A 57671-nucleotide genomic window follows, 5' to 3' on the forward strand; every position below is an offset into this window, starting at 1 on the left:
GCGAAACCGCCGGTGCCGCCCGCCGTCGCGCCCACGGTTGCCGTCGGTCCGCAGTACGATACGACGCACGTGTGCGTGGCACCGGAAGACTTCGACCGCTTCACCGACAGCTTGGTCGCGACGTTCGGCGGCAAGAAGTCGAAGCAGGGCGTGTTCCAGGTCACGCCGACACCGAGCCAGACGATGTCGCAGCTCGTGTTGACGCCCGTCGGCACGATCTCGGTGTTCGGCTTCAAGACACCGATCCCGTATCCGTTCTGCTCGGAGCGCACCGGCTATCTCGTCACGGACATGGACGTCGCCGTGAAGTCGGCGCGCGAGCACGGTGCCGACGTGATCGTCGACACATTCCCGGATCCCATCGGCCGCGATGCGGTCATTGCGTGGGCGGGCGGCGTGAAGATGCAGCTCTACTGGCATACGCAGGCGCCGAACTACGACGCGTTGCAGACGATCCCTGAGAACCGCGTCTACGTGTCGCCGCAAAGCGTACGCAAGTTCGTGCACGACTTCGTCAAGTTCTCGAAGGGCAAGGTGGTGTCGGACACCCTGAAGGCGCCGGGCATCGAGATCGGCCGGCCGAACGACACGTACCGCCGCATCCGCATCGAGTCGGGCTTCGGCAAGATGACCGTGCTCGTGACCGACGGCCATCTGCCTTACCCGTTCGGGCGCGAGATGACCGGCTACGACGTGCCCGATCTCGCCGCGACGCTGAAGAAGGCCGAAGCCGCGGGTGCGACCGTGCTCGTGCCGCCGTTCACGGCGGATGGGCGCGACGCAGCACTCGTGCAGTTCCCGGGCGGCTATGTCGCCGAGATCCATGCGAGCGCCGCGCGATGAAGCACGAAGACACGCTCCTTGCCGCGGTGGCCGGCTTCGTCGACACGCTGAGCTTCGTCGCGCTGTTCGGGCTGTTCACCGCACACGTGACCGGCAACTTCGTGCTGATCGGCGCGGGCATCGCGGGCTTCGGCCAGGGTGTCGTGCTGAAGCTCAGCGTGTTTCCCGCGTTCGTGTGCGGCGTGATCGCGAGCAGCCTGATCGCGCGGTCGATGTCCGGGCGGCCCGCCTGGCAGGGTGCGCGCGCGCTGCACGCGGTGCAGGCCGTGCTGCTGCTCGGCTTCTGCGCGGCCGGTGTGTGGGCGACGCCCGTCACGCAGCCCGACGCGTTGCCGGCGCTCGTGGCCGGCATTGTCGGTACGTTCGCGATGGGTGTGCAGAACGCGCATCCGCGCGTGATTCCGCGCGCGGGCGGCGTGCCGAATACGGTGATGACGGGCAACGTGACGCAGGCGATCCTCGATGTCGTCGACCTGCTGTCGGCCGGCACCGCAGACACCGCGCGCGCGGCGGCGCGGGCGCGCTTCGGCAAGATGCTGCCGGCGATCGTCGCATTCGCGCTCGGCGCGGCGGGCGGTGCGCTCGGGTTCCGCCAGGTCGGATTCCTGGCGCTGCTCGTACCCGTCGGCGCACTTGCGATGCTCGCACTGTGTGCGGCGCAGGCGGCCGGACCGGCCACGCAGGAGCGCGCATGATCGCGCGGGAGCGGGGGAGCCAAGGGAGGCGCCACGGCCGCCGCGTCGGGCAGGCCGCGCGCTTGTCCATCGTCGCGAGCCTGCTGTTCGCGGGCGCCGACGCAGTGTTCGCGGAAACGGCGGCGACATCCACGTCGACATCGACACCCGGTGACGCAACTGCTTCGACATGCACGGCGAAGCGGCCGACGGTGCTGTTCAATCGCTGGCAGGAAGACTGGTCGGTGCTGGCGAATCCGTGCGTGCCGCGCGCGCCGCTCGACGGGCTCAAATACATTCCGCTCGGCAATGATCCGGCCTCCTATCTGTCGCTCGGCGTGAACCTGCGCGAGCGGCTGGAGACCAACAACGCGCCGCTGTTCGGGATCGGCTCCGCGCAATCGGATACGTACCTGATCCAGCGCGTCGAAGTGCATGCCGATGCGCATCTGGGCCAGCACTGGCAGTTCTTCGTGCAGTTGCAGGACGACCGCGCATTCGGCAAGAACACGATCTCGCCGGTCGACAAGAACCCGCTCGATCTCGAACAGGCGTTCGCGACCTACACGGGCGCGCTCGGCGGCGGCACGTTCAAGTTCCGCGTCGGCCGGCAGGAAATGGCGTTCGACTTGCAGCGCTTCATTGCCACGCGCGATGGCCCGAACGTGCGGCAGGCGTTCGATGCAGTGTGGGCCGACTACGAATATCAAAAGTGGCGCTTCATCGCGTACGCGACGCAGCCCGTGCAGAACCGCACGGTGTCCGCGTTCGATGACGTGTCGAACCGCGATCTCACGTTCAGCGGCGTGCGCTTCGAGCGGCAGTCGGTCGGGCCGGGGGATCTGTCCGGCTACTGGTCGCGCTACAACCGCAGCAACGCGCGTTTCCTCGATGCGAGCGGCCCCGAGCATCGCGACGTGTGGGACCTGCGCTACACCGGCACGCAGGGCCGCTTCGACTGGGATCTCGAGACGATGCTGCAGACGGGGACTGTCGGTAACGACACGATCGGTGCGTGGGCCGTCGGCTCGATCGCGGGCTACAAGCTCGATGCGCCGTGGTCGCCGCGCATCGCGCTGCAGGTCGATGCGGCATCGGGTGACCGGCATCCGCACGACGGCCGCGTCGGCACCTTCAACCCGCTCTTTCCGAACGGCTATTACTTCACGCTGGCCGGCTACACGGGCTACTCGAACCTGATCCACGTGAAGCCGTCGGTGACGCTGAAGCCGTCGCCGAACCTGTCGCTGCTCGGCGCGCTCGGCTTCCAGTGGCGCGAGACCACCGGCGACGCCGTCTATCAGCAGCCGAACGTCGCGGTGCCCGGCACGGCAGGCAAGGGCGGCCTGTGGACGGGGATGTACGTGCAGTTGCGCGCGGACTGGACGATCGCCGCGAACCTGATCGGCGCGGTCGAGGCCGTGCACTTTCAGGTCGGCGACGCGATCCGGCAGGCGGGCGGGCACAACGCGGACTACGCCGGCATCGAGCTGAAGTACGGCTGGTGACGCGGCCGCGCGGCACCGCGCGCGCATGAAAAAAGGGCGACCCCGCGGGGTCGCCCTTCGTTCGTCCGGGCCGGCTCTGCGGCCGGCCCGTTCGCCGCGATGCCGTTACAGGTTCGGCGTCAGCGTGAGCGCGTTCGTCAGGTCGCCCATCGGCTGCGCGCCGTTCGCCTTCAGCGCGTCGTCGCGCTGCTGCAGGCCCGCGAGGCGCGGCAGCGAGAAGCGACGCGTGATGAAGCGCAGGATCGAACCCGTGTCGTACTGCGTATGGTCCACGAAACCCTTCTTCGCGAACGGCGACACGATCAGCGCCGGAATGCGGGTGCCGGGGCCCCAGCGATCGCCGCTCGGCGGCGCGGCGTGATCCCAGAAGCCGCCGTTTTCGTCGTACGTGACGACCACGACCATGTTCTTCCACTGCGGGCTGGCCTGCAGGTGCGCGATCACGTCCGCGATGTGCTGATCGCCGGAGGTGACGTCCGTGTACCCCGGGTGCTCGTTCAGGTTGCCCTGCGGCTTGTAGAACGTGACTTGCGGCAGCGTGCCGGCGTCGATCGCCTTGATGAATTCCGCGCCGTTCGCGCCGCCGTCGAGCAGGTGCTGCGCGCGGCTCGCGGTACCCGGTGCCTGATTCGCGTAGTAGTTGAACGGCTGATGGTGCGGCTGGAAGTTCGGCGTCGAGAGGTCGGCGCCGTAGATCACGTTCGACGTGCCGTTCTGGCTCGCCTGCAGCGCCTGGCCCCATGCACCGCTATACCATGCCCACGACACGTTTGCATTGGTCATCAGGTCGCCGATGTTGGTCGCCGTCTGCGGCGGCATCGTCGAAGGATTGGCCGGGTCGGCGAGCAGCGGGTCGCCGCCCGTGGCGGCCTTGTTACCGCTCGGCTGGTACGCCGGCTGCATCGTGTTGACACCGTAGAAGTCCGGCGTCAGTGCGCCGTCGTTGACGAACTTCGGCGGGCCGCTCAGTGCCGATGCCGGCGAGTTCGAGGCGACTGCCAGCGACTTGCCGTCGGCGTTCAGGACTGCGATCTTGCCGGCCGCCGGACTTTTGTCGGCGTTCGCGTAGAACGGCGCGCATGCGCAGATCAGGTACTGGTGGTTCAGGAACGAGCCGCCGAACGCGCCCATGAAGAAGTTGTCGGCCAGCACGTATTGCTGCGCGATCTTCCACAGCGGCAGCTTCGACGGATCCGGCGTGTAGTGGCCCATCGTCAGGCCGCCCGCATCGGTCCATGCGGCGTACATGTCGTTCTTGCCGCCGTTGATCTGCATCTGGTCCTGGTAGAAGCGGTGCACGATGTCGCGCGTCGCGATGCTCATCGACTGGTTGAAGCCGTTGGGATCGTCGATCGCGAACGGTGCGTTCGGCAGGTTCGCCGTCATCGCTTCGGTGACCGCGGGCGTGATGCCGGTTGCGGTCAGGCCACCCCAGACCTTCGGCAGCGTCGCCATCGTCGAGCCGTCGCGATCCTTCTGCACCGAGTTCGCAGCCGTTGCGTTCTGCAGACCGTTCGCGCCCGGGAAGTTGCCGTAGAGGTTGTCGAAGCTGCGGTTTTCCGCGTAGATCACGACGACGTTCTTGACGGCCGACAGGCCTTGCTGCGTGACATCGTCGCCGCCGCAGGCGGTCAGGCTGAGCGCGGTCGCGAGGGCGATCGGCGTGTAGCGAATCCAGGCGTGCTTCTTCATGCGATGTTCTCTCTTTCGTTGTTTGTCGCGTGTGGGAACCAGGTTGGCGTCGGGCCGGCGCAGGAGCCACGGGGCATCAACCGGCTGCGCGCATTATCTGGAACCCGTTTGACAGCCGGGTGTAGGGGCGCTTTCAATTGACTGTCGGTCGAACGTCATGCATCCGTCACGGAACTGACATAAGCTCCGGCCGATTGCCCACCGCTACAAGAAGAACGACGATGCACAGCCTTCTGAAATCACTCGCATTCGCGCGATCGTTGATCCCCGCCGCGGCGACGCTCGCGCTGATGGGCGGGCTCGCGCCGCTCGCCGGTTGCGATGCGCGGCCCGGTGCGAACGCGCAGACAGTCTCCGTCGTGTCGGCGGCCCAAGCCGCTTCGGCTACCCCGGCGGTCGCGCCCGCCAGCCAGCCGCAGACACGCGCGCAGGTCTTCGAGGGCGTGAAGCAGATGACGGCGCTCGGCAAGCAGTTGTTCTTCGATCCGTCGCTGTCCGGCTCCGGCAAGCTCGCATGCGCGTCGTGTCATAGCGCCGAGCATGCGTTCGGCCCGCCGAACGCGCTGTCGGTGCAGCTCGGCGGCGACGACATGCATCGCATGGGTTTTCGCGCGGTGCCGTCGCTGAAGTACGTGCGCGGCATTCCGCCATTCAGCGAGCACTTCCACGATTCGCCCGACGAAGGCGACGAAAGCATCGATGCAGGCCCGACCGGCGGATTGACCTGGGACGGTCGAGTCGACACGCGCGATGCGCAGGCGCGTATTCCCCTCACGTCGCCATTCGAGATGAGCAGCTCGCCGGCGCGGGTCGCGAAGGCGGTGCGTGCCGCGCCCTATGCCGACGCGTTCCGTAAGGCATTCGGCGATCGGGTCCTCGGCGACGACCAGGCGACTTTCGCAGCGGTGCTGCGTGCGCTCGACGCATTCCAGCAGCAGCCGGCATTGTTCGATCCGTACACGAGCAAGTACGACGCGTATCTGGCCGGCCACGCGCAACTCACGCCCGCCGAGTTGCACGGGCTGCAGCTGTTCAACGACGAAAAGAAGGGCAACTGCGCGAGCTGTCACGTGAGCCAGCGCACGCTCGAAGGGGGGCCGCCGCAGTTCAGCGATTTCGGCCTGATCGCGATCGCGGTGCCGCGCAACCGCGCGCTGCCCGTCAATCGCGATCCGCGCTTCTACGATCTGGGCGCGTGCGGCCCCGAGCGCACCGACCTGAAGGGCCGCGACGAATTCTGCGGGCTGTTCCGCACACCGTCACTGCGCAACGTCGCGTTGCGCAAGACGTTCTTCCACAACGGCGTGTACCACTCGCTCGAGGATGTGATGCGCTTCTATGTCGAGCGCGACATCCATCCGGAGAAGTTCTATCCGGTCGTGCACGGCAAGGTGCAGATGTATGACGACCTGCCGAAGCGCTACTGGCCGAACATCAACCGCGAGCCGCCGTTCGACCGCAAGCGCGGCGACGCACCCGCGCTGAACGCGGCCGAGATCAAGGACGTGATCGCATTCCTGAACACGCTGACCGACGGATATCAACCGGCGGCCACGTCGGCCGCGCGCTAGAAGACGCGCGTTGCGGCACGCATGCTATGCTCGCTGGCTGACGGGCGTGGCGCGTGCCGGGTCGCCGGCCGCGCGCCATGCCGTTCGATCGAACATCCAAGGAGAACAACACATGTCGATGCGTGCATCCCTTTCCGTCGTCACGCGCGTGCTGGCCGGCGCCGCGTGCGCAGCCGCGATGCTGCCCGCCCACGCACAAAGCAACCTGGGCTTCCTGAACGACACGCCGCTGGCCTACTTCAGCAAGACCGACCGCGCGTCGCTGGCCAAGGCCGTCGTGCAGGTGCGCGACGAAGGCAAGGACGGCGAGACCACGACGTGGCAGAGCAGCGGCCGCGGCACGCAGATCGACGCGAAGCTCACGCCGTCGACGTCCGAGAACGACGGCAAGACCTGCCGCGAAATCGCCACCGACATTACCGCGAAGGGCCAGACGATGACGCTCAAGCCCGTCTACTGCAAGACCGCCGCGGGCAAGTGGCAGCTGCAGAAACGCTGAGCGCGCGAGCAATGAAGCGTAGCGGTGCGCGGCGCACGGTATCGTGCGGCGTCGTGATTCTCGACGGGGCCGGCCGCGTGTTCCTCGCGCACGCGACGGATACCACGCACTGGGACATCCCGAAGGGGCAGGGCGAGCCCGGCGAGTCGCCGGCCGACGCGGCGCTGCGGGAGCTGCGCGAGGAAACCGGCATCGAACTCGCGGCTGCGCGTCTGCTCGATCTCGGCCGCTTCGCATATCGTCACGACAAGGACCTGCACCTGTTCGCGGTGCAGGTCGCGGACGACGAGATCGATCCCGCGCACTGCACGTGCACGTCGATGTTCCCGAGCCGTCGCGACGGCTCGCCGATTCCCGAGATGGACGCGTATCGCTGGACCGCGCCCGGCGACGTCGACGCATATGCGAGCCGCAGCCTCGCGCGGTTGTTTCGCACGACGCTGTCGCTCGCGGATCTGCACCGGCGACTGGCGGGCGCGTGAGCGCTGCCGCTTCGATCCCGACGATCCCGACGATCCCGCGCGCGCAATAAAAAAACCGGCCCGAAGGCCGGTTTTTTTATCGTCACGCGACGCCGGCTTGGAGCCGTGCGCTGCGCATGGAGCAGGCCGTCAGGCCGGCTTGCCCCAGCTGTCGCGCAGCCCGACGATCCGGTTGAACACGGGCTTGCCCGGTTTCGAATCGAAGCGGTCGGCGACGAAATAGCCGTGACGCTCGAACTGGAGGCGCGTTTCCGGTGCAACGTCGCCGGCGCCCGGTTCGACGTAGGCCTGCGTGACCTTCTTCGAATCCGGATTCAGCGCCTCGAGGAAGTTCGCACCGCCCGCGTCCGGATGCGGCACCTTGAACAGCCGGTCGTAGATCCGCACTTCGGCCGCCTGCGCATGCTTCACGCTGACCCAGTGGATGTTGCCCTTGACCTTGTAGTTGTTCGCGCCTTCGGTGCCCGACTTGCTGTCCGGGAAGTAATTGCAGTGCACGGCCGTCACGTTGCCGTCGGCATCCTTGTCGAAGCCCGTGCACTCGATCACGTAGCCGTATCGCAGGCGCACCTTGTTGCCCGGGAACAGACGGAAATAACCCTTCGGCGGGTTCTCGACGAAGTCCTCGCGTTCGATCCACAGCTCGCGCGAGATCGGGAACGTGCGCACGCCGCGCTCCGGGTGATGCGGATGCACGGGCGCCGTGCACGCTTCTTCCAGGCCTTCCGGATAGTTGTCGATCACGAGCTTCAGCGGATCGAGCACCGCGACCGTACGCGCCGCCTTGTCGTCGAGGTCGTCGCGCAGCGCGCCTTCGAAGACGCTCATGTCGATCCACGAATCGATCTTCGTCACGCCGATCCGGTCGCAGAACAAGTGGATGCTCTCCGGCGTGAAGCCGCGGCGTCGCACGCCGACGATCGTCGGCATCCGCGGGTCGTCCCAGCCGTCGACGTGGCCTTCGGTGACGAGTTGCAGCAGCTTGCGCTTGCTGGTGATCGCGTACGTGAGGTTCAGGCGCGAGAATTCGATTTGCTGCGGCAGCGGGCGCGTGAACACGCCGGCTTCCGCGAGTTCGTTCAGCACCCAGTCGTACAGCGGGCGGTGATCCTCGAACTCGAGCGTGCACAGCGAATGCGTGATGCCTTCGAGCGCATCCGAGATGCAGTGCGTGTAGTCGTACATCGGATACACGCACCACGCGTCGCCGGTGCGGTAGTGATGCGCGTAGCGGATCCGGTAGATCACCGGATCGCGCATGTTCATGTTCGGCGAAGCCATGTCGATCTTCGCGCGCAGCACGTGCTCGCCTTCCTTGAACTCGCCGCCCTTCATGCGGCGGAACAGGTCGAGGTTTTCCTCGGGCGAACGGTCGCGGAACGGCGACGGCTTGCCGCCTTCGGTCAGCGAGCCGCGGTTCGCGCGCATTTCCTCGGCGCTCTGGCTGTCGACGTATGCCTTGCCGCGCTGGATCAGCAACTCGGCGAATTCGTACAGCTTGTCGTAGTAGTCGCTCGCGAAATACTGGTGATCGACCGCATCCTTGCGCCAGTCGAAGCCGAGCCAGCGGACCGCGTCGACGATCGAGTCGACGTACTCGACGCTTTCCTTTTCCGGGTTCGTGTCGTCGAAGCGCAGGTGGCACACGCCGCCGTAGTCGCGCGCGACGCTGAAGTTCAGGCAGATGCTCTTGGCATGGCCGATGTGCAGATAGCCGTTCGGCTCGGGCGGAAAGCGCGTCTCGACGCGGCCGCCCCATTTGCCGGTGCGGTTGTCGTCGTCGATGATGTTGCGGATGAAGTTGGAAGCCGCGGGGGCGTCGTTGCGTTCGGTGCTCATGCGGTTGGCGTCAGGTTGTGTCGGCGCGTCGCGCCGGGGTAATCCCGTAATTCTACCTGACCGGGGTCCGTCCCGCGCGGGTTGCGCCACCGGGCGCGCCGGTTCGCGGCGCGGAACCGCAATATCTCGATTGTGTGTCGGCTGTAACACGACGTAAATCGGATTGCCCGGCGCATTCGGCTTTTCCTATGATGGCTTTACCGATTCAATTCCGCCATTCGTATTTTTTGCTGGCGGGAGGACGCCAACAATCATGATGAAGAAGACCACTTTTCTCGTTCGTACCGCGGTAATCGTCGCGGCCCTGTCGCAACTCGGCGCATGCGCGATGACGCATACGCAACGTAATGCCGGTATCGGCGCGGCCGCGGGCGGCGCGCTCGGCTACCTGATCACGGGCGGCCCGGTCGGCACGGTTGCCGGCGCCGCGGCGGGCGGCCTGGTTGGCGCCGGCGTGCGCTGATCGAAGCCGGCGCGCGTGAGCGCCGGCTGGTCGTGACGGTGCTGCCGCAGCATCACGGCCCGTTCCCGCTTCGCACATCCATTCCGCGATTCGACAGGCAGCATCAGGGAGGAGCGGGTGTGCGACACTTCGTCGACGCTACATAACGACTTCATTCGTCGACGAACCATCCATGAGCGATTCTCTCGTTTTCGTGCTGCCGGGCTACGGCAACTCCGGTCCGCTCCACTGGCAAAGCCGTTGGGAGCGCGCCGACGCGCGTTTCGTGCGCGTCGCGATGCCGGACTGGAACAGCGCGTTCCGCAACGGCTGGTGTCTCGCGCTCGACCGCGCGGTCGAGACCGCACCGGGCCCCGTGACGATCGCCGCGCACAGCCTCGGCACGTTGACCACCGCGTGGTGGGCGACCCGCTACGCGCGGCCGGCCGCGCTCGCGAAGGTGCGCGGCGCGTTGCTCGTCGCGTTGCCCGATCCGGCCGGCCCGGCGTTTCCGGCCGACGCGCACGGCTTCGGGCCGGTGCCGCATGAGCGGCTGCCGTTTCCGACCTGCGTGGTGGCAAGCAGCGACGATCCGTACGGCTCGATCGCGTTCGCGCGCGGCTGCGCGGATGCGTGGGGCAGCGCCTTCCATGACCTCGGCCCCCGCGGCCACATCAACGCGGACAGCGGACTCGGCGACTGGCCCGACGCGCGAGGCTGGCTCGATGCGCTCGCGCGCTAGTGGCTAGCTGCCAACCGCCGGTCCATAGATTCGTCAGCGTCCGCCAGCGCCCGGACACGCCGCCGCGTGCCCCCGGAAGACGCCGCGGCGCACTCGTCGCGGGTCGGTTCAGATCGCCTGCTTCGCCTTCAGCGCCGCAATGCGCGCCGCGTCGTAACCGAGCATGTCGCGCAGTACGTCTTCCGTCTGCGCGCCGAGCAGCGGCGGGGCGGTGCGCGCATCGGGCGGCGTCGCGCTCATCCGGATCGGATTGCGCACGAGCTTCACGTCCGCGCCGCACGGGTGCGGCAGCGACACCTGCATCCCGCGCGCGACCACCTGCTCGTTGTCGAACACCTCGTCGAGCTCGTTGATCGGCCCGCACGGCACGCCGGCCGCTTCGAGCGCGCCGATCCAGTCGGCCTTGCCGCGCGTCTTCACCATCTCGGCGAGGATCGGCACCAGCGTATCGCGATGGCGCACGCGCGACGGGTTGGTCGCGAACCGTTCGTCGTCGGCCAGCTCGGGCCGGCCGCCGGCCTCGACGAACTTGCGGAACTGCCCATCGTTGCCGACCGCGACGATGATCCAGCCGTCGCTCGTCTGGAACGTCTGGTACGGCACGATGTTCGGGTGCGCGTTGCCCCAGCGCACCGGCGGCTTGCCGCTCGCGAGGAAGTTGGTGTTCATGTTCGCGAGCAGCGCGACCTGCACGTCGAGCAGCGCCATGTCGATGTACTGGCCTTCGCCCGTTCGGTCGCGGTGCGCAAGCGCGGCGAGCACCGCGATCGTCGAGTAGAGGCCCGTCGCGAGATCGGCGATCGCGACACCGGCCTTCTGCGGGCCGCCGCCCGGCTCGCTGTCGCGCTCGCCGGTGATGCTCATGAATCCGCCGATTCCCTGGACGATGAAGTCGTAGCCCGCGCGGTGCGCGTACGGGCCCGTCTGGCCAAAGCCCGTGACCGAGCAGTAGACGAGATCGGGTTTCACCGCGCGCAGCGATTCGTAATCGAGCCCGTACTTCTTCAACTGCCCGACCTTGTAGTTCTCGAGCACGACGTCGCTCTGCGCGGCGAGCTCGCGCACGATCTGCTGGCCTTCCGGCGTCGCGATGTCGACCGTCACCGAGCGCTTGTTGCGGTTCGCCGCGAGATAGTACGCGGCCTCTGCCGTATCGGCGCCGTTCGCATCCTTCAGGTACGGCGGCCCCCAGTGGCGCGTGTCATCGCCGGCGCCGGGGCGCTCGACCTTGATTACGTCCGCGCCGAAGTCGGCGAGCGTCTGGGCGCACCAAGGGCCCGCGAGCACGCGGGTCAGGTCAAGCACGCGGATATGGCTCAAGGCACCCATCGTCGAATCGTCTCCTTTCATGGCTCGCCTGGCCGGGGCAAGGCGGATTGGCATGCCGAGCATCTTAAGGCGAATCGGCCGCACGGGTGGCCCAGGCCGGTCGTCCGCCGCGCCGGGCCGCTGCCGTCTGGGGCGCCGATCTGTATCGTATAATCGATCGTTTACGATATTTGCCCGCCGTGCGTCCGCGAGGACGGCCGGCGTTTGAAGCCGTCTCAGCCAGACATTCCCCGCACGCCATGAAAGCTGCCGAAATCCGCGAGAAATTCCTCAAATTCTTCGAATCGAAGGGCCACACGATCGTCCGCTCGTCGAGCCTCGTGCCCGGTAACGACCCCACGCTGATGTTCACGAACTCGGGCATGGTCCAGTTCAAGGACGTGTTCCTCGGCACGGACCCGCGTCCGTACTCGCGCGCCACCACGGCGCAGCGCAGCGTGCGCGCGGGCGGCAAGCACAACGACCTCGAGAACGTCGGCTACACGGCGCGCCACCACACGTTCTTCGAGATGCTCGGCAATTTCTCGTTCGGCGACTACTTCAAGCATGACGCGATCAAGTTCGCGTGGGAGCTGCTGACCACGGTCTACAAGCTGCCGAAGGAAAAGCTGTGGGTCACCGTCTACCAGGAAGACGACGAAGCCTACGACATCTGGGCGAAGGAAGTCGGCGTGCCGACCGAGCGGATCATCCGCATCGGCGACAACAAGGGCGCGCGCTACGCGTCCGACAACTTCTGGACGATGGGCGACACGGGCCCGTGCGGCCCGTGCACGGAAATCTTCTACGACCACGGCCCGGAAGTCTGGGGTGGTCCGCCGGGATCGCCCGAAGAAGACGGCGACCGCTACATCGAGATCTGGAACCTCGTGTTCATGCAGTTCAACCGCGATGCGCAGGGCAACATGACGCGCCTGCCGAAGCAGTCGGTCGACACCGGCATGGGCCTCGAGCGTCTCGCCGCGGTGCTGCAGCACGTGCATAGCAACTACGAGATCGACCTGTTCCAGAACCTGATCAAGGCCGCCGCGCGCGTGACCGAGATCAGCGACCTGAACAACAACTCGCTGAAGGTGATCGCCGATCACATCCGCGCATGCTCGTTCCTGATCGTCGACGGCGTGATCCCCGGCAACGAAGGCCGCGGCTACGTGCTGCGCCGCATCGTGCGCCGCGCGATCCGCCACGGCTACAAGCTCGGCCGCAAGGGCTCGTTCTTCCACAAGCTGGTGGCCGACCTCGTCGCCGAGATGGGCGCCGCGTATCCGGAACTGAAGGAAGCCGAACAGCGCGTGACGGACGTGCTGCGTCAGGAAGAAGAGCGCTTCTTCGAGACGATCGAACATGGGATGTCGATCCTCGAGGCCGCGCTGGCGGATGTCGAGGCGAAGGGCGGCAAGGTGCTCGACGGCGAACTCGCGTTCAAGCTGCACGACACCTACGGCTTCCCGCTCGACCTCACGGCCGACGTGTGCCGCGAGCGCGGGATGACGGTCGACGAGCCGGCGTTCGACGACGCGATGGCGCGCCAGCGCGAGCAGGCGCGCGCGGCCGGCAAGTTCAAGGCCACGCAGGGCCTCGAATACTCGGGCGCGAAGACCACTTTCCACGGCTACGAGGAAATCGCGTTCGACGACGCGAAGGTCGTCGCGCTGTACGTCGACGGTTCGGCCGTCAACGAAGTGAAGCACGGCCAGGACGCGGTCGTCGTGCTCGACCACACGCCGTTCTACGCGGAATCGGGCGGCCAGGTCGGCGACCAGGGCGTGCTCGCGAATGCGTCGACGCGCTTCGCGGTGGCCGACACGCTGAAGGTGCAGGCCGACGTGATCGGTCACCACGGCACGCTCGAACAGGGCACGCTGAAGATCGGCGACGTGCTGCGCGCTGAAATCGACGCGCAGCGCCGCGCACGCACGCAGCGCAACCACTCGGCCACCCACCTGATGCACAAGGCGCTGCGTGAAGTGCTCGGCGCGCACGTGCAGCAGAAGGGTTCGCTCGTCGACGCGGAGAAGACCCGCTTCGACTTCGCGCACAACGCGCCGATGACCGACGACGAAATCCGTCGCGTCGAGCAGATCGTCAACAACGAAATCCTGGCCAACGCGCCGGGCATCGTGCGCGTGATGCCGTATGACGAAGCGGTGAAGGGCGGCGCGATGGCGCTGTTCGGCGAGAAGTACGGCGACGAAGTGCGCGTGCTCGACCTCGGTTTCTCGCGCGAACTGTGCGGCGGCACGCACGTGCACCGCACCGGCGACATCGGCTTCTTCAAGATCGTCGTCGAAGGCGGCGTCGCGGCCGGCATCCGCCGCGTCGAGGCGATCACCGGCGACAACGCGGTGCGCTATGTGCAGGAGCTCGACGCCCGCGTGAACCAGGCGGCCGCCGCGTTGAAGGCGCAGCCGTCGGAGCTCACGCAGCGCATCGCGCAGGTGCAGGACCAGGTGAAGTCGCTCGAGAAGGAACTGGGCGCGCTGAAGTCGAAGCTCGCATCGAGCCAGGGTGATGAACTCGCGCAGCAGGCCGTCGAAATTGGCGGTGTGTACGTGCTCGCGGCGACGCTCGACGGTGCCGACGCGAAGACGCTGCGCGAAACGGTCGACAAGCTGAAGGACAAGCTGAAGAGCGCGGCGATCGTGCTCGCGGCCGTCGAAGGCGGCAAGGTCAGCCTGATCGCGGGCGTCACGCCGGACGCGAGCAAGAAGGTCAAGGCCGGCGAGCTCGTGAACTTCGTCGCGCAGCAGGTGGGCGGCAAGGGCGGTGGTCGTCCGGACATGGCGCAGGCAGGCGGCACGGAACCGGCGAACCTGCCGGGCGCGCTGGCAGGCGTCAAGGGCTGGGTCGAAGAGCGTCTTTGATCGACATGGCTGATGCGATGCGGTCTTGCTGACCCCGTCGCAGCGCACGGAACAACGACCCGATCGGCGGTGGCCGGTCGGGTCGTTTTGTTTTTGCCGGTGCGCAGGATGAGCGCATGCCGGCGCGTCGGCGCGGCGGAATCAGGCCGGTAATGCCGTCGCCGGCAACGTGGGCGAATCTCCCGACTGCCGCGCGGCATCGCCGAGCGCATCGCGCAACGCGGCGAGCGCCGCCGACGCGTAACCGTGCCGCCACGCGAGCAGCGTGTCGATCGCTTCGAGTTCCGCGATCGTGTGGGCGGCGACGTTGCCGGTCTCGGGCTGAAGCTCGAGCACCGAGCGCGGCGCGACCGCGACGCCCGCACCGGCCGCGACGCACGCGACGATCGCGTGATACGAACCCAGTTCGAGCACGCGCGCGGGTTTCATCCCGTGCGCCGCATACCATCGCTCGACATACTTCCGGTACGTGCAGCCGCGCTCGAACGCGATCAGCGTCGGCAGGATCACGTCGCGCGGCGTGCGCACCGGCGGATGGCCGCGCGGCGTCAGCAGCACCAGGTCCTCGCGGAAGATGGGCGCCGTCTCGAACGTGTCGGGCAGCGTGTCCGGCTCGGGCGGCCGCGCGAACAGCGCCGCGTCGATCTCGAAGTCGCGCACCTTGTCGATCAGCCAGCCGGTCGTGCCGGTCACGAGCTCCAGCGACACGTCGGGCCACGCATGGTGATAGCGCGCGAGCACGGCCGGCAGCCGGCTTGCGGCCGTGCTTTCCATCGTGCCGAGCCGCAGCCGCCCGCGCGGCGTGTCCTCGCGCACGGCGTCGCGCGCCTCGTCGGCAAGCTCGAGCAGCCGCTCCGCATACGGCAGCAGCGTATGCCCGGCCGGCGTCAGCACGAGCCGGCGGCCGTCGCGCACGAACAGCGCCGCGCCGAGTTCCTCCTCGAGCTGCTTGATGCGCGTCGTCACGTTCGACTGCACGCGATTGAGCTTCGCCGCCGCGCGCGTGATGCCGTTCTCGCGCACGACGGCCCGGAAAATCGCCAGCGCCGCCAGGTCCATGATTCTCTCCGTGAGATTGATTGATTCTCAATTATTCGTTTTTCGAGAACGTTCGGTCAAGCTACGATACAAGCAATCCGATTCTCGTTCCGGCCGTTGCGCAACCCGCGCGGCCCATGCCGCCATGTCCCGTTCCGATGCTCCGAGTGCCGCCGGCGTACACCTTTCCGATGACGCCGACCGTCGCGCCCGCGCGGCCGCGCTTGCCTGCATGATCGGGCTCGCCGTCGCGCTCGGCGTCGGCCGTTTCGCGTTCACGCCGCTGCTGCCGCTGATGCTCGCCGACGGCTCGATCGGCCTGAAAGCCGGCAGCTGGCTCGCGTCCGCGAACTACGCGGGCTATTTCGTCGGCGCGGTCAGTTGCGCGGCGATGCGCGTCGCGCCCGCGCGGATGGTGCGCTTCGGGCTTGCCGCCACCGTGCTGCTGACCGCCGCGATGGGCGTCGGCCATGTGCTGCCGGTGTGGCTCGTGGTGCGCTTCGTCGCGGGCGTCGTCAGCGCATGGACGTTCGTGTTCGTGTCGCAATGGGGGCTGCGGCGGCTCGCCGAACTGCACGCGCCCGAGTGGAGCGGGGTGATCTACGCGGGGCCTGGCGTCGGCATCGTGCTGACGGGCCTGATCGGCAGCGCACTGGCCGGCCATCGCGCGGCGCCTGGCTGGCTCGGCTTCGCGGCGTTGTCGGCGGTGTTGTCGATCGCGATCTGGCGCACGTTCGGCAGCGCGCCGGTGCCGGCGGCGGCAGGCGCCACGTCGGCCGCGCCCGTCCTGCATGCGGCGACGGACGCGGCACCGCACGACGCGCGGCGCCATCGGGCCGACGCCGCATGGCTCGTCGTCCTGTACGGGATGCCCGGTTTCGGCTACATCATCACCGCGACGTTCCTGCCAGTGATCGCGCGCGCCGCGCTGCCTGCCGGCTCGCCGTGGCCGGACCTGTTCTGGCCGATGTTCGGCGCTGCGCTGATCGTCGGCGCGATCGCGGCCGCGCGGCTGCCCGGCCGCTGGGACAACCGGCTGCTGCTCGCCGCCGGTTGCGCGACGCAGGCGCTCGGGATCGCGGCGGGAATCGTCTGGCCGAATGCGGCGGGCTTCTCGATCGGGAGCGCGCTGCTCGGCCTGCCGTTCACCGCGATCACGCTGTTCGCGATGCGCGAGGCGCGGCGGCTGCACGGCGAACGCGCGGCCGGGCTGATGGGCTATGCGACCGCGTCGTACGGGGTCGGGCAGATTCTCGGCCCGCTCGTCGCGGCGCCGCTGACCGCGCGCTTCGGATCGTTCTCGCCGGCGCTGTGGGTCGCGGCGGGTGCCTTGCTCGTCGGTGCCGCCGGCTTCGCGGCGACGGCCGCACGCGGGCGTGCGCAACCGCGCATGCAACCCTGACATCATCGGGGCCGGATCGTCAGCGACGCGGGCAAACTCGCTAGAATGAAGCCTTTCCTGCGCCGAGCGGGCGTGCGAGGCGGCTTGCCGGCCGCCGTCGGCGCCTGCCAGATCCCCATCGATGACCACCGCCGACTACCGTTTTTGCCCGCGCTGCGCGCGTCCGCTGACCGAGCGCGCCGATCCCGAACACGAGGGCGGGCGCGTCCGCCAGGCCTGCCCGGATGACGCGTGCGGCTACGTGCACTGGAACAACCCGCTGCCGGTGGTGGCCGCGATCGTCGAGCTCGACGGCAAGATCCTGCTCGCGCGCAATGCGGCCTGGCCGGAAGGGATGTTCGCGCTGATCACCGGTTTCCTCGAGAACGGCGAGACGCCCGAGGACGGCATCGCGCGCGAGGTGTTCGAGGAAACCGCGCTGAAGGCCGAGCAGGTCACGCTGGTCGGCGTCTATGAATTCATCCGCAAGAACGAGCTGATCATCGCGTACCACGTGCGCGCGTCGGGCACCGTCGCGCTGTCGCCGGAGCTGCTCGAATACCGGCTCGTCGAGCCGCCGTTGCTGCGCCCGTGGCGCGCCGGCACCGGCTACGCGCTGGCCGACTGGATGCGCGCGCGCGGCCTCGATTTCGAATTCGTCGATCGAGCGGGGCAGTGACGGGCCGCGCCGCTCCCGGAATGTCATCCGCCGCGCCGCGCGCGATCGCGACGCGGCATCCCGCCGTTGGACGGCGCGCCGTCGCGAACGGCCACCGCGCGCCGTCCGCTTCGCCCTCTTCATCCTGACCGCCATCGCCATGTCCGACAAACCGCAGCCGCGTTCCCGCGAAGCCTATCGCCACTTCCTGCCGATCACGACCCGCTGGATGGACAACGACGTCTACGGGCACGTGAACAACGTCGTCTACTACAGCTACTTCGACACCGTCGTGAACGAATACCTGATCCGCGCGGGTGTGCTCGACGTCGAGCACGGGCAGACGATCGGGCTCGTGGTCGAGACGCAGTGCAACTACTTCGCGCCGCTCGTGTTTCCGCAGTCGGTCGATGCGGGGCTGCGCGTCGCGAAGCTCGGCACGTCGAGTGTGCGCTACGAGATCGGACTGTTCGCGGCTGGGGAAGCCGCGCCGGCCGCGCAAGGGCATTTCGTGCACGTGTACGTCGATCGCGGCACGCGCCGCCCGGTGCCGCTGCCCGACGCGCTGCGCGCGGCGCTCGAACCCCTCGCCGGCTGACGGGCGCGCGCGGTGCACGCGTTCGCGCTCCAGGCGTTCAATGGCCTCAGCTACGGGTTGCTGCTGTTCATGCTGTCGGCCGGCCTCACGCTGATCTTCAGCGTGCAGGGCGTGCTCAACTTCGCGCATGCGAGCTTCTACATGCTCGGCGCATACATGGGATACAGCATCGCCGCCCGCGCGGGTTTCTGGGCCGCGCTCGCGCTCGCGCCGCTCGCGGTCGGGTTGCTCGGCGCCGGCTGCGAGCGCTGGCTGCTGCGCCGCGTACAGCCGCATGGACACACGAGCGAACTGCTGCTGACCGTCGGGCTCGCGTACCTGATCGGCGAGGGCGCGAAACTCCTGTGGGGCCTCGCGCCGCTGCCGGCGCCGGTGCCGCCGCTGTTCGACGGTGCGCCCGTGGCCGTGTTCGGCCTCACGCTGCCGCGCTACCGGCTGTTCATGATGGCGATTGCCACGGCGATGCTGATCGTGCTCGGCGCGCTGCTGCGCGCGTCGCGCATCGGGCTCGTCGTGCGCGCCGCGCTCACGCACCGCGCGGCCGTCGAGGCGCTCGGCTACGACGTGCCGGGCGTGATGACGGGCCTGTTCGGCGCCGGCACCGCGCTCGCGGCGCTGGCCGGCGTGATCGGCGCGCCGCTTGCGGTGATCGAACCGGCGCTGGCCGAGACCGTCGGGTCGGTGGTGTTCGCGGTCGTCGTGATCGGCGGCCTCGGCTCGCTCGGCGGCGCGTTCGTCGCGTCGCTTGCGGTCGGCTTCGCGCAGACCTTCGCGGCGGCCAGCGACACGTCGCTGCGCGACCTCGCGCAAGGGTCGGGTGTCGCGCTGCCCGACAGCGTCGCTGCCGTGTCGATCGCGCAGCTCGCACCGCTGGTCCCGTACCTGCTGCTCGTCGCGGTGCTGGTCGTCCGCCCGCGCGGACTGTTCGGCGAGCGTGTCGATGGCTAGCCGCGCACGGGCCGGCGCACTGCGCTGGGTGCTGTTCGCCGCGTGCGTCGCGCTGCCCGCGTGGCTGTGGCCGCACGGCGCGGTGCTTGGCTATCTCGCACAGACGGCCGCGCTCGTCGTGCTCGCGCTGTCGTACAACCTGCAGCTCGGTACGACCGGGCTGCTGTCGTTCAGTCATGCAGCCTTCGCGGGCCTCGGCGCATTCGCCGCCGCGCATTGGTTCAATCATGTCGGTGGCCCGCTGCCGCTGTTGCCGCTCGTCGGCGGCGTGGCCGGCGCGGGCTTCGGGTTCATCGCCGGCCTGCTCGCGACACGCCGCGCGGGCACCGTGTTCGCGATGATCACGCTCGGCCTCGGCGAGTGCGTCGCGGCCGCGGCGTGGAGCGTGCCGGCGTGGTTCGGCGGCCTCGGCGGCGTACCGATCGACCGCGCGAGCGGCACGCCTCTGGGCGGCTGGCATTTCGGCGCGCAAACGCAGGCCTACGCCGTGATCGCCGCATGGTGCATCGTCTCCGCGGTGGCGATGCACGCGCTGACGCGCACGCCGCTCGCGCGGCTCGCGAACGCGGTGCGCGACAACCCCGCGCGCGTTGCCGCGCTCGGCACCGAGCCGCGTCGCGTGCGGCTTGCGATGGTGACCTGCGCGTCGTTCTTCGCGGGCATTGCCGGCACGTTGACGCTGATCGACGTCGAGATCGCGACACCCGACAGCGTGTCGATGGCGCGTTCGGCGACCGTGCTGATTGCAGCCGTGATCGGCGGCACCGGCACATTCTTCGGGCCGGCGGCCGGCGCGGTGGTGCTGACCGCGCTGAGCGTCGTCGTCGCGGGCGTATCGCGCGCATGGGCGCTGTATCTCGGCCTCCTGTTCGTCGCGGTCGTCGTCGCGGCGCCGCGCGGGATCGCGGGCATCGCGCAGACGCTGGCGCATGCGTTGCGCGGCGACGCGCCTCCCGCCGAGCGCTGGCGCGTGCTGTGTGGCGTCGGTGCATGGGCGTTCTGGGCCGTCGCGATCGTCTGCGCGGCCGAGCTCGGCTATGCATGGCGCTTCGCGCAGGACGACGGCACGGGCATCGCGTTCGGCGCGTGGGGCATCGACGCCGATGCGCCGGCGGGCTGGGCCGTCGCATGCTCGGCGGCCGGCATCGGCGCGTTGCTGTGGGGCTGGCGCGCACGGTTCCAGAACCACGGGCACGGCGAGCGGGGGGACGGGCGATGAGTGGCAGCGCGATCGCGCTGCACGGGATCGTGCAGCGCTTCGGTGTGCAGACCGTGCTCGACGGCATAGAGCTGAACGTCCCGGCCGGCGAGCGTCACGCGCTGATCGGGCCGAACGGTGCGGGCAAGTCGACGCTGTTCGGCGTGATCGCCGGCGTGACGCGGCCGACGCGCGGGCGCGTCATGCTGCACGGCGTCGAGCTGCGCGGGCGCGGGCCGATCGTGGCGAGCCGGCTCGGCATCGGCCGCAGTTTCCAGCAGACGAGCGTGTTCGCACGATTGAGCGTGTTCGACAACCTGCGCTGCGCGGCGCTGCATGCGCCGGCCGAGCGGCGGCGCTGGTGGAACCGGCTGCGCGAATCCGCGTCGGTCGATCGCGTGGCCGCGCGCGTGTTGACCGACATAGGTCTCGATGCGCGGCGCGACACGCCGGCCGGCGAACTCGGCTATGCGGAACAGCGCGCGCTCGATCTCGGCATCGCGCTCGCGAGCGGCGCGCGCACGTTGCTGCTCGACGAACCGACGGCCGGTATGAACCGCGACCAGGCGGCGCGGATGATCGCGCTGATCCGTGCGACGACGCAGGGCCGCACGGTGTTGATGATCGAGCACGACATGGATGCGGTGTTCGGCTTCGCCGAGCGCATCACGGTGCTCGTGCGCGGCGCGGTGGTCGCAACCGGCGCGCCCGATGCGATCCGCGCGGACCGGGCCGTGCGCGCCGCCTATCTTGGCGAGGGCGCATGAGCGTGCTGCTCGATATTCGCGGCCTGCGCGCGTGGTACGGGATGCAGCCCGTGCTCGACGGTGTCGATCTTGCGCTCGCGCCTGGCGAGACGCTCGCGCTGCTCGGCCGCAACGGCTCGGGCCGCTCGACGCTCGCGAAGGCCGTGATGGGACTCGTGCGCACGGCGGGTTCGGTGCGCGTCGCCGGCGCCGAATGCGCCGGCGCGCGCACCTTCGAGATCGCGCGGCGCGGTGTCGCTTACGTCGCCGAAAGCCGCGACGTATTTCCGCTACTGAGCGTGCGCGACAACCTGCGGCTCGGGCTGCGCGGCGTGCACGGCACGGCCGAACGCGCGGCGCTCGACCGGTTGCTCGCGCGCTTTCCGCTGCTGGCCGCGCGGGCGGACGTGAAGGCCGGACGGCTGTCGGGCGGGGAACAGCAGGTGCTCGCGCTGGTGCGCGCGCTCGCGGGCCGCCCGCGCGTGCTGATCGTCGACGAACCGGCCGAAGGGCTCGCGCCGCTCGCGGTCGACGAGGTGGGCGCCTGTCTCGCCGCGCTGCAGGCCGACGGCGTCGCGATCCTGCTGATCGAGCAGCGGCTGCAACTCGCGCCGCGGCTCGCGCGGCGCGTCGCGGTGATGGGGCGGGGACGGATCGTGTACGACGGCGCGCTCGACGGGCTCGGCGGCGACGTCGTCAGTGCGTGGCTGAGTGCCGGTTGAGGGCAAGCGCGCCGATTGTTCGGCAAACCCCGCCAGTCAATTCGTGTCGAGCCGCTTTATCGCCGTCGCGCGAACCGCGAATATTGTCACCAAGGCCGGCGCGCCGTGCACGCGGTAGCCGGTTCTCATCCATCGAATGTCTTCCGACTGAGGAATGAAATCATGAGCAAGCTGACAGGCAAGGTAGCGATCGTCACGGGCGGGTCCAAGGGAATCGGCGCCGCGATCGCGAAGGCGCTGGCCGCCGAAGGCGCGTCGGTCGTCGTGAACTACGCGAGCAGCAAGGCCGGTGCCGACGCCGTCGTGAGCGCGATCGTCGAAGCGGGCGGCCGTGCGGTCGCGGTGGGCGGCGACGTGTCGAAGGCAGCGGACGCGCAGCGCATCGTCGATGCCGCTATCGAAAACTATGGCCGTCTCGACGTGCTGGTCAACAACTCCGGCGTCTACGAGTTCGCGCCGATCGAGGCGATCACCGAAGAGCACTACCGCCGGCAGTTCGACACGAACGTGTTCGGCGTGCTGCTGACGACGCAGGCCGCCGTCAAGCATCTCGGCGAAGGCGCGAGCATCATCAACATCAGCTCGGTCGTGACGAGCATCACGCCGCCCGCGAGCGCCGTGTACAGCGGCACCAAGGGCGCCGTCGACGCGATCACCGGCGTGCTCGCGCTCGAGCTTGGCGCGCGCAAGATCCGCGTGAACGCGATCAACCCGGGCATGATCGTGACCGAAGGCACGCACAGCTCGGGCATCATCGGGTCGGATCTCGAGAAGCAGGTGCGCAGCGAGACGCCGCTCGGCCGCCTCGGCGAGCCGGACGACATCGCGTCGGTCGCCGTGTTCCTCGCATCGGACGACTCCCGCTGGCTGACTGGCGAGCACCTCGTCGCGAGCGGCGGGCTGCACTGATCGCGCGAGTCGGCGCGCACGGCTACGCGATCATCGCGAGCGCGTTCGCGCCGACATGCCAGCGCAGGCTCTCGATCACGAGTGCGTGATCGCGTGCGTCGTCGAGCCCTGCGATGGTCATCGCGCCGACCATACCGCCGCCGGCAAGCCGCAACGGCACGCCGCCGCCATCGAGCGCATAGTCGGCGTCCGACAATCCCTGCGACTGCAACGACCAGCCGGCGCGGCGAAAGCGTGCGCCGACCTCGAACGAACTGACGCCGAAACGGAACACCGTGTTCTGTCGTCGGCGGATCGCGTCGCTGTCGTTGGCGCGGCTGCCGTCCAGCGCGCAATAGAACAGCGGCGCGGTTTCACCGACGATGCCGACCGCGATCGGCAGCCCGCGGCGCGCCGCGAGATTGACGGCGATGTCGCCGAGCCGGCGCGCGACGTCGGCATCGAAGTGCGACAGCATCGGAGTCGACGCGGTGTCGCAGAAGGGCGCGGGTGCGAAGCGGGGGAAGGTGGTCGCCATGGCAACTCCGTGTCGTCGCAAATGCGGCTCACGCACGCGTTTTCATCCTGCGTCTCGCGCGCCGGCCGTCGATCGTTCAGCGCATCGATGCGTCAGCGCCCGGGTGCCGCGTCGAGCATCCATTCGTGCGCGGGGTCGTTCTTGAATGCCCACGCGCGGCTCGGCCCGGCCATCACGTTCAGGTAGTACAGGTTGTAGCCATGCGGCGCGACCACCGGGTGATAGCCGCGCGGCACCAGCACCACGTCGTGGTTCTCGACCGCGCACGCCTCGTCGAGGCTGCGGTCGTCCGTGTACACGCGCTGAAACGCGAAACCCTGCGGCGGATCGATCCGGTGGTAATAGGTTTCCTCGAGCGACGTCTCGTCCGGCGCCGCGTCGCGATCGTGCTTGTGCGGCGGATAGCTGCTCGAGTGGCTCGCGGGCGTGATCACTTCGACGACGAGCAGCCGGTCGGCGGCCGGATTGTCGCCCATCAGGATGTCGCACACGTAGCGCGTGTTGGTGCCGTGCCCGCGCACCGCGCGCCGCATCCGTTCGCCGTCGAGGCGCTGCACGCGCTTGTCGCCGTTCGCGTAAGGCGCGGTGCACAGCGCGACTTCCGCATCGCGCGTCGCGACCAGCGTGACGGTCTTGCCGCCCGGCACGTACAGCGCGTCCGGCGACACTTCCTCGAACACGCTGTCGCGCTTGCCGAGCGCATCGTACGTCTCGCCGTCGACTTGCGCGCGCAGCGTACCGGTGAGCACGACGACGCACAGTTCGCGCGCGCCGGTATCGAGCGTTTCGGTGTCGCCGGCCTTCAGGCGCAGCGCGCGAAAGCCGACATGTTTCCAGCCGGCCGACTCGGGCGTCACGTTGCAGATTTCGCGGTCGGCGGATGCTTTGACCAGCAGGGGAGAAATCGTCATGGAACGGGGCTCCGCAATGGGGTGACAGCGGGGTGACAGGGCTTACGCGCTCAACCGGTCGACGATCGCGCGCAGCGATTCGTAGCCCTTCTTCGCATACTGATAGCTCGGCGCGACGGCCGGGTCCTGCTCGGCCTCGACCACGAGCCAGCCTTCGTAGCCGGCGTCCTTCAGCGTGCGAAGCGTCGCTTCGTAATCGAGCGCGCCGTCGCCCGGCACCGTGAAGGTGCCGTTGATCACGCCGTTCAGGAAGCTCCAGCCGCCGTTGCGCGCCTGCGTGACGACCTGCGGCCGCACGTCCTTGCAGTGCACGTGCACGACGCGCGACACGTGTTTCTTCAGCAGTGCGACGGGATCGGCCGCGCCGCCGAAATACGCGTGACCGGTGTCGAACAGCAGGAATACCTTCGCCGGATCGGTCAGCGCCATCAGCCGGTCGACGTCGGCGGGCGATTCGACGTAAGCGCCCATGTGGTGATGGTAGGCGAGCCTGATCCCGTAGGTCTCGAGCAGGTGCGCGCCGAATGCGTCGAGGCGTGCCGCATAGCGTCGCCAGGCTTCATCGTCGACGAAACGCGGACGCTTCGCGACCGGCGTGTCGATGCGGCCCTGGATCGTGCCCGCGCATTCGCCGTACACCGCGACCTTCACGTCGTTGAACTGCAGCTTCGTCATGTGCGCGCGGCAGCGCTCGATTTCGGCGGCGACCGCATCGGCGTCGCTCATGCCCGGTTCAACCTCCGCGAGGAAGCCCGAATACCAACCCGACACGCATACGAGCCCGAATTCCGCGAGCTTCGCCTTCAGCTCGGGGCCCGTCTTCGGAAACTTGTTGCCAAGCTCGAAGCCCGCATAGCCGATTTCGGCGCCTTCCTTCAGCGCCGTCTCGAGCGGTGTCTCGCCGCCGAGCGACGGCAAGTCGTCGTTCATCCACGACAGGGGATTGATACCGATGCGAACGTTCCAGCTCATGTCTTGCTTCCTTGGTTCGAAGGTTGTTGTCGCGGGGCGGCGGATTGAAACGGAAAGCGTGTCAGCGCCGCTGCCGGGTCTTCGCGTCGAGATACGCGCGATGCGCATCGGCGACGCCGGCGCGCGCGGACACTTGCGGCACCGCGACTTCCCACCAGGCGCCGCCGTCCGCGGTCGTGCGCTCGTGCGTCGTGTCGATCACGATGACCTGGCTCGTCTTCGCCGCGCGCGCACGCTTCATTTCGCCGCGCAGCTCGCCGACGTCGCGCACGTGCACGGCTTCGGCGCCCATCGCGCGCGCATGCATCGCGAAGTCGATCGTCGAGCGTTCGCCGCCCTCGGGCACGCAGTCGTCGAGCATGTTGTTGAAGCTCGCGCCGCCGCAGTTCAGTTGCAGCCGCTCGATGCAGCCGTAGCCGCGGTTGTCGAGGATCACGACGATGATCTTGCGGCCGAGCATCACGGACGTCGCGAGCTCCGCGTTGAGCATCATGTACGAGCCGTCGCCGACGATCACGATCACTTCGCGCTCGGGCCGCGCGAGCTTCGCGCCGAGGCCGCCCGCGATCTCGTAGCCCATGCACGAGTACGCGTAGTCCATGTGATAGTTGCCCGGCATGCCGCTGCGCCACAGCTTGTGCAGCTCGGCCGGCAGCGTGCCGGCCGCGCACACGACGAGATCGTCGCGCGCGCTGTCATGCCCCGCGTCGGCCGCGGAGTCGCGCACCGCACCGATCACTTCCGCGTCGTACGGCAGCGTGCCCTTCGGCACGCGCGTGGTTAGCTCGGTCACGCGCGCGTTCCATGCGGCGGCCTGGTCGCGGTTCGCGGCGGTCCACGCCGCATCCGCCTGCCAGCCGGCGAGCGCGGCCGACAGCTGGCCGAGGCCGGTGCGCGCGTCGGCGATCAATTGCCGGGCGCGTTTCTTGCCCGCGTCGAACGGCTGCACGTTCAGGCTCAGCAGCGTCGCGTTGCCGAACAGCGCGTGCGAGCCGGTCGTGAAATCCTGCAGCCGCGTGCCGACCGCGAACACCACGTCGGCCTGTGCGGCCGCGCGGTTCGCGGCAGGCGAGCCCGTCACGCCGATCGCGCCGAGGTTCAGCGGGTGGTCCCACGCGAGGCTGCCCTTGCCGGCCTGCGATTCGGCGACCGGCACGCCGTGCGTGTCGGCGAACGTGCGCAGCGCGTCCCATGCCTGGCTGTACAGCACGCCGCCGCCGGCGACGATCAGCGGCTTCTTCGCGGCCTTCAGCACGTCGAGCGCGTCGGCGAGTTCGAGCGCGTCGGCCGGCGGCCGGCGCATCCGGATCACCGGCGGCGCGAAGAAGTCCTCCGGCCAGTCGTATGCGAAGGTCTGCACGTCCTGCGGCAGCGCGAGGCACACCGGGCCGCATTGCGCGGGGTCGGTCATCACCTGGATCGCGCGCGGCAGCGCGACGAGCAGCTGCTCGGGCGACGTGATCCGGTCGAAGTAGCGCGTCACCGGCCGGAAGCAGTCGTTCGCGCTGACGTCGCCCTGTTCGAAATCCTCGACCTGCTGCAGCACCGGGTCGGGCAACCGCGACACGAACACGTCGCCGGGCAGCAGCAACAGCGGCAGCCGGCCGACGTGCGCGAGCGCGGCCGACGTCAGCATGTTGGTCGCGCCGGGGCCGATGCTCGATGTCGCGGCCATCATCCGCTGACGGAAATTCGCTTTCGCGAACGCGACGGCCGCGTTGGCCATGCCTTGCTCGTTGTGCGCGCGGAACGTCGGCAGCCGGTCCTTTTCGGCGTGCAGCGCTTCGCCGAGCCCGGCCACGTTGCCGTGCCCGAAGATCGCGAAGACGCCGCCGCAGTACGGCAGGATCTCGGTGCGGCCGTCCGGCTGGACGATTTCGGCGCGCAGGGCGGCCAGGTAGCGCACGAGCGCCTGGCTGACGGTCAGTCTCACGGTGGTGGTCATCGTCTGTCGATCAAGAGGAGTCGGGTGGTCGTCACGGACATCTGCATCAGGCTGCTGCCGCGGCGCGCGGGGCGGCTCGGCGGCCGAGCCAGGCGTCGACCAGCTGCGCGAAATTGCCGGCCACTTCGTCGATCAGCGCCTGGTCGTCGATCCGGCCGGCGAACCAGTTCAGCGACGCGTCGGCCCACAGCGTGCGCCCGACCATAAAGCCCTTGACGATCGGGTTGGTCGCCGAGCGGAAGCTGTCGACGAGATATTGCAGCGGCTGGTTCAGCCCGAGGATCACGGCGCCGCGGCAGTACGGGTCGCGCTCCGCGATCAGCGCGGCGAGCCGCGTCCAGCCGTCGGCGCTCAGCGGCGTGAGCTTCCACCATTCGGGCTTCACGCCGAGGTTGTAGAAGCGCGCGATCGTGCGCAGCACCGCGTCGTCCTCGGTGCCGGCCGGCGTGACCGCGCGCGGCGGAATCATTTCCAGCAGCAGCTCGTTGCCGCTGGCACGCGTGGCTTCCCACAGTTCCAGCACGCGCTGCTCCTGTTCGACGCGCAGGTCGACGGCGTCGTCGGGATGATAGTGAACGAGGCACTTCACGACCTGTTCGGTCGGCCAGTGCGTGAGCGACGAGCCGACCGAGCGCGTTTCGTCGAAACGCAGCGGCCGCGAGCCCGGCAGCTCGACCGGGCGGCCGACCCACCAGCCGCGCCCGGTGGCCGAGGCCAGCGCGTCGCTGCCGTAGCCGCCGCCGTCGATCAGCACGCCGACCTGGCCTTCGATATGGCGATCGCGCTCGACCTTCTCCACCGCACGCACGAGCAGTTGCTTCAGCGTCTTGATCCGCGCTTCGTCCGCACCGGCCTGCACCGCGAGTTCGTAGAACTGGCTGCGATGGTCGAACGCCATCACGCACAGGTCGTCCCATTCGCGGCGCGGCACCGTCACGCGATGCAGGTGCGCGAGCGTGCGATCGGCGTCCACCCGCGGATTGCGGCTGCCGCCGAACCAGTGTGCGAGCTCGGCCGGCGTCGGCATCGCGGCCGAACACGCGTGGCGCGACACGACGATCGCGCCGCACGCATTCGCGATGCGCGTCGATTCGGCCCAGTCGCGCCCGCGCAGCAGCCCGGACAGCAGGCCCGACAGGAACGCGTCGCCTGCGCCGAGCACGTTCAGCACTTCGACGCGTTCGCCATGGAAGGTCGGCGCATCCTCGATGCGTGCGGGGATGTCGCCCTCGATCACGCAGCAGCCGAGCGCACCGCGCTTGACCACCAGCGCCGCGCCGCTCGCGCGACGCACGGCCTGCAGCGAAGCGATCAGGTCGTGCGGCACGCCGCCCGCGATCAGGAATTCTTCCTCGGTGCCGACCAGCAGATCGAATTCGCCGAGCACCTGCTGCAGCTGCCGCGTGACCTGCGCGTCCGGCACGTAACGGTTCTCGCCCGCGCCGCGCGCGGTCAGCCCCCACAGCACCGGCCGGTAATCGATGTCGAGGATCCGCACGACGCCGTGGCGGCGTGCGTAGCCGAGCGCGGTCAGCGACGCCTCGCGCGTGCCCGGCGTCGACAGATGGGTGCCCGTGATCGCCAGCGCGCGGCAACCGGCGATGAAGTCCTCGCGGATCTCGTCGGCGCGCACGGCCATGTCCGCGCAGTTCTCGCGTACGAACAGCAGCGGGAACGTGTCGCGATCCTTCAGACCGAGCAGCACCAGCGCGGTCAGCCGTTCCGGATCCGTCTGCAGCTGGCTCGTGTCGCAGCCTTCGCGCTCGAGCGTCTCGCGCACGAAGCGGCCCATCTGCTCGTCGCCGACGCGCGAGATCATCGCGGTCTTCAGCCCGAGCCGGGCGACGCCGAACGCGACGTTGCCCGACGAGCCGCCGAGATACATCTGGAAGCTGCGCGCGTCTTCCAGGCGGCTGCCGTACTGTTGCGCGTAAAGGTCCACGGCGACGCGGCCGAGGCAGGCGAGGTCGATGGGACGGTCAGTCGGAAAGTTCAACGGGCTCATATCACGTATCACGCTCGCGGCCGGCGTTCGACGATGCCGGCGGATTGGGGACCGATCCAGCGACGGATCTTCGTCGCATGTCGCGACGCGGCGCGACATGCGCCTGCCGCAACGACTCGGGCTACGGAACGGAGTCTAGGCTTTTTGGAAATTCAGTTCCCTAGGTGAAATCACGTAGAAATAAATTTCCAAATCGTCGAGGAAGTGATCTACAGTTTCATCCGGATGCTTCAGTCCGTTATCGGACTCGGCCCGGCGGCGCGCAACGCGCCGTTTTCCGCCCCCGGAGATGAGGAGACAGAGTGATCATGAAGACCAAGCTGATGGCCGCCGCGGCCGCCGCGATCCTGGCCATGCCGCTCGCGCATGCCGAGAAGATCGGCGTGACGATGGCATCGTTCGACGACACGTTCCTGACGATCCTGCGCAACAGCATCGCCGATTCGGCGAAGAAGGACGGCGCGACGGTGCAGATCGAGGACGGCGGCAACGACGTCGGCAAGCAGTTGAGCCAGGTCCAGAACATGATCGCGCAGAAGGTCGACGCGATCATCGTGAATGCGGTCGACACCGACGCGACGCCGAAGATCACGAAGATGGTGACCGCCGCGAAGATTCCGCTCGTCTACGTGAACCGCAAGCCGGTCGATTTCGACAAGCTGCCGGCCGGCGTCGCGGTGGTCGCGTCCGACGAGAAACAGTCCGGCACGCTGCAGGCGCGCCAGGTGTGCAAGCTGCTCGGCGGCAAGGGCGACATCCTCGTGCTGATGGGCGAGCTGTCCAACGAATCGGCACGGGCGCGCACGAAGGACATCGAGGACGTGATCGCGACCAAGGACTGTTCCGGCATGAAGATCGTCGACAAGCGCGAAGGCAAGTGGAGCCGCACGCAGGGCCAGGACATCACGATGAACTGGCTGAGCTCCGGGACGAAGTTCGACGCAATCGTGTCGAACAACGACGAAATGGCGATCGGCGCGATCAACGCGCTGAAGGCCGCGCGCAAGCTGACGCCGAAGACGGTCGTCGCGGGCATCGATGCAACGCCGGACGGGCTCGCGGCGATGAAGAGCGGCGACCTGAAGGTGTCCGTGTACCAGAACGCGGCCGGGCAGGGTGCGCAGGCCGTCGCGACCGCGCTGAAGCTCGCGAAGAAGCAGCCGGTCGACCGCTACGTGAACGTGCCGTTCGAGCTCGTCACGCCCGAGAACATGAACCAGTACGCGAAGCACTGACCGGTTTTTCCGCTGAATTGCGCGGGCCCGGCGCGTCCGGGTTCGTGTGTGACTTTCGAGGAACGTCCATGTTTACAGCCAGGATGGCGCGCTCGATGGCCAGCGAAAGCGCGCCGGCCGCCTCGTTCGCCGCATCGGGTTCGTCCGCTGCGCCCGTCGACGATTGCCTGCTGGAGGTGCGCGGCGTCGGCAAGTCGTTTCCCGGCGTCGTCGCGCTCGACGGCGTGCAGTTCCGCGTGCGCCGCGGCACGGTGCATGCGCTGATGGGCGAGAACGGCGCCGGCAAGTCGACGCTGATGAAGATCATCGCGGGCGTCTACACGCCCGACCAGGGCGAGATCCTGATCAACGGCGAGCCGGTCGTGCTGAGTGGCCCGCTCGACGCGCTCGATCGCGGGATCGCGATGATCCACCAGGAACTCAACCTGATGCCGTACATGACGGTCGCGGAGAACATCTGGATCCGCCGCGAACCGAAGAACCGCTTCGGCCTGATCGATCACGCCGAGCTGCGCCGCCGCACCGCCGCGCTGTTCGAGCGGCTGTCGATCGACATCGACCCTGAAGCCGACGTGCGCACGCTGACGGTCGCGAGCCGCCAGATGGTCGAGATCGCGAAGGCCGTGTCGTTCGACTCCGACGTGCTGATCATGGACGAGCCGACTTCCGCGCTGACCGACAAGGAGGTCACGCACCTGTTCCGGATCATTCGCCAGCTGCGCGAGCAGGGCAAGGGCATCGTCTACATCACGCACAAGATGAACGAGCTGTTCGAGATCGCCGACGAGTTCTCGGTGTTCCGCGACGGCAAGTACATCGGCACGCATGCGTCGACCGACGTCACGCGCGACGACATCATCCGGATGATGGTCGGCCGCGAGATCACGCAGATGTTTCCGAAGGAGGAGGTGCCGATCGGCGACGTCGTGCTGGCCGTGAAGAACCTCGGCGTCGACGGCGTGTTCCGCGACGTCAGCTTCGAGCTGCGCGCGGGCGAGATCCTCGGTGTGGCGGGCCTCGTCGGGTCGGGGCGCTCGAACGTCGCGGAGGCGCTGTTCGGCGTCGTGCCTGCGACCACCGGCGAGATCCGGATCGACGGCAAGCCGGTGCGCATTTCCACGCCCGCGCAGGCGATGAAGCACGGGATGGCGTTCCTCACCGAGGACCGCAAGGACACCGGCTGCTTCCTGAATCTCGACCTGCTCGCGAACATGGAAGCGGCGGTGCTCAGCCATCGCTACGTGAAGTTCAATTTCGTGCGGCAGGCGCAGTTGAAGCGCGACTGCGAGGAAATGAGCCGGATGTTGCGCGTAAAGACGCCGGGGCTGCACGAGGAAATCCAGAACCTGTCGGGCGGCAACCAGCAGAAGGTGCTGATCGGCCGGTGGTTGCTGACGCAACCGCGCATCCTGATCCTCGACGAGCCGACGCGCGGGATCGACGTCGGCGCGAAGGCCGAGATCCACCGGCTCGTCAGCGCGCTCGCCAGCAAGGGCGTCGCGGTTCTGATGATCTCGTCGGAAATGCCGGAAGTGCTCGGCATGAGCGACCGCGTGATGGTGATGCACGAAGGCCGGATGACCGGCATCGTCGAGCGCAAGGACGCCGACCAGGTCCGCATCATGGACCTGGCCTCGCGCTGAGCCGCAACAAGCATGGAGACAACTGAAATGGGCAACCTGAATCCGGTCGCGGACGCGCAGTCCATGACGATCAAGACGCGGCACGCGAAGTGGCCGCCCGAACTGAGCATCTTCCTGGTGCTGGTGGGCATCAGCCTGTTCTTCGAGGTGATCGGCTGGCTCGTCGTCGGCCAGAGCTTCCTGTTCAACGCGGAGCGGCTCGAGATCATCGTGTTGCAGATGGCCGTGATCGGCATCATCGCGGTCGGCGTGAACCTCGTGATCATCACCAGCGGGATCGACCTGTCGTCGGGGTCGGTCGTCGCGGCGGCGGCCGTCGTGTCGGCCAGTCTCGCACAGGTATCCGATTTTCCGCGCGCGGTGTTCCCGCACCTGACCGACCTGCCGATCATCTGGCCGGTGCTGGCCGGCGTGTGCGTCGGCCTGCTGGTCGGCCTCCTGAACGGCTCGCTGATCGCGCTGACGGGAATCCCGCCGTTCATCGCGACGCTCGGCACGATGGTTGCCGCGCGCGGCTTCGCGAAGTGGTTCACCAACGGGATGCCGGTGTCGATGCTGACCGACCAGTTCGCGGCGATCGGCGCGGGGGCGAACCCGGTCATCATCTTCGTCGTGGTGGCCGCGATCTTTCACGTCGTGCTGCGCTACACGCGCTTCGGCAAGTACACGTACGCGATCGGCGCGAACCGTCACGCGGCCGTCGTGTCGGGCATCAACGTCACGCGTCACCTGGTGTTCGTCTATGCGATCGCGGGCCTCTTGAGCGGGATCGCCGGCACCGTGACGGCCGCGCGTGCGATCTCCGGCCAGTCGGGCATGGGCGTGATGTACGAGCTCGACGCGATCGCGGCCGTCGTGATCGGCGGCACGTCGCTGTCGGGCGGTCTCGGCCGCGTGACGGGCACCGTGATCGGCGTGCTGATCCTCGGCGTGATGACGTCGGGCTTCACGTTCATCCGGATCGACGCGTATTACCAGGAGATGGTCAAGGGCGCGATCATCGTCGCGGCCGTGATCGCCGACCAGTATCGCAACAAGAAGTCGCGCCGCTGACCCGCTGCGACCGAACCTGAAAACGGCCGGCTCGAAGCAGATCCGCGTGCTCGGCGCGGCCGGCTTCGACGGTGTGACGTCGTCGTGCGTATTCGCATGGGGGAACCGCGCGGAAGCATCGTCGCGCTACATGCGCGACACGATCCGGCGCTGCGTCGATCGCCATTTCAAGGGTGCGGCGGCACGTTGACACATGACTGACCGGCGCGGCACGGGTCGCGCCGCTGATGAACGAAAGACAGGAGATATCCGGATGACCTTGCACATCGGCGTGATCGGCTGCGGCGCGATCGGCCAGGACCATATCCGCAGGCTCACGCGCACGCTGTCCGGCGCGCGCGTGGTGGCCGTCAACGACATCGATCCGCAGCAGGCGCGCGATGCGGTGACGAAGTACGGGCTCGATGCGGAAATCTACGGCGACGGCCACGAAGTGGTCGCGGCCGCCGACGTGCAGGCCGTGCTCGTCACGTCGTGGGGGCCGACGCACGAGGCGTTCGTGCTCGACGCGATCGCGCACGGCAAGCCCGTGTTCTGTGAGAAGCCGCTCGCCGTCACGGCCGAAGGCTGCATGCGGATCGTCGAGGCCGAGGTCGCGCACGGCCGCCGGCTCGCGCAGGTCGGTTTCATGCGTCCGTACGATGAAGGCTATCGTGCGCTCAAGCGCGTGATCGACAGCGGCGAGATCGGCGCGCCGCTGATGCTGCATTGCGCGCACCGCAACCAGTCGGTCGGCGAGCGCTACACGACCGACATGGCGATCACCGACACGCTGATCCACGAGCTCGACGTGCTGCGCTGGCTGCTTGGCGAGGACTACGCGAGCGCGCAGGTCGTCTACCCGAAGAAGACGCGCCATGCTGGCGCGCATCTCGCCGATCCGCAGATCGTGCTGCTCGAAACCGCGAGCGGCGTGCGCATCGACGTCGAGATCTTCGTGAACTGCCAGTACGGCTACGACATCCAGTGTGAGGTGGTCGGCGAGAACGGCATCGCGAAGCTGCCCGATCCGCCGGCCGTCGGGCTCAAGCATGCGGCACGGCAGTCGGTCGAGATCATGACCGACTGGAAGGAGCGCTTCATCGCGTCATACGACGTCGAACTGCAGGCCTTCATCGACGGCGTGCGGCAGGGCGCGCTGACCGGGCCGTCCGCTTGGGACGGCTATGCGGCCGCGGTCGCGGCCGACGCCTGCGTGCGCGCGCAAAAGAGCGGGGCGGTCGAGCCGATCGCACTAGCCGAACGCCCGGCTTTCTATCGCGGCTGACAGGCTGATATCGGGTCGCGCGGCCACGCTCGCGGCCGCGCGCTGGACGACTTCGGCTATGCGGAATACATCGCGATCGAACAGGAACGCGATCCGCGCAACGCCGGCACGAACCTGCGCGACGTCGCGGCGAGCCGCGTGTTTCCCGCGTCAGCCGGGTTCGCGTGAACGACCGGCGGCTCGACCTTCGCACACACACTGAACACCTGGAAACGGACAGGAACACGACAATCATGATCGACGGACAGATTCTGCTCGGGCATTCGATTCCCTGGGGCATGGTCGGCGGCGGCCTCGGCAGCCAGATCGGCTACAGCCACCGATCGGCCGCATTGCGCGACGGCAGTTTCCAACTGGTCGCCGGCGCGTTCGACGTCGATGCCGAGCGCGGCCGGCAATTCGGCGTGAAGCTCGGTGTCGACGCGCAACGCTGCTATTCCGACTACCGGACGATGTTCGAAGCCGAGGCGAAGCGCGCCGACGGCATCCGCGCGGTGTCGATCGCAACGCCGAACAACACGCACTTCGAGATCTGCCGCGCCGCGCTGAACGCGGGGCTGCACGTTGTCTGCGAGAAGCCGCTGTGCTTCACGACCGACGAGGCCGAGACGCTGCAGCGGCTGTCGGTCGAGAAGAATCGCATCGTCGGCGTCGCGTACGGCTATTCCGGACACCAGATGATCGAGCAGGCGCGCGAGATGATCGCGCGCGGCGATCTCGGCGAGATCCGCATCGTGCAGATGCAGTTCGCGCACGGCTTCCACAGCGAGGGCGTCGAGGCCGCGAGCTCGGCCGCACGCTGGCGCGTCGACCCGAAGTTCGCGGGCCCGAGCTACGTGCTCGGCGACATCGGCACGCATCCGCTGTACATCTCGGAAGTGATGGCGCCGGAACTGAAGATCAAGCGGCTGATGTGTTCGAGGCAGAGCTTCGTGAAGAGCCGCGCACCGCTCGAGGACAACGCGTTCACGATCATGGAATACGACACCGGCGCGGTCGGCTACGTCTGGTCGAGCGCGGTGAACGCGGGCTCGATGCACGGACAGAAGGTGCGCGTGATCGGGTCGAAGGCGAGCGTCGAATGGTGGGACGAGCATCCGAACCAGTTGCGCTACGAAATCCAGGGGCAGCCAGCGCAGGTGCTCGATCGCGGGATGGGGTACCTGCATCCGCAGGCATTGCGCGAGGATCGCATCGGCGCCGGGCATCCGGAAGGGCTGTTCGAAGCGTGGTCGAACCTGTATGCGCGCTTCGCGTTCGCGATGGACGCCGCCGATCGCGGCGACGGAAAGGCGTTGGAGGGCATCCGTTTTCCGGACGTCCGCGCGGGTGTCGAGGGCGTGCGATGGGTCGAGAACTGCGTGCGGTCCGCCGATGCGGGCGGCGTGTGGGTCGACTATCGTTGAGCGATGGGGGGCCGATGCCGATGCCGGCGTCGGTGAACGCCCTAGTCTTTACGCCGGGGCAAGCACGTTGGAAAATCGTTTCCAGCCAAGCCGTGGAGCGTGTGCAGGTGATGATCGAGCGCGTGGGAGCGAGCGTGCGGCGCGGTCCGTGCCGCAAACGTGATTAAATTCGCCCTTCATGCATGTGTACAGGTGAGTCCCGGGCGGCGTGCGTCGGTATCGCGCGCGCATCGGGGCCGTCAATTTCGCGCTACCCGATGAGTTCATCCGAGAAACCTCCCGCCACCGTCGAGCAGTTCCTGCAGCATCTGACGCAGGAGTACGACGGCCTCAGCAATCGCCTGAAGGTGATCGCGCGCCACGTGGAAACGAATCGGGATCAGCTTGGCCTGGAAGGCATCCAGTCGCTCGCGGAGGCGTGCGGGGTCCAGCCGTCGGCCGTCGTGCGCTTCGCGAAGCATTTCGGCTTTTCCGGCTTCTCCGAGATGCAGCGATTGTTCCGCGAGGGCCTGGCCCAGCAGATCGCGCCGGGCCGCGCGTACAACCTGCGATTGCGCGACGTGATCGAATCGGGCTCGTCGAGCCTGCAGCCCGAGCAGATCGCCGACGAATTCATCAAGGGCAGCATTGCCGGGATGCAGCAGTTGCGGCAGACGCTCGACCCGCAGGCGCTTGCGCAGGCCGTCGACCTGCTCGCCAACACGCAGGCAATCTGGATCGCCGGCTCGCGCCGCGCGTTTCCGATCGCCGTCTATCTCGACTACGCGCTGCAGCACACCGACAAGCGCATCGGCCTGTTCAGCGCGCTCGGCAGCATGCATCTCGGGCAGATCCGGTCGGTGCGCGAGGGCGACGTGATGATCGTGATCTCGTTCATGCCCTATGCGGAGGAGACCGTGCAGGTCGCACAGCAGGCCGTGCAACGCGGCGCGCGCCTGATCGCGATCACCGACAGCCGGATGAGCCCGCTGGCGCGGGATGCCGAGGTGACGCTGATGGTGCAGGACAGCGCGACGTTCGGGTTCCGTGCGCTGACCGCGACGATGGGCCTCGCGCAGAGCCTGTTCGTGGCGCTCGCATACCGGCTCGAGCTTTCGTACCTGCCGACCGCCGACGGCGCGCACGGCACGAAGGCCGGCTGACGCCGGCCTTCCGCATGCCTGCCGCCCCGGGCACATCCGGCGGGCGGCATACCCATCGCGCTTACTTCGCGGTCGGCATCGCGAACTCGGCACCCTTGCCGATGCTCGACGACCAGCGCTGCATCACCGACTTCTGGCGCGTGTAGAAGCGCACGCCTTCCTCGCCGTATGCGTGCATGTCGCCGAACAGGCTCTTCTTCCAGCCGCCGAAGCCGTGCCATGCCATCGGCACCGGGATCGGCACGTTGATGCCGACCATGCCGACCTGGATGCGCCGCGCGAATTCGCGCGCGATGCCGCCGTCGCTCGTGAAGCACGACACGCCGTTGCCGAACTCGTGCGCGTTGATCAGGTTGACCGCTTCGCCGAAGTCCTTCACGCGCACGCAGCCGAGCACGGGCCCGAAGATTTCTTCCTTGTAGATGCGCATGTCGGGCGTCACATGATCGAACAGCGTGCCGCCGGTGAAGAAGCCTGCCTCGCGGCCCGGCACGCGCAGCCCGCGCCCGTCGACCACCAGTTGCGCGCCTTCGCTCACGCCTTGCTCGATATAGCCCTCGATGCGCTTCAGCGCTTCGCCGGTGACGATCGGACCCATCTCGACTTCCGGCGACATCCCGTCGCCGATCACCAGCTTGCGCGCGCGCTCGGCGACCGCCGGCACGATCTTGTCGGCCACGTCGCCGACCAGCACCGCGATGCTGATCGCCATGCAGCGTTCGCCCGCCGAGCCGTACGCGGCGCCGATCAGCGCGTCGACCGCCTGCTCGATGTTCGCGTCGGGCATCACGACGAGGTGGTTCTTCGCGCCGCCGAGCGCCTGCACGCGCTTGCCCGACTGCACCGCACGCTGCTGCACGTAGGCCGCGATCGGCGTCGAGCCGACGAAGCTGACGGCTTGCACATCCGGATGGTCGAGCAGCGCGTCGACCGCGCCCTTGTCGCCCTGCACGACGTTGAACACGCCGGCGGGCAGGCCGGCCTGCGTCAGCAGGTCGGCCATGAACAGCGCCGCCGACGGGTCGCGCTCGCTCGGCTTCAGCACGAACGTGTTGCCCGTCGCGAGCGCGACCGGGAACATCCAGCACGGCACCATGCAGGGGAAGTTGAACGGCGTGATCCCGGCGACAACGCCGAGCGGCTGGCGCATCGTCCAGTTGTCGATGCCGGTGCTGACCTGATCGGTGAAGTCGCCCTTCAGAAGCTGCGGCACGCCGCACGCGAATTCGATGATGTCGATGCCGCGCGCGACTTCGCCCTGCGCGTCGGAGAACACCTTGCCGTGCTCGGCCGTGATGATCGCCGCGAGCGCGTCGCGGTGTTCATTCATCAATTGCAGGAAGCGGTGCAGCACGCGTGCTCGGCGGATCGGCGGCGTCTCGGCCCAGGCGGGGAACGCGGCGTGGGCGGACGCGACGGCCTGCTGCACCTCGTCGTCGCCGGCGAGCGCGACGCGGCGCACCGCGCGGCCGAGCGCCGGATTGAGGACGTCCTGGAAGCGGCCGCTGCGGCCGGCAACGGGCGCGCCGTCGACATAGTGGCCGACGTCGGCGTCGGACGAGTAGGCGGGAACCGGGTTCATCGTGTCTCCAGAGGATGGGGGTGGACGGAACCTAGTCTAGGCAAAGCGGCGGGGCGGGAGAAGGCCGCGCAGCTTGATTCACTGTTCAGAAGTCTGAATAATCGGCGAATGAATCAGCAAAATGTCCAGGCGCTCTGGCCGCATATCCATTCGCTGACCGTGCTGGCGGCGGCAGGCAGTTTCACGGCCGCCGCGCAGCGGCTCGGCATCAGCAAGGCCGCGATGAGCCAGCGCATCGCCGATCTCGAGAAGGCGGCCGGCGTGCCGCTGGTGCGGCGCACGACGCGCAGCGTGCGGCTCACCGACGCGGGGCAGACGCTGGTCGACAGCACGCGCGATGCGTTCGAATCGATCGGCCAGCACTTCGCGCGCGTGAAGGACCTCGCCGGCGAACCGCGCGGGCTGCTGCGCGTGACGGTGCCCGTCGCGCTGGGGCGCCAGCAGGTCGTGCCGCACTTGCCCGATTTCCTGCGGCAGCATCCGGGCGTGCATATCGAACTCGACCTGTCGGACCGGCTGCATTCGCTGACGCAGGAGGGTTTCGACCTCGCGATCCGCCATACGACGATCGCGCCGCAAACCCACGTCGCGTGGAAGCTGTGCGACACGCGTTCGTTGCTCGTCGCGAGCCGGGACTACCTCGACGCGCGCGGCACGCCGCGCCACCCGAGCGAACTCGTCGACCACAGCTGCCTGTGCTACCTGCGCGACAACGAACCGGCGGCCTGGAGCTTCGAGCCGGACGGCCGCCGGCGCCAGCGCGTGAGCGTGCCCGTGCGCGGCAGCTTTGCGGCGAACAACAGCGAGGCGATGCGCGAGGCTGCGCTCGGCGGGCTCGGCATCGCGTTGCTGCCGGATTTCAGCGCGCGGCGCGATCTCGACGCCGGCCGGCTCGTCGCGCTGCTCGACGGCTGGCGACCGTCGGGCGCGTTCGGCGACCACATCTTCGCGATCCGGCCGTACAGCCCGGTCGTGCCGAGCGCGGTGCGCGCGCTCGTGCGGCACCTGCGCGAGCGGCTCGCGGGCGGATTCACGGGCGCCTGACGGGCGAGGGCTGGCGCGCCGCGTGGCATGGCCGGACCCCGGCCACCCGGGCAGCGGGGGCCGCGCTGCGGTAAAATCGCCGCTTCCTCCCGCGCCCGTGTGGCGCGTCATTCGAAGGTCGACAACTGATGCAGATTCACAAGGAAGTGGATGCGCGCGGGCTCAATTGCCCGTTGCCGATCCTGCGCGCCAAGAAAGCGCTCGCCGATATGGAGAGTGGGCAGATCCTCAAGGTGCTCGCCACCGATCCGGGCTCGCAGCGCGATTTCGCCGCGTTCGCGAAGCAGACGGGCAACGAGATCGTCGAAGTGACGACCCAGGACAAGACGTTCGTATTCCTGATGCGCCGCCGCTGACGGTCCGCATCACGCGCCGCTTGCGGCACCCGCACGGGCAGCGCTCGTTGCGGCGTGGCCGCGCCTCTGACACCTCTGACAATTCTTAAACCTCGTCACACGGCCGGCTGCGTATACTGACCCGGCCGGTCGTCCGTCTCGGATCGATGCGCCGGCCACGGTATGTCATATGAGGCTGGCACGGGGGCCATGCCTGACACTACCGTCGTACAAACGGGGAAAGGACATGTCCTTCAGACCAGGGACCATTCGAAGTCCGTCCGCAGCGGAATGCATCGCGCCCGCACGCGCGGCGGGGTTGAGCCGGATCGAGCTCGACCCGCAACAGGATCGCCACGCGCGCGCCGCGCTGGAGGCCTATGCCGATTCGGCGGCGGCCGAGATGCCGTGGCTGGCCGAATCGCTCGACGAAAGGCTGCGCGGCGCCGCGCAGGACGACGGCGCGGGTCTCACGTATTGCGGCGCAACGATCGAGCGCGTGTTCGATCTCGCGCAGACGTTGGCGGCGAGCCAGCCCGACTACGCGGCGCCGGCGTGGGAGCGCGTGCGCCGCCAGCTGCAGCGGATTCTGCGGCAGCCCGTGCTGCGGCAGCCGGAAGATCTCCCGGTCGAGCGGCTGCGGTGCCTGTCGACCGACGATCTGGCCGAGCCGGTGGCCGGCCAGGCGGGCCCTGACTAGGCGCGCGCTCGCGCGACGAGAAGGATTATTCGAATAAAGGACCGTAGTTCGCGCAATTTCTTGGCGAATTTCATACTACTATGGTGAAATCGCCGGTTCGTCCGTGCCCCGTTTTCGAGATATTTTGCCGGGGTGCCGTGTCGCGCAGGTTGCGCGCTCGGCAAACGACGGCTCGCTGGCCGGCGTCGGCGGCCGTGCACGTGCTGCGCGGGGTGAGCTGAACTGGACGAATCGATTTCGATTTGCGGGGTGCTATGAGAATTGCTGTACTGGATGACGATCCGGCCCAGACGGATTTCGTCAGTCAAACGCTGACGGCCGCTGGCCACACATGCTATGCGTTCAAGGAAGGCAAGGCCCTGAAGAAGCGTCTGCAGCGCGAGACGTTCGATCTGCTCGTGCTCGACTGGAATGTGCCGGACATGTCCGGCGAGGAAGTGCTCAAGTGGGTGCGTGCGAACCAGACCGAGCACAGCCTGCCGATCATCTTCATGACGAGCCGCGACGACGAGGCGGGGATCACGCAGATCCTCAACGCCGGCGCCGACGATTACGTGGTCAAGCCCGTGTCGGGCCCGATCCTGCGCGCGCGCATCGGCTCGCTGCTGCGCCGCGCGTATCCGGTCAACGCGGAGGCGACCGTTCGCGAGTTCGACCAGTTCCGCTTCGACGTGAACCTGAAGCAGGCGTATGTCGGCGACAAGGCCGTGAGCCTCACGCAGAAGGAATTCGAGCTCGCGCTGCTGCTGTTCCAGCATCTCGACCGGCCGCTGTCGCGCGCGCACATTCTCGATCTCGTGTGGAAGCAGGCGACCGACATTCCGTCGCGCACGATGGACACGCACATTTCGATGCTGCGTACGAAGCTCGGCCTGCGGCCGGAAAACGGCTATCGCCTCGCGCCGATCTACGGCTACGGCTACCGGCTCGAGCGGGTCGGCCAAGGAGAACCGGAGTGACCCAGCGAATCACGCAGCGCGCGGCGCGCTTGCGCACGGCGGCACTGCACGCGGCGTGCGCGGTCGCGGTCGCGTTCGCGTTCGCGGCACAGCAGGCCGTCGCGCAGCCGCCCGCTGCCGTGGGCAAGACGGTCGTCTACCGCACGCATGCCGGCGACACGCTGTACGACGTCGCCGCGCGCTACCTGCAGGGTCCGGACGACTGGCAACTCCTGCAACAGATCAACGGCGTGCCCGCGCCGAAGCACCTGCAGACGGGCATCGCGCTGAAGCTGCCCGTCGCGCGCCTGCGCAAGGAAAAGCTGACCGCGCGCGTCGTCGCCGTGCAGGGCACGGCCGAGCGCGCGTCCGGCGCCGCTTACGCGCCGCTCATGAGCGATGCGACGCTCACCGAGGGCGACCGCGTGCGCACGGGCGCGAACGGCTTCCTGACGCTTGAACTGGCCGACGGCACGCACATGAGCCTGCCGCCCGACAGTCAGCTCGACCTGAAGACCTTGCGCCGCACCGTGCTGACCGGCACGCTCGATCGCGAATTCGAACTCACGCGCGGCTCGGTCGACAGCGAGGTCACGCACCTGAAGAAGCGCGACGACCGCTTCCAGATCCGCTCGCCGTCGGTCGTGGCCGGCGTGCGCGGCACGCGGTTCCGCGTGAACTACGACGCCGCCGGCAACGCGGCGACGCGCGTCGAGGTGCTCGACGGCACCGTCGGCGTCGCGGGCAAGCAGCAGCCGGCCGACCCGACGCTCGTGCATGCGAACTTCGGCAGCGTCTCGACGTCGTCCGGCGCGGTCGGCGCGCCCGTGCAACTGCTGCCGGCGCCCGCGCTGATGCATCCCGACAAGGTGCAGGACGAGTCCGACCTCACGTTCGACGTCGAGCCGCTCGAGCGTGCGCACGCCTATCACCTGCAACTCGCGCGCGACGCGGGCATGCTCGAGCTGTTCAGCGAAACGCGCACGGTCTCGTCGCGCGCGGTGTTCCGCGAGGTGCCGAACGGTACGTACTTCGTCCGGATTTCCGCGATCGACGACAACGGCCTCGAAGGCATGCCGCACATTTACGCGTTCGAGCGGCGCCTGATGGGGCTCGACGCGACCGCGTCGCCCGGCCCGAACGGCTATGAGTTCCGCTGGTCGCCGAATGGCGCGAGCAAGGATGCGCGTTATCGGTTCGTGCTGTCGCGCTCGAAGGACCTGAGCGCGCCGGTCGTCGACCAGATGGGCCTGCAGGCGCGCAGGATCACGGTTTCGCACCTGCCGCCCGGCGACTACTACTGGGCGGTGACGGTCGAGGAATTCGAAGGCGGCAAGTTCTATCAGAAGACGAGTCCGGTCAGCGCGTTCACGTTGTCGCGCTGACCCGCGGCGCATGAAAACCGACTCCGTTTCCCCGCGGCGGCGCCTCGGCCGCCGCTTCCTGATCGAGTGGATCGCGATCGGCTGCCTCGGGATCGCGGTGATCCTCGCGTGCGCGTTCGGCCGGTTCTCGTCGAGCGTCGACGGGCTCATCTACGACCGGCTGCTGATGCTGCGCAGCCTGCCGTTGTCGCCCGATGTCGTCGTCGTCGACATCGACAACCAGAGCGTGTCCGCACTCGGCCGCTGGCCGTGGCCGCGCAGCGTGCATGCGCGGCTGCTCGACACGCTGGCGCGTGCACAGCCGGCTGCCGTCGTCTACGACGTGCTGTTTACGGAGCCGTCACCGGAAGATCGCGCGTTCGCGGACGCCATGACCCGTGTGCCGACCTTTCTGCCTGTCTTGCTGAGTCCCGAGCATGCGGACGGCACGCGCACCATCGATCCGCCGGTGGCCGAGCTGTCGGCACGCACGACGGGGCTTGGCCACATCAATCTCGAAGTCGACCCCGACGGTATCGTGCGCAGCGTCGCGCTGTTCGAAAGCGACGGACGCGTGCGCTGGCCGCAACTGATGGTGCCCGTCTATCGTGCGATCCAGGCCGGCCGGCTGCATCCGGTCGGCGGTGTGCCCGGCGCGAATGCGCACGACCTGTCGCGCGACGCGACCGGTGAGGGCCGCTATCTGATCCCGTTCAGCCGCAACACGCCCGCCTATCCGACGCTGTCGTTCGACGACGTGCTCGAAGGGCGCGTGAAACCCGACGCGCTGCGCGGCAAGATCGTTGTCGTCGGCGTGACCGCATCGGGCCTCTACGACCGCTTCGCGACCCCGGTGTCGGGTGACTTCGGTCCGCTCGCCGGCGTGTACATTCATGCGAACGTGCTCGACATGCTGTCCACCGGAAGCGCGATCCTGCCCGCGTCTCGTACCTGGCTCTTCGTCGCATCGCTGCTGCCGCTCGCCGTGCTGCTGGGCGGTTTCCTGATGCTGTCGCCGTGGCGCGCGCTGCTGCTGACGCTGAGCCTGGCCGCGCTGTCCGTCGTCGCGAGCCTGGCGCTGCTGTTCGAGGCGCGCGTGTGGCTGTCGCCCGCGCCGGCGATCTTCGGGCTGGTCGCCGTATACCCGATCTGGAACTGGCGGCGCCTGGAAATGACGATGTCGTACCTGCGCCGCGAGCTGCAGCGGCTGGCCGACGAGCCGCACCTGCTGCCCGAGGCGCCGCGCACGCGCAGCGTCGGCGGCGACGTGCTCGAACGGCAGATGGCGCTGATGGCGCAAGCCGCGCAGCGCGTCCAGGACATGAAGCGCTTCGTGTGGGACAGCCTCGACAGCATGCCGGAGCCGATCTTCGTCACCGACCTGGCCGGGACCGTGCTGATCGCGAACCATGCGGCGAAGCGCTACGCGGCGCGCCTCGCGCTGCCGCTGCCGGAAGGGCGGCCGCTGCGCGCCGCGCTCGGCGAGTTGACCTTCATGAAGACCGTCGACGGCAACGCCGAACACGACGTCACGATTCGCGAACACTGGCCGGCCGCGCTCGACCCGACGCTCGGGGCCGAAGACGAAGCGATGGCGCGCGGCATCGAGGTGCGCGATCGCGACGGGCTCGACCATCTGTTACGCTACGCCCCGTGTACGAATGCGCAGGGCCACGTGACGGGCTGGATCGCCGGCCTCGTCGACGTGACCGAACTGCACGCGGCCGAGCGGCAGCGCGAGGAGGCGCTGCACCTGCTGTCGCACGACATGCGCTCGCCGCAGTCGTCGATCCTCGCGCTCGTCGAGATCGAGCGCGATCGCGTCGAAACGGACGCGATGCGCGGGCTGCTCGCGCGAATCGAGCGGTACGCGCATCGCGCGCTGTCGCTCGCCGACGAGTTCGTGCAGCTGGCGCGCGCGGAGTCGCAGGCATATCAGTTCGAACCGACCAGCCTCGTCGACGTGCTGATCGACGCGAGCGACGAAGTCTGGCCGCAGGCGCAGGCGAAGCGCATCCGCATCGAGACCGACGTCGGCACCGACATGTGCTGGGCGCGTGCCGACCGCTCGCTGATCACGCGCGCGTTCGTCAACTTGCTGAACAATGCTGTCAAATACAGTCCGTCCGACACGGTGATCACGTGTACGCTGACGGTCGAGCATGCGTCGAAGCGGATGTTCTGTACGATTCGCGATCAGGGGTACGGCATTGCGCCGGAAGATCAACGGCATCTGTTCGAGCGTTTCAAGCGATTCCATGCGGGCGAGCGGCCTGAAATTTCGGGCTCGGGGCTCGGCATGGCATTCGTGAAGACGGTCGTCACGCGCCACGGCGGCAGCGTGACGGTCGACAGCGAAGTGGGTGTCGGCACCGCGGTGACGGTGTCGCTGCCCGCGATCGACGAGCCGTCCGCCTGACAGGGCCGGGCACGACGGCAGGCATTTGGGGGAAGTCATGAGAAAGGAATGGGCAGCGACCGCGCTGGCGGTGGCGCTGTTGACGGGTTGCGCCGGTGTCACGACCGGCGTGAGCGCGCTCGGGCAGCCGAACGCGTTCGAATCCGGGGCGCGCGACTACGATTTCGTTCGCACGGCCGCTCAGGCGGACGATGCCGAATACCGGCAGATCGAGACGCTCGTGCGCGACGAACTCGCGCATCGCGGCTTCGACGCGCAGCGAGGCCGGGCCGCGCGCTACCGGCTGTCGATCGCGTACGCGACGCAGCCGGCGTCGGTCGCGGCGACCGCCGACCAGTGCGGTGCGGCAAGCAGCGCGTGCGTGACCGTCGACGGGCCGGCACCGTTGGCGTTGCCGTTCGCCGGCAAGGTGTACCGCCACGTGCTGACGCTGCGTTTCGTCGACGCGAAGTCGGGCGCCGACGTCTATCGCGTGTCGGCGTCGATGCGCGATCGCGATGCGGGCTCGCAGCAGGCCGCGCCGACGCTCGTGAAGAGCGCGCTCGCGAAGCTGCCGTTCGAGCAGGGCGACGGCTGGCTCGTGAAGACGAAAAAAGACGACGCGGGCGCAATGCCAAGCGTCGTCTCGGTGAAGTCGGCCGCCACGCGCTGACGCGCCGGCCGTGAGGTGAGGGCGGGCCCGCCGCGCAGGCGAGGCCGGCCCGTGCCGCGTTCAGGCAGCCGGTTGCCCGTTGCCGCGCGTGCGCAGGTACGCGTCGAACTCTGCGCCGACTTCCGGGTGGCGCAGCGCGAATTCGACCGTCGCCTTCAGGTAGCCGAGCTTGCTGCCGCAGTCGTAGCGCGTGCCGTGGTACTTGTACGCCAGCACCTGTTCATCGGCGAGCAGCGCCTGGATCGCGTCGGTGAGCTGCAGTTCGCCGCCCGCGCCCGGCTTCAGCGCGCGCAGGTGTTCGAAGATCCGCGGCTTCAGGATGTAGCGGCCGACCACGCCGAGGTTCGACGGCGCGACTTCCGGCGCCGGCTTCTCGACGATCGCCGACATCTTGACGATCGACTCTTCCCATTCCTTGCCGTCGACGATGCCGTACGACTTCGTCTCCGACGGCGGGATCTCTTCCACGCCGATCACCGAGCTGTGATAGTGGTCGAACACATCGACCATCTGCTTCATCACGGGCGGGTTGCCGTCGAGCAGGTCGTCGGCGAGGATCACCGCGAACGGGTTGTCGGCGACGAGCTTCTCCGCGCACAGCACCGCATGGCCGAGGCCGAGTGCTTCCGGCTGGCGCACGTAGAAGCAGTCGACGTGGCTCGGCTTGATGCTGCGCACGAGTTCGAGCAGTTTCTCCTTGCCGCGCGCCTCGAGTTCGGCCTCGACTTCGTACGACTTGTCGAAGTGATCCTCGATCGCGCGCTTGCTGCGCCCGGTCACGAAGATCATCTCGGTGATGCCCGCGGCGATCGCTTCCTCGACGGCGTACTGGATCAACGGCTTGTCGACGACGGGCAGCATTTCCTTCGGGCTCGCCTTCGTTGCCGGGAGGAACCGCGTGCCGAGACCGGCAACGGGGAATACCGCCTTGGTGACTTTCAACATGATCGAACCTTTATTCCTGTAATCGACTTGTCAGACAGTCTATGTTCACGTTCCGATTATAGTGAACGCAAACGACCTTACCGTTTGTTACGCAGGCAACCGATCGAGCTGAGCGCGCAGTTTGTCCAGCGTGCTCTGGAATTCCGCGACGCGCTTCTGCTCCTGTTCGACCACGGCCGGTGGCGCTTTCGCGACGAACGCCTCGTTGCCGAGCTTCGCGTTGCACTTCGCGATCTCGCCCGTCAGGCGCGCGATTTCCTTCGACAGGCGCTCGCGTTCGGCAGCGACGTCGATTTCCACCTTCAGCACCAGCTTGTTCGGGCCCACGATCGCGATCGGCGCGCCGTGCGCCGCCTGGTCGAGCGTGGCTTCGTCTGCCAGGATCTGCACTTCCGACAGGCGGGCGAGGGCCTGGACGTACGGCGCGAACGAGCGCAGGCGCTCGGCATCGCCGGCCGCGAGCAGCGGCACCTTGGTCGCCGGCGACAGGTTCATCTCGCCGCGCAGGTTGCGGCACGCGTCGACGATCGCCTTCAGGTCGGCCGCCCATTGCTCCGATGCCTCGTCGATCTTCTGCAGGTTCGCGACCGGATACGCCTGCGTCATCAGCGACGCTTCGCCCTCGGCCTTGCCTTGCGGATAACGGCCGGCGAGCGGCGCGACCTTCTGCCAGAGCGCTTCGGTGATGAACGGAATGATCGGGTGCGCGAGGCGCAGCACCGTTTCCAGCACGCGCAGCAGTGTGCGGCGCGTCGCGCGTTGCTGTTCCGGCGTGCCGTTCTGGATCTGCACCTTCGCGAGTTCGAGGTACCAGTCGCAGTACTCGTCCCACACGAACTTGTAGATGCTGGTGGCGATGTTGTCGAAGCGGTAGTCGGCGAAGCCCTTCGCGATGTCGGCCTCGGTGCGCTGCAGGAGCGACACGATCCAGCGGTCGGCCGCCGAGAAGTCGAGGTAGCCGCCGGGGCCGCAGTCGCCCGCGCCGCAGACTTCCGGCTTGTCGGCGCCGCAGTCGTGGCCTTCGCAGTTCATCAGCACGAAGCGCGTGGCGTTCCACAGCTTGTTGCAGAAGTTGCGATAGCCTTCGCAGCGCGCAAGGTCGAAATTCACGTTGCGGCCGAGCGTCGCCATCGACGCCATCGTGAAGCGCAGCGCGTCGGTGCCGAACGCGGCGATGCCGTCCGGGAATTCCTTGCGCGTCTTCTTCTCGATGGTGGCGGCCTGTTTCGGGTTCATCAGGCCCGTCGTGCGCTTCGCGACCAGCGTTTCGAGGTCGATGCCGTCGACGATGTCGATCGGGTCGAGCGTGTTGCCCTTGCTCTTCGACATCTTCTGGCCTTCCGCGTCGCGCACGAGGCCGTGCACGTAGACGGTGTGGAACGGCACCTTGCCGGTGAAGTGCGTCGTCATCATCACCATCCGGGCGACCCAGAAGAAGATGATGTCGAAGCCCGTGACGAGCACCGACGACGGCAGGAAATGCTTCAGCTCAGGCGTTTCGTTCGGCCAGCCGAGCGACGAGAACGGCACGAGCGCCGACGAGAACCACGTGTCGAGCACGTCCTCGTCGCGCTTCAGCGCGCCCGTGTAGCCCTGCGCGGCGGCCTTCGCGCGCGCATCTTCCTCGTTGCGTGCGACGAACACCTCGCCGTTCTCGCCGTACCATGCGGGAATCTGGTGGCCCCACCACAGCTGGCGCGAGATGCACCAGTCCTGGATGTTCTCGAGCCACTGGTAGTAGGTGGTCGTCCAGTTTTCCGGCACGAACTTGATCTGGCCGTTGCGCACGACGTCGAGCGACGTTTCGGTGATCGACTTGCCCGGGTTGAACGTGCCTTCCGGCGCCGGCTTCGTCATCGCGACGAACCACTGGTCGGTCAGCATCGGCTCGATCACGACGCCCGTGCGGTCGCCGCGCGGCACCATCAGCTTGTGCGGCTTCACGGAGTCGAGGAAGCCTTCCGCATCGAGGTCGGCGACGATCGCCTTGCGCGCGTCGAAGCGGTCGAGGCCGCGATACTGCTCGGGGCCGTTGTCGTTGATCTTCGCGTCGAGCGTCAGGATCTCGATCGGCGTGAGGTTGTGGCGTAGGCCGACCTGATAGTCGTTGAAGTCGTGCGCGGGCGTGACCTTCACGACACCCGTGCCGAACTCGCGGTCGACGTAGTCGTCGGCGATCACCGGGATCTCGCGGCCCGTCAGCGGCAGCGTGACGAGCTTGCCGATCAGGTGCGCGTAGCGCTCGTCTTCCGGATGGACCATCAGCGCGACGTCGCCGAGCATCGTCTCGGGACGCGTCGTCGCGACGGTCAGCGAGCCCGAGCCGTCGACGAGCGGGTAGCGGATGTGCCACAGGTGGCCGTTTTCCTCCTCGCTCGCGACCTCGAGATCCGACACCGCGGTGAGCAGCACCGGATCCCAGTTGACGAGGCGCTTGCCGCGGTAGATCAGGCCCTGTTCGTAGAGCGTGACGAACACGTCGCGCACGGCGGCCGACATCTTGTCGTCCATCGTGAAGTATTCGCGCGACCAGTCGGGCGACGCGCCGAGGCGGCGCACCTGGCCGGTGATCGTCGAACCGGATTTTTCCTTCCATTCCCACACGCGCTCGACGAACTTCTCGCGGCCGAGGTCGTGGCGCGACACGCCCTGTGCGTCGAGCTGGCGCTCGACGACGATCTGGGTCGCGATCCCCGCGTGGTCGGTGCCGGGCAGCCACAGTGTGTTCTCGCCGAGCATCCGGTGGTAGCGGGTGAGGCCGTCCATGATCGTCTGGTTGAACGCGTGGCCCATGTGCAGCGTGCCCGTCACGTTCGGCGGCGGCAACTGGATCGAGAAATCGGGGCGGGCCGGATCGAAGGCCGGGGCCGCATAGCCGCGCTTTTCCCACTCCGGCCCCCATTGGGACTCGATGGTGCGGGGCTCGAAACTCTTCGCAAGCGTGTTGTCGCTCATGGTGGAAATCTGCCGAAAAATGCGTGAATTGGATGCCGAATCTGACAATTATAAATGGATGCACATCGGCCAGCCATCGCTGGCCCGTGCGGGCGGGTCGCAGGGGCGCCGCAACGCGCGCGACGGCATGCGGCGGAGCGGATCGGAAACGGCATCGCGCGGCCGACTTATAATGGCGGGTCCGCATTTTTCTCGCACGCCCGCTGCCGCTCCATGCCCGATCTGCTCGCCAATCTGAACCCTGAACAATACGCCGCCGTCACGCTGCCGAACGAACCGGCGCTGATCCTCGCGGGGGCGGGCAGCGGCAAGACCCGCGTGCTGATCACGCGCATCGCGTGGCTGATTCAGCAGGGATACGCGTCGCCGGCCACCGTGCTGGCCGTCACCTTCACGAACAAGGCCGCGCGCGAAATGATGGCGCGGCTGTCGGCGATGATGCCGATCGACACGCGCGGCATGTGGATCGGCACGTTCCACGGGCTGTGCAACCGGATGCTGCGCACGCACTGGCGCGACGCCGGCCTGCCGCAGACCTTCCAGATCCTCGACACGGCCGACCAGTTGTCCGCGATCAAGCGGCTGATGAAAGCGGCGAATGTCGACGACGAAAAATATCCGCCGAAGAACGTCCAGTACTTCATCAACAACGCGAAGGAGCAGGGGCTGCGTCCCGACAAGGTCGACGCGTCCGACAACTTCAACCGCAAGTTCGTCGAGCTCTACCAGGCGTACGACCAGCAGTGCCAGCGCGAGGGCGTCGTCGATTTCCCCGAGCTGCTGCTGCGCTGCTATGAGCTGCTCGCGTACAACGCGCCGCTGCGCGCGCACTACCAGGCGCGCTTCAAGCATATTCTCGTCGACGAGTTTCAGGACACCAACAAGCTGCAGTACGCGTGGCTCAAGATGCTCGCGGGCGGCGAGAACGCGATCTTCGCGGTCGGCGACGACGACCAGTCGATCTACGCGTTCCGCGGTGCGAACGTCGGCAACATGCGCGACTTCGAAGACGAATTCCGCGTGCGCAACCTGATCAAGCTCGAGCAGAACTACCGGTCGCACGGCAACATCCTCGACGCGGCGAACCAGCTGATCTCGAACAACTCGCATCGCCTCGGCAAGAACCTGCGCACCGACGCCGGCCATGGCGAGCCCGTGCGCGTGTACGAGGCGAGCACCGATGCGCAGGAAGCCGGCTGGATCGTCGAGGAGATCCGCTCGCTGATCAACACCGGGATGTCGCGCAGCGAGGTTGCCGTCCTGTATCGCAGCAATGCGCAGTCGCGTGCGATCGAGCACACGCTGATGACGTCGGGCATCCCGTATCGCGTGTACGGCGGCCTGCGCTTCTTCGAGCGCCAGGAAGTGAAGCACGCGCTCGCGTACCTGCGCCTGATCGACAACCCGAACGACGACACCGCGTTCGTGCGCGTCGTGAATTTCCCGACGCGCGGGATCGGCGCGCGCTCGATCGAGCAGCTCGCGGACGCCGCGCGCCTGTACGACTGCTCGATGGCCGCGGCGATCCCGTACGTCACCGGCAAGGCCGGCACGAGCCTCGGCGCGTTCGCGAACCTCGTCGCGAAGATGCGCGCCGAGACGCAGCAGATGAGCCTGCCGGAAACGGTCGAATACGTCGTGCGCGCGAGTGGCCTCGCCGATTTCTACCAGGGCGAGCGCGAAGGCCAGGACCGCCTCGAGAACTTGCAGGAACTCGTGAACGCGGCCACCGCGTTCGTCAGCGAGGAAGGTTACGGGCTCGATGCGCCGGCCCGCTCGATTCCGCTGCGCGCGGGCGCGATCGCGGCGCCGGAGCTTGGCGTGGACGCGGACGATCCGACAGTCGACGTGCTCGATCCGGCGCCGCTCGGCGACCCGGCGCAGAACCCCGACACGATGACGCCGCTCGCGGGCTTCCTGTCGCACGCGTCGCTGGAAGCCGGCGACAACCAGGCGCAGGCCGGCCAGGACGCGGTGCAGCTGATGACGGTGCACGCGGCGAAGGGTCTCGAATTCTCGGCCGTGTTCATCACCGGCCTCGAGGAAGGGCTGTTCCCGCACGAGAACAGCGTGCTCGAATCGGATGGTCTCGAGGAGGAGCGGCGGCTGATGTACGTCGCGATCACGCGCGCGAAGGAGCGGCTCTACCTGTCGTTCGCGCAGAGCCGGATGCTGCACGGCCAGACGCGATACAACGTGCGCTCGCGCTTTTTCGACGAATTGCCGGAGCACGTGCTGAAGTGGCTCACGCCGAAGGTCGAGGCGGGTTCGCGCTGGGGCGGCCGCTCGGACAACGCCGGCTGGGGGCGCGACTGGTTCGCGCGGCCGGGCGGCGGCAGTCGCGAGCAGGTCGTCGACGCGGCGGTCTCCGCGCCGCTGCCGGCGTTCGCGAACAAGCAGCGCGCGGCCGACACCGGCTTCCGCATCGGCCAGCAGGTATTTCATACCAAGTTCGGCGAGGGGACGGTCACCGCGCTCGAAGGCAACGGCGCCGATGCGAAGGCGCAGGTGAAGTTCAAACGTCACGGCGAGAAGTGGCTCGCGCTGGCGGTCGCGAAACTGCAGGCGGTGGAATGATGAGCATCGCCATGACTGAAACGGTTTCGACGCGCCCGCTCGGCATTCTGGCAGCGCTGCCCGAGGAACTCGGCGACCTGATCGCCGCGATGCGTGCCGAAGGCGCGATGAAGACGATCACGCTCGGTCTTCGCGATTATCACATCGGCACCGTGCACGGCGCGGCCTGCGTCGTCACGCTCGCGCGGGTCGGCAAGGTTGCGGCCGCCGCGACGGTCAGCGCACTGATTCATGTGTTCGGCGTGTCCGGCATCGTATTCACCGGCGTCGCCGGCGGCGTGTCGCGCACGGTACGCGTCGGCGACGTGGTCGTCGCCGATCTGCTGCTGCAGCACGATCTCGATGCGTCGCCGCTGTTTCCGCGCTACGAGGTGCCGCTGCTCGGCATCACGCGGTTCGCGACCGATGCGGCGCTGACGGCTCGTCTGAAGGCCGCGTGCACGATGTTCGTCGCCGAGGAGGGCGCGCAGTTCGCCGAGCGTTTCGGGCTGGCGGGTGCGACGTTGCATGGCGGGCTGATCATCAGCGGCGACCGCTTCGTGTCGAGCGAGCGGGAAGTCGTCGCGCTGCGCGACGCGCTGCCGGACGCGCTCGCGGTCGAGATGGAAGGTGCGGCGATCGCGCAGGTGTGCGCCGAGCACGACGTGCCGTTCGCCATCGTGCGCACGATCTCGGACACGGCCGACGATCATGCGACGCAGTCGTTCTCGCACTTCCTGTCGGCGATCGCGAGCAGCTATTCGTCCGGCATCCTCAAGCGTTTCCTTTCGCTGCATGCGACGACGGCGGCCTGAAGCCGCCGTCGCACGTTCCCTTCGACTCGGTCGGCCGCGGCACACATGCCGCGGCCGGTTCGTCACGTCTTCTTGCGCCGGCTGCTTTCGAGGTTCGGCAGGAACACCGTCAGCACGCCGATCAGCGGCAGGAACGAGCACACCTTGTAGACGAATGTGATGCTCGTCGCATCCGCGAGCTGGCCGAGCACGGCCGCACCCACGCCGCCCAGGCCGAACGCGAAGCCGAAGAACAGGCCCGCGACCATCCCGACCTTGCCGGGCATCAACTCCGTCGCATAGACGAGGATCGCGGCGAACGCCGATGCCAGCACGACGCCGATGATCACGCTCAGCACGCTTGTCCAGAACAGGTTCGCGTACGGCAGCAGCAGCGTGAACGGCGCGACACCGAGGATCGACACCCAGATCACGTACTTGCGGCCGATCCGGTCGCCAACCGGCCCGCCGATCAGCGTGCCGGCCGCGACTGCCGCGAGGAACACGAACAGGTGGATCTGCGCGGCCTGCACCGACAGGTGGAACTTGTCGATCAGGTAGAACGTGAAATAGCTGTTGATGCTTGCGAGGTAGAAGTACTTCGAGAAGACCAGCAGCACCAGCACGCCGATCGCGGCGAGCACGCGGCCCTGCGACAGCGTCGGATGGCCGGCCGCCGCGGCCTTCTTCTTCATCGACGGATGCTTCTTGTACCAGTGGCCGATCTGCGTGAGGACGACCATCGCGACGAGCGCGGCCGCCGAGAACCACGCAATGCTGTGCTGGCCGTGCGGAATGATGACCAGTGCTGCGAGCAGCGGCCCGAGTGCCGAACCTGCGTTGCCGCCGACCTGGAACAGCGACTGCGCGAGCCCGTGCTGGCCGCCCGATGCCATCCGCGCGACGCGCGACGATTCCGGATGGAACACCGACGAGCCGCAGCCGACCAGCGCCGCCGCCGCCAGCAGCATCGGGAAGTTCTGTGCGGCCGACATCAGCAGCAGCCCCGCGAGGGTGAAGCCCATCCCGACCGGCAGCGAATACGGCTTCGGCCGCTTGTCCGTGTACAGGCCGACAAGCGGCTGCAGCAGCGACGCGGTGATCTGGTAGGTCAGCGTGATCAGGCCGATCTGCGCGAACGACAGCGCGAACTGACTCTTGAGCATCGGATAGATCGCGAGGATCAACGACTGGATCATGTCGTTGAGCATGTGCGAGAAGCTGATCGCGCCGAGCACGGGGTAAACGGTACGCGGAGCGGGTGGGGCAGACGGCTGGGCTGCGGCTGCTGCGCCGGCGCCCGTATCGAGGCTGGTTTCCATGTGAGCTGAGCGAGTTGAGGTGGCGGGACGCGCTCTGATGGGGATCGGCGCGTTCGAATCGTTGTTGCGTCAAAGAAGTGTAATGTGGCGTATCGAGAATGTCAGGACAAGTTTTGTCGCGATTCGGACATTGCCGTGACGATTCGGCCATGACGCGTTTTTGGCCAGGTATAACGCTGCGACGCTGCGGCGGGTCCGCCTTTCATCGGTCGCGCGGGACCGGATCGGTGTTTGCCCGGACTCAAGGTGCGCCGATGGCGGCCGTAGAACGACGCAGCGACATCACAGGTGCGCCACGTGCGGCACCGGCCACGAGCCGGGCGAGCGCAGGGCGCGCGGCATGGCGGGCCATCGCGGGAATGCCGGCCGCCGGAACCGACCTTTCCGGCGGCATGATCAATACGGGGAAATATCGATGAAAGCAGCTTCATTGCATCCGCGGCCGGTTGCGGCCGCCGCCGCATCCAACGCAGCCGCCAGGCCCGCCCCACGGCGCGCGCACGCAGCCCGGCGCGAACGCCGGTCGTGGACGGTCAAGGCGACGTTGCGCGCGGCCTTCGCGATCGTGCTGGCCGGCACGCTCGCAATCGGCGTGTTTTCGTTGTGGCAGATCAGCCGGCTGAACGCGTCGATTGCGTCGGTCTATGAGCAGGGGCACGTCGCGAGCCGGGCGGCGGCGGAGGTGCGCGCCGAGGTGCTGCGCGCGAGCCGCGCGCAGAAGATGCTGCTGACCGCGACCACTGCGAAGGAGCGCGACGATCTGGGCGCAGAGGTTGGCGCGGGGCTCGCGTCGATCGGCCAGGCGCTCGCGACGCTGCAGCGATACGCCGATCCGTCCGATGCGGACGATTCCGCGCGACTGCGCGGGTTCTCGATGGCGGTAGGCACGTGGAGCGGCCATCTGCGCGATTTCGTCACGCTCGTGCAGGCGCAGCCGCTCGACCTGTCGCAGATGAACTGGCAAGTCGGCACGCAGGACGTGTCGCTGCTGGTCGAGACCGGCAAGCTCGAGAAGCTCGTCGCGATGCTCGTGAAGACGCGCGGCGCGAAGTCGAAGGCGACGCTCGATGCGTCCGCAACGATCTTCTCGTCGTCGTTCGCGATGATCGCGGCGATGACGGCCGCGCTGATCGTGCTGGCGATCGCGATTGCCGAAGGGGTCGTGCGCCGCCTCGCGTCACAGCTCGGCGGCGAGCCCGCGGACGCGAAGGCGATCGCCGCCGACATCGCGCGCGGCGACCTCACACGGCAAATACCGCTCGGCCGGCACGACCGCGACAGCATGGTGCGTGCGCTGTCCGAGATGCAGACCGGGCTCGCGGCGACCGTCGGCGAGATCGCCGTCAGCGCCGAGGCGATCGCGGCCGCGTCGGGCGAGATCTCGACCGGCAACCTTGACCTGTCGCGGCGCACCGAGCAGCAGGCCGTCGCGCTGGAGCGCACCGCGGCCAGCATGGAGGAACTCACGTCGACGGTGCGGCAGAATGCCGAGAACGCGCGGCAAGCGAGCGCGCTGGCGGCCAATGCGTCGGCCGTCGCGGAGGCGGGCGGCGAAGTCGTCGGGCGCGTGGTCGCGACGATGAGCGAGATCGACGACAGCGCGAAGAACATTCGCGACATCATCGGCACGATCGAGGGGATCGCGTTCCAGACCAACATTCTCGCGTTGAACGCCGCGGTCGAGGCGGCGCGCGCGGGTGAGCAGGGACGCGGTTTTTCGGTGGTCGCGGGCGAGGTGCGGCTGCTTGCGCAGCGCGCGGCGACCGCGGCGAAGGAGATCCGTGCGCTGATCGGCGCGTCGGTCGAACGCGTCGCGAACGGCGCGGCGCTCGCGCACGATGCGGGCCGCACGATGAACGACGTGGTGCGGGCGGTCAAGCGCGTGACCGACATCATCGGCGAGATCTCCGCAGCGTCGGACGAGCAGAGCGCGGGGATCGACGAGATCGGCCGCGCCGTCACGCAGATGGATGCCGGCACGCAGCAGAACGCGGCGCTCGTCGAACAGGCGGCCGCAGCAGCGAATGCGCTCGACGAGCAGGCGCAGGCGCTCAAGTCGCTGGTCGGACGCTTTCGCATCGCGGCCTGAGCGTCGCTCCGTCCCACGCCGTCGCGAGCCATCCGTGAGCGACGCGCAGGCTGGCGGGCTGCTGTCGATCGGTGACTTTCCGTGCAGTCGGCCCGCACGCAATCCCTTACAATGCGCCTCCACATAGATGGGGGCCAGACTCGCTCGGCGTGCGGTCGCACCGACTCCGGTGCGACCGCACGCCGAGCGAGTCGTAACAATGACAATGACGATTTACCTGACGGGATACGTGTGGATGCTCGCGTCCGCCGCGATCGGAATGCGCACGCGCACGGCCGCGTGGCGATGGCTCGCGGCGGGCATCGCGCCGGCCGCCGCGTTCGCCGTGCTGCGGGGCCGGACGGGCACCGACACGGCGATCTACCACGACATCATTACCGGCATCTGGAGCGGCAACCTGAAGGTCGTACCGCGCACGCTCGAACCGGGCTTCGTCTGGCTCGTGCGCGCGCTCGAGTGGCTCGGGCACGATCCGTACATCGCGATGGCGATCCTGTCGCTGCTGGTCGTCGTCGCGTGCGTGGCCGCGTTCGGCCGGAGCGCCGAGGACGCATGTGTGTTCGCCACGCTGATCTTTCCGCTGTTCTTCTACGACATGGCGATGAGCGGCTTGCGCTACGGCGTCGCGTTCTGTGTCGCGAAGCTTGCTTCGGACGCGTGGGCGCGCAGGCGGCACGGCGCGTCGTTCGCGTTCGCGGCCGCGGCGACCAGCATGCACGTGTCGGCGGCGCTGCTTGTCGTGCTGCTGCAGATCGGACGGTTGCGCCGGCTGCGCTACGCGGGGCTGGCGGTCGCGATCGGCGGCGTGCTGTTCGCGATGCATCACGACGCGCTGCTCGCGAAGGTCGGCCTGTATGCGGCGTTCACGCCGCCCGCGCAGATATCGGGCGGCGCACCGCTCGGCCTTGCGATGCTGACGCTCGCTGCCGGCTGGGTGCTGCTGGCGCGCATGCCGCGCACGCTCGTGTTCCTGTTCGTCTGCGAGATCGCGAGCTTCGCGCTCGCGCGGGTCAGCTATGCGGGGCTGCGTTTCCAGTGGCTCGTGCTGTTCGCAATGGGCTGTCAGTTCGTGCCGCTACAGCATGTGCCGGGGATCCGACGCCGGCACGTCATCGTTGCGCTGGCCGTGATCGGCGCCGTCGGCTTCGCGATGCGAATGCGCAACATGCTCGGCGAATACGGGCTTGGCCCGTCGCC

General features: G+C 68.1%; 47 protein-coding genes and 2 pseudogenes (1 of these 49 running past the window's edge). 36 read left to right on the plus strand and 13 right to left on the minus strand.

From position 1 onward, the window contains the following. From WS75_RS17750 to WS75_RS17760, 3 genes are all read left to right on the plus strand, one after another. Window positions 1–843 (plus strand): hypothetical protein (locus WS75_RS17750; RefSeq protein ID WP_059681701.1); only part of this gene is annotated, 843 nt, incomplete at its 5' end. Further along, window positions 840–1538: a YoaK family protein gene (locus WS75_RS17755; RefSeq protein WP_059681702.1), complete on the plus strand. Its 699-nt coding sequence runs from the start codon at window positions 840–842 to the stop codon at window positions 1536–1538. The genes WS75_RS17750 and WS75_RS17755, both read left to right, overlap by 4 nt. Then, entirely contained in the window at window positions 1535–3025 is a 1491-nt protein-coding gene (locus WS75_RS17760) for an alginate export family protein (RefSeq protein ID WP_059681756.1), read from the plus strand. The genes WS75_RS17755 and WS75_RS17760 overlap by 4 nt, the downstream gene beginning before the upstream one ends. Before the next feature lie 105 nt (window positions 3026–3130). Here WS75_RS17760 and WS75_RS17765 read toward each other — a convergent pair whose 3' ends face one another. Further along, window positions 3131–4717, minus strand: a complete 1587-nt coding sequence (locus WS75_RS17765) for an acid phosphatase (RefSeq protein WP_059681703.1) — start codon at window positions 4715–4717, stop codon at window positions 3131–3133. Window positions 4718–4938: 221 nt separating this feature from the next. Here WS75_RS17765 and WS75_RS17770 point away from each other — a divergent pair, with 221 nt between their 5' ends. From WS75_RS17770 to WS75_RS17780, 3 genes are all read left to right on the plus strand, one after another. Continuing rightward, complete coding sequence (locus WS75_RS17770; protein ID WP_059681704.1) at window positions 4939–6288, plus strand: cytochrome-c peroxidase; 1350 nt, start codon at window positions 4939–4941, stop codon at window positions 6286–6288. Window positions 6289–6400: 112 nt separating this feature from the next. Then, a complete protein-coding gene (locus tag WS75_RS17775; RefSeq protein ID WP_059681705.1) occupies window positions 6401–6787 on the plus strand; it encodes a hypothetical protein in 387 nt (128 codons plus the stop codon). Between the two features lie 11 nt (window positions 6788–6798). Further along, window positions 6799–7269, plus strand: coding sequence for an NUDIX hydrolase (locus tag WS75_RS17780; RefSeq protein ID WP_059681706.1), 471 nt, complete (start codon window positions 6799–6801; stop codon window positions 7267–7269). Between the two features lie 129 nt (window positions 7270–7398). Here the strand turns inward: WS75_RS17780 and WS75_RS17785 are convergent, their stop codons facing one another. Then, on the minus strand, window positions 7399–9108 hold the full coding sequence (locus WS75_RS17785) for a glutamine--tRNA ligase/YqeY domain fusion protein (RefSeq protein ID WP_059681707.1): 1710 nt from the start codon (window positions 9106–9108) through the stop codon (window positions 7399–7401). A 253-nt stretch (window positions 9109–9361) separates the two neighbouring features. Here WS75_RS17785 and WS75_RS17790 point away from each other — a divergent pair, with 253 nt between their 5' ends. Beyond that, window positions 9362–9571, plus strand: coding sequence for an ornithine acetyltransferase (locus tag WS75_RS17790; protein WP_006497729.1), 210 nt, complete (start codon window positions 9362–9364; stop codon window positions 9569–9571). Window positions 9572–9743: 172 nt separating this feature from the next. Next, window positions 9744–10292 (plus strand): RBBP9/YdeN family alpha/beta hydrolase, encoded by a 549-nt coding sequence (locus WS75_RS17795; RefSeq protein ID WP_059681708.1) that lies wholly within the window; start codon window positions 9744–9746, stop codon window positions 10290–10292. A gap of 108 nt (window positions 10293–10400) precedes the next feature. On the opposite strand, the gene WS75_RS17800 is transcribed toward WS75_RS17795, so the two are convergent. Beyond that, window positions 10401–11621, minus strand: coding sequence for a CaiB/BaiF CoA transferase family protein (locus tag WS75_RS17800; RefSeq protein ID WP_059681709.1), 1221 nt, complete (start codon window positions 11619–11621; stop codon window positions 10401–10403). Between the two features lie 239 nt (window positions 11622–11860). Here WS75_RS17800 and alaS point away from each other — a divergent pair, with 239 nt between their 5' ends. Next, complete coding sequence (gene alaS, locus WS75_RS17805) at window positions 11861–14485, plus strand: alanine--tRNA ligase (RefSeq protein WP_059681710.1); 2625 nt, start codon at window positions 11861–11863, stop codon at window positions 14483–14485. Between the two features lie 141 nt (window positions 14486–14626). Here the strand turns inward: alaS and WS75_RS17810 are convergent, their stop codons facing one another. Further along, window positions 14627–15544: a LysR family transcriptional regulator gene (locus WS75_RS17810; RefSeq protein ID WP_059681711.1), complete on the minus strand. Its 918-nt coding sequence runs from the start codon at window positions 15542–15544 to the stop codon at window positions 14627–14629. Between the two features lie 124 nt (window positions 15545–15668). On the opposite strand from WS75_RS17810, the gene WS75_RS17815 reads away from it, so the two are divergent. From WS75_RS17815 to WS75_RS17850, 8 genes are all read left to right on the plus strand, one after another. Continuing rightward, complete coding sequence (locus WS75_RS17815; protein WP_059681712.1) at window positions 15669–16925, plus strand: YbfB/YjiJ family MFS transporter; 1257 nt, start codon at window positions 15669–15671, stop codon at window positions 16923–16925. Between the two features lie 121 nt (window positions 16926–17046). Next, window positions 17047–17583, plus strand: coding sequence for an NUDIX domain-containing protein (locus WS75_RS17820; protein WP_059681713.1), 537 nt, complete (start codon window positions 17047–17049; stop codon window positions 17581–17583). 139 nt (window positions 17584–17722) lie between these two features. Further along, window positions 17723–18160 (plus strand): acyl-CoA thioesterase, encoded by a 438-nt coding sequence (locus WS75_RS17825; RefSeq protein WP_059681714.1) that lies wholly within the window; start codon window positions 17723–17725, stop codon window positions 18158–18160. A gap of 12 nt (window positions 18161–18172) precedes the next feature. Further along, window positions 18173–19108 carry a branched-chain amino acid ABC transporter permease gene (locus WS75_RS17830; protein ID WP_059681715.1) on the plus strand — a complete coding sequence of 312 codons (936 nt, stop codon included), beginning with the start codon at window positions 18173–18175 and terminating at the stop codon, window positions 19106–19108. Then, the gene (locus WS75_RS17835; RefSeq protein WP_059681716.1) at window positions 19101–20327 is read left to right on the plus strand and encodes a branched-chain amino acid ABC transporter permease; all 1227 of its coding nucleotides are present in this window, start codon (window positions 19101–19103) and stop codon (window positions 20325–20327) included. Before WS75_RS17830 ends, WS75_RS17835 begins: the two co-directional genes overlap by 8 nt. Continuing rightward, complete coding sequence (locus WS75_RS17840) at window positions 20324–21073, plus strand: ABC transporter ATP-binding protein (protein ID WP_059681717.1); 750 nt, start codon at window positions 20324–20326, stop codon at window positions 21071–21073. Before WS75_RS17835 ends, WS75_RS17840 begins: the two co-directional genes overlap by 4 nt. Then, on the plus strand, window positions 21070–21774 hold the full coding sequence (locus WS75_RS17845; protein ID WP_059681718.1) for an ABC transporter ATP-binding protein: 705 nt from the start codon (window positions 21070–21072) through the stop codon (window positions 21772–21774). The genes WS75_RS17840 and WS75_RS17845 overlap by 4 nt, the downstream gene beginning before the upstream one ends. A 162-nt stretch (window positions 21775–21936) precedes the next feature. Beyond that, window positions 21937–22683: a glucose 1-dehydrogenase gene (locus tag WS75_RS17850; protein WP_059681719.1), complete on the plus strand. Its 747-nt coding sequence runs from the start codon at window positions 21937–21939 to the stop codon at window positions 22681–22683. A gap of 22 nt (window positions 22684–22705) precedes the next feature. Here WS75_RS17850 and WS75_RS17855 read toward each other — a convergent pair whose 3' ends face one another. The 5 genes from WS75_RS17855 to WS75_RS17875 all read right to left on the minus strand — a co-directional run bounded on the left by WS75_RS17855 (window position 22706) and on the right by WS75_RS17875 (window position 29033). Next, on the minus strand, window positions 22706–23200 hold the full coding sequence (locus WS75_RS17855; RefSeq protein WP_059681720.1) for a heme-degrading domain-containing protein: 495 nt from the start codon (window positions 23198–23200) through the stop codon (window positions 22706–22708). A 92-nt stretch (window positions 23201–23292) separates the two neighbouring features. Next, window positions 23293–24111: a 5-deoxy-glucuronate isomerase gene (gene iolB, locus WS75_RS17860; RefSeq protein WP_059681721.1), complete on the minus strand. Its 819-nt coding sequence runs from the start codon at window positions 24109–24111 to the stop codon at window positions 23293–23295. 42 nt (window positions 24112–24153) lie between these two features. Further along, window positions 24154–25083, minus strand: a complete 930-nt coding sequence (iolE, locus tag WS75_RS17865; RefSeq protein WP_059681722.1) for a myo-inosose-2 dehydratase — start codon at window positions 25081–25083, stop codon at window positions 24154–24156. A 61-nt stretch (window positions 25084–25144) separates the two neighbouring features. Next, window positions 25145–27028 carry a 3D-(3,5/4)-trihydroxycyclohexane-1,2-dione acylhydrolase (decyclizing) gene (gene iolD, locus WS75_RS17870; protein WP_059681723.1) on the minus strand — a complete coding sequence of 628 codons (1884 nt, stop codon included), beginning with the start codon at window positions 27026–27028 and terminating at the stop codon, window positions 25145–25147. Window positions 27029–27074: 46 nt separating this feature from the next. Next, a complete protein-coding gene (locus WS75_RS17875) occupies window positions 27075–29033 on the minus strand; it encodes a bifunctional 5-dehydro-2-deoxygluconokinase/5-dehydro-2-deoxyphosphogluconate aldolase (protein ID WP_059681724.1) in 1959 nt (652 codons plus the stop codon). 308 nt (window positions 29034–29341) lie between these two features. Between WS75_RS17875 and WS75_RS17880 the strand changes: the two genes are divergently transcribed. The 8 genes and pseudogenes from WS75_RS17880 (at window position 29342) to WS75_RS17905 (ending at window position 36779) form a co-directional block, all read left to right on the plus strand. Next, entirely contained in the window at window positions 29342–30268 is a 927-nt protein-coding gene (locus WS75_RS17880) for a sugar ABC transporter substrate-binding protein (RefSeq protein ID WP_059681725.1), read from the plus strand. Window positions 30269–30336: 68 nt separating this feature from the next. Then, entirely contained in the window at window positions 30337–31911 is a 1575-nt protein-coding gene (locus WS75_RS17885) for a sugar ABC transporter ATP-binding protein (protein WP_059681726.1), read from the plus strand. Between the two features lie 27 nt (window positions 31912–31938). Further along, on the plus strand, window positions 31939–32964 hold the full coding sequence (locus WS75_RS17890) for an ABC transporter permease (RefSeq protein WP_014722872.1): 1026 nt from the start codon (window positions 31939–31941) through the stop codon (window positions 32962–32964). Between the two features lie 43 nt (window positions 32965–33007). Beyond that, window positions 33008–33154, plus strand: a pseudogene (locus WS75_RS33655) (sugar phosphate isomerase/epimerase); the annotation flags it as partial. Window positions 33155–33217: 63 nt separating this feature from the next. Next, the gene (locus WS75_RS17895) at window positions 33218–34231 is read left to right on the plus strand and encodes a Gfo/Idh/MocA family oxidoreductase (RefSeq protein WP_059681727.1); all 1014 of its coding nucleotides are present in this window, start codon (window positions 33218–33220) and stop codon (window positions 34229–34231) included. A 36-nt stretch (window positions 34232–34267) separates the two neighbouring features. Further along, window positions 34268–34399: pseudogene (locus tag WS75_RS33660) on the plus strand (AP endonuclease); the annotation flags it as partial. Between the two features lie 65 nt (window positions 34400–34464). Beyond that, window positions 34465–35637, plus strand: coding sequence for a Gfo/Idh/MocA family protein (locus WS75_RS17900; RefSeq protein ID WP_059681728.1), 1173 nt, complete (start codon window positions 34465–34467; stop codon window positions 35635–35637). 257 nt (window positions 35638–35894) lie between these two features. Beyond that, window positions 35895–36779 carry a MurR/RpiR family transcriptional regulator gene (locus WS75_RS17905; RefSeq protein ID WP_059681729.1) on the plus strand — a complete coding sequence of 295 codons (885 nt, stop codon included), beginning with the start codon at window positions 35895–35897 and terminating at the stop codon, window positions 36777–36779. 61 nt (window positions 36780–36840) lie between these two features. Here WS75_RS17905 and WS75_RS17910 read toward each other — a convergent pair whose 3' ends face one another. Then, entirely contained in the window at window positions 36841–38361 is a 1521-nt protein-coding gene (locus WS75_RS17910; protein ID WP_059681730.1) for a CoA-acylating methylmalonate-semialdehyde dehydrogenase, read from the minus strand. A 108-nt stretch (window positions 38362–38469) separates the two neighbouring features. On the opposite strand from WS75_RS17910, the gene WS75_RS17915 reads away from it, so the two are divergent. The 7 genes from WS75_RS17915 (at window position 38470) to WS75_RS17945 (ending at window position 45813) form a co-directional block, all read left to right on the plus strand. Then, window positions 38470–39405, plus strand: coding sequence for a LysR family transcriptional regulator (locus WS75_RS17915; protein ID WP_059606543.1), 936 nt, complete (start codon window positions 38470–38472; stop codon window positions 39403–39405). A gap of 128 nt (window positions 39406–39533) precedes the next feature. After that, window positions 39534–39761 carry a sulfurtransferase TusA family protein gene (locus WS75_RS17920; RefSeq protein ID WP_006753156.1) on the plus strand — a complete coding sequence of 76 codons (228 nt, stop codon included), beginning with the start codon at window positions 39534–39536 and terminating at the stop codon, window positions 39759–39761. 226 nt (window positions 39762–39987) lie between these two features. Continuing rightward, on the plus strand, window positions 39988–40440 hold the full coding sequence (locus tag WS75_RS17925) for a hypothetical protein (protein WP_059681731.1): 453 nt from the start codon (window positions 39988–39990) through the stop codon (window positions 40438–40440). 254 nt (window positions 40441–40694) lie between these two features. Continuing rightward, the gene (locus WS75_RS17930) at window positions 40695–41399 is read left to right on the plus strand and encodes a response regulator transcription factor (protein WP_006402120.1); all 705 of its coding nucleotides are present in this window, start codon (window positions 40695–40697) and stop codon (window positions 41397–41399) included. Next, entirely contained in the window at window positions 41396–42763 is a 1368-nt protein-coding gene (locus tag WS75_RS17935; RefSeq protein WP_059681732.1) for a FecR family protein, read from the plus strand. The genes WS75_RS17930 and WS75_RS17935 overlap by 4 nt, the downstream gene beginning before the upstream one ends. A gap of 10 nt (window positions 42764–42773) precedes the next feature. Next, window positions 42774–45161 (plus strand): CHASE2 domain-containing protein, encoded by a 2388-nt coding sequence (locus WS75_RS17940; protein ID WP_059681733.1) that lies wholly within the window; start codon window positions 42774–42776, stop codon window positions 45159–45161. A gap of 37 nt (window positions 45162–45198) precedes the next feature. Continuing rightward, on the plus strand, window positions 45199–45813 hold the full coding sequence (locus WS75_RS17945; RefSeq protein WP_059681734.1) for a DUF4136 domain-containing protein: 615 nt from the start codon (window positions 45199–45201) through the stop codon (window positions 45811–45813). A 60-nt stretch (window positions 45814–45873) separates the two neighbouring features. On the opposite strand, the gene galU is transcribed toward WS75_RS17945, so the two are convergent. Together galU and WS75_RS17955 are read right to left on the minus strand one after the other, a co-directional pair. Further along, complete coding sequence (galU, locus tag WS75_RS17950) at window positions 45874–46758, minus strand: UTP--glucose-1-phosphate uridylyltransferase GalU (protein WP_059681735.1); 885 nt, start codon at window positions 46756–46758, stop codon at window positions 45874–45876. Between the two features lie 87 nt (window positions 46759–46845). Then, a complete protein-coding gene (locus WS75_RS17955) occupies window positions 46846–49713 on the minus strand; it encodes a valine--tRNA ligase (protein WP_059681736.1) in 2868 nt (955 codons plus the stop codon). Window positions 49714–49926: 213 nt separating this feature from the next. Between WS75_RS17955 and WS75_RS17960 the strand changes: the two genes are divergently transcribed. Continuing rightward, window positions 49927–52290, plus strand: a complete 2364-nt coding sequence (locus WS75_RS17960; protein ID WP_059681737.1) for a UvrD-helicase domain-containing protein — start codon at window positions 49927–49929, stop codon at window positions 52288–52290. Next, entirely contained in the window at window positions 52287–53084 is a 798-nt protein-coding gene (locus tag WS75_RS17965; protein WP_059681738.1) for a 5'-methylthioadenosine/adenosylhomocysteine nucleosidase, read from the plus strand. Before WS75_RS17960 ends, WS75_RS17965 begins: the two co-directional genes overlap by 4 nt. Window positions 53085–53146: 62 nt before the next feature. Here WS75_RS17965 and WS75_RS17970 read toward each other — a convergent pair whose 3' ends face one another. Beyond that, entirely contained in the window at window positions 53147–54385 is a 1239-nt protein-coding gene (locus WS75_RS17970) for an MFS transporter (protein ID WP_059681739.1), read from the minus strand. Window positions 54386–54800: 415 nt separating this feature from the next. On the opposite strand from WS75_RS17970, the gene WS75_RS17975 reads away from it, so the two are divergent. Both WS75_RS17975 and WS75_RS17980 read left to right on the plus strand, forming a co-directional pair. Next, window positions 54801–56474: a methyl-accepting chemotaxis protein gene (locus WS75_RS17975; protein ID WP_059681740.1), complete on the plus strand. Its 1674-nt coding sequence runs from the start codon at window positions 54801–54803 to the stop codon at window positions 56472–56474. Between the two features lie 199 nt (window positions 56475–56673). Further along, window positions 56674–57671: the 5' portion of an EpsG family protein gene (locus WS75_RS17980; protein WP_179948928.1), read on the plus strand. The gene runs 31 nt beyond the window's last position; the window shows 998 of its 1029 coding nt (coding positions 1–998); the start codon lies at window positions 56674–56676; the stop codon falls past the right edge of the window.

It is taken from the genome of Burkholderia sp. FL-7-2-10-S1-D7 (assembly GCF_001524185.1).
Taxonomy (GTDB): domain Bacteria; phylum Pseudomonadota; class Gammaproteobacteria; order Burkholderiales; family Burkholderiaceae; genus Burkholderia; species Burkholderia diffusa.

Excerpts from the sequence above, each read along its gene's own strand:
- WS75_RS17850 (WP_059681719.1), top strand. The coding sequence starts at position 21,937 with ATGAGCAAGCTGACAGGCAAGGTAGCGATCGTCACGGGCGGGTCCAAG.
- WS75_RS17760 (WP_059681756.1), top strand. The coding sequence starts at position 1,535 with ATGATCGCGCGGGAGCGGGGGAGCCAAGGGAGGCGCCACGGCCGCCGC.
- WS75_RS17775 (WP_059681705.1), top strand. The coding sequence starts at position 6,401 with ATGTCGATGCGTGCATCCCTTTCCGTCGTCACGCGCGTGCTGGCCGGC.
- WS75_RS17825 (WP_059681714.1), top strand. The coding sequence starts at position 17,723 with ATGTCCGACAAACCGCAGCCGCGTTCCCGCGAAGCCTATCGCCACTTC.
- WS75_RS17940 (WP_059681733.1), top strand. The coding sequence starts at position 42,774 with ATGAAAACCGACTCCGTTTCCCCGCGGCGGCGCCTCGGCCGCCGCTTC.
- WS75_RS17820 (WP_059681713.1), top strand. The coding sequence starts at position 17,047 with ATGACCACCGCCGACTACCGTTTTTGCCCGCGCTGCGCGCGTCCGCTG.
- WS75_RS17770 (WP_059681704.1), top strand. The coding sequence starts at position 4,939 with ATGCACAGCCTTCTGAAATCACTCGCATTCGCGCGATCGTTGATCCCC.
- WS75_RS17780 (WP_059681706.1), top strand. The coding sequence starts at position 6,799 with ATGAAGCGTAGCGGTGCGCGGCGCACGGTATCGTGCGGCGTCGTGATT.
- galU (WP_059681735.1), bottom strand. The coding sequence starts at position 46,758 with ATGTTGAAAGTCACCAAGGCGGTATTCCCCGTTGCCGGTCTCGGCACG.
- WS75_RS17765 (WP_059681703.1), bottom strand. The coding sequence starts at position 4,717 with ATGAAGAAGCACGCCTGGATTCGCTACACGCCGATCGCCCTCGCGACC.
- WS75_RS17930 (WP_006402120.1), top strand. The coding sequence starts at position 40,695 with ATGAGAATTGCTGTACTGGATGACGATCCGGCCCAGACGGATTTCGTC.
- alaS (WP_059681710.1), top strand. The coding sequence starts at position 11,861 with ATGAAAGCTGCCGAAATCCGCGAGAAATTCCTCAAATTCTTCGAATCG.
- WS75_RS17945 (WP_059681734.1), top strand. The coding sequence starts at position 45,199 with ATGAGAAAGGAATGGGCAGCGACCGCGCTGGCGGTGGCGCTGTTGACG.
- WS75_RS17925 (WP_059681731.1), top strand. The coding sequence starts at position 39,988 with ATGTCCTTCAGACCAGGGACCATTCGAAGTCCGTCCGCAGCGGAATGC.
- WS75_RS17855 (WP_059681720.1), bottom strand. The coding sequence starts at position 23,200 with ATGGCGACCACCTTCCCCCGCTTCGCACCCGCGCCCTTCTGCGACACC.
- WS75_RS17960 (WP_059681737.1), top strand. The coding sequence starts at position 49,927 with ATGCCCGATCTGCTCGCCAATCTGAACCCTGAACAATACGCCGCCGTC.
- WS75_RS17880 (WP_059681725.1), top strand. The coding sequence starts at position 29,342 with ATGAAGACCAAGCTGATGGCCGCCGCGGCCGCCGCGATCCTGGCCATG.
- WS75_RS17800 (WP_059681709.1), bottom strand. The coding sequence starts at position 11,621 with ATGGGTGCCTTGAGCCATATCCGCGTGCTTGACCTGACCCGCGTGCTC.
- WS75_RS17810 (WP_059681711.1), bottom strand. The coding sequence starts at position 15,544 with ATGGACCTGGCGGCGCTGGCGATTTTCCGGGCCGTCGTGCGCGAGAAC.
- WS75_RS17920 (WP_006753156.1), top strand. The coding sequence starts at position 39,534 with ATGCAGATTCACAAGGAAGTGGATGCGCGCGGGCTCAATTGCCCGTTG.
- WS75_RS17785 (WP_059681707.1), bottom strand. The coding sequence starts at position 9,108 with ATGAGCACCGAACGCAACGACGCCCCCGCGGCTTCCAACTTCATCCGC.
- WS75_RS17975 (WP_059681740.1), top strand. The coding sequence starts at position 54,801 with ATGAAAGCAGCTTCATTGCATCCGCGGCCGGTTGCGGCCGCCGCCGCA.
- WS75_RS17955 (WP_059681736.1), bottom strand. The coding sequence starts at position 49,713 with ATGAGCGACAACACGCTTGCGAAGAGTTTCGAGCCCCGCACCATCGAG.
- WS75_RS17965 (WP_059681738.1), top strand. The coding sequence starts at position 52,287 with ATGATGAGCATCGCCATGACTGAAACGGTTTCGACGCGCCCGCTCGGC.
- WS75_RS17875 (WP_059681724.1), bottom strand. The coding sequence starts at position 29,033 with ATGAGCCCGTTGAACTTTCCGACTGACCGTCCCATCGACCTCGCCTGC.
- WS75_RS17755 (WP_059681702.1), top strand. The coding sequence starts at position 840 with ATGAAGCACGAAGACACGCTCCTTGCCGCGGTGGCCGGCTTCGTCGAC.
- WS75_RS17795 (WP_059681708.1), top strand. The coding sequence starts at position 9,744 with ATGAGCGATTCTCTCGTTTTCGTGCTGCCGGGCTACGGCAACTCCGGT.
- WS75_RS17835 (WP_059681716.1), top strand. The coding sequence starts at position 19,101 with ATGGCTAGCCGCGCACGGGCCGGCGCACTGCGCTGGGTGCTGTTCGCC.
- WS75_RS17885 (WP_059681726.1), top strand. The coding sequence starts at position 30,337 with ATGTTTACAGCCAGGATGGCGCGCTCGATGGCCAGCGAAAGCGCGCCG.
- WS75_RS17915 (WP_059606543.1), top strand. The coding sequence starts at position 38,470 with ATGAATCAGCAAAATGTCCAGGCGCTCTGGCCGCATATCCATTCGCTG.
- WS75_RS17900 (WP_059681728.1), top strand. The coding sequence starts at position 34,465 with ATGATCGACGGACAGATTCTGCTCGGGCATTCGATTCCCTGGGGCATG.
- WS75_RS17815 (WP_059681712.1), top strand. The coding sequence starts at position 15,669 with ATGTCCCGTTCCGATGCTCCGAGTGCCGCCGGCGTACACCTTTCCGAT.
- WS75_RS17845 (WP_059681718.1), top strand. The coding sequence starts at position 21,070 with ATGAGCGTGCTGCTCGATATTCGCGGCCTGCGCGCGTGGTACGGGATG.
- WS75_RS17910 (WP_059681730.1), bottom strand. The coding sequence starts at position 38,361 with ATGAACCCGGTTCCCGCCTACTCGTCCGACGCCGACGTCGGCCACTAT.
- WS75_RS17790 (WP_006497729.1), top strand. The coding sequence starts at position 9,362 with ATGATGAAGAAGACCACTTTTCTCGTTCGTACCGCGGTAATCGTCGCG.
- iolB (WP_059681721.1), bottom strand. The coding sequence starts at position 24,111 with ATGACGATTTCTCCCCTGCTGGTCAAAGCATCCGCCGACCGCGAAATC.
- WS75_RS17840 (WP_059681717.1), top strand. The coding sequence starts at position 20,324 with ATGAGTGGCAGCGCGATCGCGCTGCACGGGATCGTGCAGCGCTTCGGT.
- iolE (WP_059681722.1), bottom strand. The coding sequence starts at position 25,083 with ATGAGCTGGAACGTTCGCATCGGTATCAATCCCCTGTCGTGGATGAAC.
- WS75_RS17970 (WP_059681739.1), bottom strand. The coding sequence starts at position 54,385 with ATGGAAACCAGCCTCGATACGGGCGCCGGCGCAGCAGCCGCAGCCCAG.
- iolD (WP_059681723.1), bottom strand. The coding sequence starts at position 27,028 with ATGACCACCACCGTGAGACTGACCGTCAGCCAGGCGCTCGTGCGCTAC.
- WS75_RS17895 (WP_059681727.1), top strand. The coding sequence starts at position 33,218 with ATGACCTTGCACATCGGCGTGATCGGCTGCGGCGCGATCGGCCAGGAC.
- WS75_RS17905 (WP_059681729.1), top strand. The coding sequence starts at position 35,895 with ATGAGTTCATCCGAGAAACCTCCCGCCACCGTCGAGCAGTTCCTGCAG.
- WS75_RS17890 (WP_014722872.1), top strand. The coding sequence starts at position 31,939 with ATGGGCAACCTGAATCCGGTCGCGGACGCGCAGTCCATGACGATCAAG.